Source organism: Candidatus Curtissbacteria bacterium (assembly GCA_024654445.1).
GTDB lineage: Bacteria > Patescibacteriota > Microgenomatia > Curtissbacterales > GWA2-41-24 > JANLHP01.
In genome coordinates, this window is record JANLHP010000023.1 from 1 (window position 1) to 42201 (window position 42201).

Genomic DNA, 42201 nt, shown 5'->3' on the forward strand with positions numbered 1-42201 from the left:
TTGAAAAGAGTTTCTGCCATCTTTGCCACATTTCTCGCGATCTTCTTATTCGTCGTTCTCCCAGCAAACGCTCAAACTCCACGAACACAAACAATCTGGACACAATCCGGTGAAGGAGTAAACGTAATTCCATATGTCGAGGGTGGGCGCAGGTGGGCATTTGTAGACTTCGAAAGTAAAGCTTTCAGCAATATTCAATACGTCTACTTCAACTTTACATATGACCACTCGGGTCCAGGCAAAAAAGGTGGAGTAGAGGGAAGCTTTATTCCTGGCAACGAAACCGTCAAACACTACAACGGCGTACCATACATCAGAAGAGCTTTGATATTCGGAGCGTGTTCCAGAAATGTCTGTACTTACGAACCCAATCCAAAAAACGTAAAGCTGACGGTTAACACGAAGATGAAATCAGGCCCAGTCGATCAGTACACAAGAATTCTAAACGTCCCTAACTAAAAGTCTTTCTCTCTCACTCTTATTGTTCGAGCATAGCGAGAACTTACCTTAAAGACTATATAATTTTGGCGGTAACTTCTCACTAAAGTTCGAAGAAGAAAAAATTAGCTCAATACTTTTGTAAATCTTCGTTCCCTTGGGAAAATCTTTGTGGAAGGCCGGAAGTATTTGCGGGTCCGACTGCCTGATACGTGCTTTTAACAAAATCGCTAGCAACACCTAAAACTCCTGCTTCTTTTGTGCTCAGGCCGCTCGTATTGACGTCATAACTGGCTTGTCCGCCGGAAACAGTCAGGATTATGTGTCCTTTTCCCGAAGAAGGAACCAGTTTAACTCCTGATCCAGTTGTTGTGGCTACGAATCCAACCGGATAAGCAATCTTAAACCCCAAAGTGTCGTCCTGAAATACTGAATACCTTGGCACAACGTTCTTCATAGAAATTCCCTTTTCGGCCTCGTATACCTCCTTCAACTTCTCAATCTCGGCAGAAGGAGAACTTTTACTTACTTGCTCATTTCCACTATCTTTTGTCCCCAAATTCTTTTGAGCAAAAGCAAGCGCGGCAACGACAATCAGGAAAACTAGTATTACGGAACCAATACTTTTTCTGTTCCTAGGAACAGAATGAATTACTTGAGATTCTCGTTTTTTAGCCGTACGACGTCGAGGCTTTACTTTTGCGGCCATACTAAAAATATAACACTAATTTTAAGCCGTTGATATACCCACCTCTCCTTCTCATTTTATTCTCCCCCGTCATCCTCGCGAAAGCGAGGATCTAGATTCTCGATCTAGTCGAGAATGACAAAGCCTACTTGTGTCATTCTGAGCCTCTCGGCTGTCACTCTGAGCGCAGCGAAGAGTCTCGAGATAAACTCCGCGAAGGGTCTAGATATAATAAGGAAGGCTGTGGAGCGATCTAAGCTTGCCAAATCCAAAAAACAAAAAGCCCTCGAAAGACTAAATTTCTAACCCTTTTTTCATAAATGGTCATAGATAGTTAGAGATGTTCAGACATAGTCACAGATAGTATAATATGGTTATGCTGAAACGTTCCGAACAAGTTTCTGAATACGAGCTACCCGTTAAAATCAACGCGCAAAAAGACGGCGGGTATGTTGTTACATGCCCAAAGTGGGCTGACTGCTTTGCTCAAGGGGACACCATTGAAGAAGCCATTTTAGAAATTACGGCTGTTGCTCAATCCCTTATCGAACTTTATAAAGAAGAAGAGCTTTCAATCCCTCTAAAACCTCAGAAAAATAAAAGAGTCAGCAACTCCTTAATTCTGCCTGTTATAGTGGCAGCATGAAGCACTATCATATTGAGAAGTAATCAAAAAAGCTCGCAAAGCTGGCTTCGTTTTTCGTCGAAATACGGGCGGAACGCATGAAATTTGGTGGAACGAGACCAAGCGTAAAACTTGCGTTATTCCTCATCACCATGAAATCAAACAGGGAACCCTTAAAAGCATTATTAATCAAATGGGATTATCTGAAGAAGAATTTAAAGATCTTTAAGCAAAATTAACCCTCCCGAAAAACAAAAAGCCCTCGAAAAATTATAGATCCTCGTCTTCAAAAACATCACACTTTATGACATATCACAACATGTGATGTTTTCGTGGCTAAAAAAGTCTATATAACATCACAAATTACGGCATATGCGCAATTTGTGATGAATTCTGAAATCCAGCCTAAAGTTCAATATCAGCCTTCGTCTTCGACGAACCTGATATATCAGAGGGGCGAAGCGATCTGATGATATAGTTTGAACTAATGAACCAAGGACACAGAGGTTTTTAACAAACTACTTGATTCCTTAGCTCACTTTATAGAATAATAAATGTCCATGTTAACTGACGACGATGAAAAGAAAATTAGAAGCATCGTAAACGAGGTAGTAGAGACTTCTACCGAGTCAATGAGAGCGTCTCTGGTGAATATAGAACAAGACCGTAAAATCCTCAAAGACATTTGGGAGTTCGTAAAAGCTCATTCAGTCCAGCTAAAAGACCACGAGGAAAGAATCTCCAGCCTCGAATCTTCCTCTAAAGTATCCTGATATAATTCCCCCATCCGAATTGCGTTGGTCCACGACGTCATTCATCAATTACAAAACTGCTCTTCGTGTATAGGTTAATGATCAAACGTACTTTTCATTAACCTTCGTATTCTTTTATTTGCTTTTCTTCTCAACCAAGGACTCACGTGCTTGTTCCAACCTCCACCGCCTGCTCTTTGCGCCCATTTCAAATATTTAATGGATAAGCTATGCATAGGTTACATTTTAACATCTAAAAAGTAGTATAATTCACCTGATGAAAAATCAAAAAGTCAAAAAAGTATTGAAATATACTGTTGTTTTTGAACCGGCAGAAGAAGGTGGTTATGTAGCGTCCGTGCCTGCTTTGCCTGGTTGTTTAAGTCAAGGCGAATCTTTTGAGGAAACAACAAAGATGATCAAGGACGCAATTTCCGGATACCTAACTGTTCTTAAAGAAAAGGGACAAGAAATTCCCAAAGAATCTGAAGAGGTAATCATCTCCAAAGTCGAAGTCTTTCAACCCAGTGTTTAAATGCCTAAACTCCCAATTGTTATGCCTAACAAAGTTGTTAAGGCACTCAAAAGAGGTGGTTTTGTAGAAGCGAGACAAACAGGTAGCCATCTTATTTTGTGGCACCCCGATACCAAAAGAATAGTTTCTATTCCAATTCATAGCAAAACCCTTAAAAAGGGTCTACTTTCAGGGATCATTAAAGAGGCGAATTTAACCCTGGAAGATTTTCTCAAACTTCTCAAGTAATGTCTTCTTCTCAACCCAGAATAGCTTTAATACATGATGACTTCAATATAGAAGTATTTTTATTTAGGCTGTGAGGATAGGACAATCACATACTAGCAGATGCACGTTTTTTGTCAATAGGTAAGCGCTATTTAATCCAAAAATTCAATAAAATTCAGTCCGAATAAGGTTAAACTAAAATCTTTTCCTGAACCTCCGCCTATTGTTGCAGTGTTCACCTTAATGTTCAGGATACCTAACGAAGTCAATTCGGCAAGTCTTTCAGTTACTTTCGCTCTCTCGTGGATCTCCCGTGTTTGCGCCCGTTTAAGAGGCTCTGAAGGCCAACCCTCTTGGTTAGGAATACCGTACTCCTCTTTCACTTTGGGCGTGTCTGGCTTGTAATTATCATAGAGCCACTTTTCCAAAGGACTCCAAAAGGACTCCTGCAATAGAAGGTGTTCGTGCCACCAGTCTTTACTCCTATCAGGGTGAACTTGTGTATTTTCCGTAACCCTTTCAGTAATTTCACCCTCAATCTTAGGAAGCATCTCCTTTTTCCAAAAAACCAAAAACTCCAAAGAATCCAGGCTTATTCTCGAGAAACAATCTTGCAATCTTTCCAGTTCATATTTATCTTTCTCTTCACTTTGAGTATAGCCAAGTATTACTTTTTGCAGAAATTCCTTCTTTGTTTTTAGTCGCTCTTTCAGATAACCATCAAGAAAAACCAAAAAGGCTTTCTTGAAGCCATCCGTTTTTACAATTTCTTCAGAAAACTCGTCCGGATGTTCATTTATGAACTTGGTTATATCGTTGAGTTCATCCTGATTTGCCGCTAAATAAACACCGTACAAGCCTACGGCACTCAATAAAATTGATTCCCAATTAGGATTACCGGCCAGGAAAGAAAGCAAAGGGGGAACTATATTTGGAAAAGCAGAAAAAGACAAAGCATTTCCCACCCTCTCAACCAACGCTTTTTTAGTAGTAGAAGCCATCAAGAGAGAATTATCAAGAAAAACAGCAAGATTTTCAATTCACCTGTTTTTCTTTCGGATTGAGAAAGTAGGGTATGCCTAAAGGTTCGTCTGTTATTTCATCTGCATCCGGGAAAATTTTATTGATCGGGTTTTCATCAAAAACGTCTTTTAAGTCTTCCCCGACCAAGTGTGTATATCTGTTATGGGTTTTAAAACTTGTATGACCCACAGCCTTCATTATTTTCATAGTATCTATATTTGCTTTGTGGCTTTCTGTAATGAAACTATGCCTAAACGTGTGTAAGTGGATACTTTTGTCATATCCCAAAAGAGCCAATCTTTTTTTAAGTTCATCTCTATATTTTTGAGGGGAAGCCATAGCGCCTTCCTTCGTAGCAAAAACAAAGTCATAAGGCTTAGCGTTTCGTTCATCAAGCCAACTTCTTAGCCTTCCTCTCATTATTTTTGGAATCCACAGTGTTCTGATTTTTCTCCCTTTACCCAAGACCCTAAAAGTATTATTCTCAAAATTCACATCCTGAACCCTCAATCGCAACGCTTCTATGCGCCTAAGTCCGCATCTACCAAGGAACTCGAAGAAAAAATCATACTCCCTTCTATCGATATAACTGTGATACTTGCTCCAAACTCTTGGGCAGTCCACGATTGCATTTATCTGACTGACAGAGAGAAGAATAGGCGAGAAAGGTTCATCCTTCATTGATTTCAAGTACAAGAACAACTCTTCTTTAATAAGTCCTTCGTCAAAAAGGTATCTAAAAAAACACTTTAATGTGGCAATCGCGGAGTTTACTGTGGCAGGCATACGGCCTTTTTGATAATAATCGATAAACCTATCGTTATTTTTTCTCGTTATTCTTTTCCGTCTCAACCAACTGCGGTAGTATCGTAGATTATCAGCGTGCCTGCTAATAGTGAGAGGGGACAACCTAATACGTCTTTTGGCATTTAAAAATCTTTGTATTATTTCTGTTTTTAACTTCATAATAAAAACCCTCGCCTCGGGGACAGCCAAAACGAGAGTTTTTATTTGTCCCCGATTTTTGCCTTTAAAAAAAGGACGGTAATTTGTCTAGGCCAGAACAAAAAGTTCTGATTGTCTAGGCAAGTTACCGTCCTATTGAAAGGGTTTGGAGTTGCTAGGTTATCTAATTATTATGTTAAGGGCTGAAATTGTCTCAAGTCAAATTTTTGTAAATCTTCCTAAATAAAAATAGTTTTTGCTATTGGCGAGATGAGTTGAACTTAGAAATTTTTTCCTCTATTCCATCAATCCTCTTGGTAACATCGGAGGCGTCATAAGCATCTAGCCAACACCTGCTTAAAAATCCCATCGAACTACCAACTTGAACGGGTACGCCTCCTGCCCATACACCGTTTATCACCTTTCCTAAAAAGACTTTTACATCCTCCGGTGATTCTATTTTTACATTCTTGCCGTATATACCTCTAAGACTCCTGTTCTCCCCACCCTTTTGAGAAGCAAATAGGGCATTGTCGGCTTGATCTGGATCGTGACGGAAGCAATAATCCTTGCCTTTTTGCGCAAAGGCTCTGCATTTTCGGTTATCACCGAGTAACTTTTGACATTTCATTATTCAGTTTCAATTTTAGGTTCCGGTACGCAAAATATTATTGCTGAAAAGCCTGGCTGGTCAATGCCTTTTGGCTCTGCCACTTCAATTCTGTTACCGTCTTCTTCTAAATAGAACTTGCCACTTTCTTTGACATAAAAAGGTACTGGCTTAAAAGGTGTTTGATTAGTGCCCACCAACTTATCAACTTTATTATTAAGTTGTTTAATCTGTGTGGATCTCATACTACTTAGTTGTTGTGGGGGTACTGTTTATTTTTTCGCTCACCTAATTATCAGAGGCAGTTCTGTCTTAAGTCAACTTATTAAGGCTATTTAAAGAGATCTTTTAGAGGGACTTTAAGCACTTTAGAAATTTTTTCCAAAGTATCCGTTGATGGGTTTCGTTCCCCTCGCTCTATGTACCCTACGTAAGCCCTATTGAGGCCGGCCTCTCCGGCAAGATCTTCTTGCGTGACACTTTTATCCTCCCGGATCTGCCTGATTCTTTTACCTATTTTTTTAGAAACTGCCGATACTTGCACTATGCTTACAGTTTCTTAAAATCTTTACTGCCAGTCGACTTACTGGTAGTATAGATTTTGAAATGTTAAGTGAGAAGTTACAACCACATTTTGATAAAAAAACACACATCTATTTTGAGTTTTTGAAAGGTGTACTTGTTGGAGGACTCCTGGTATCCGCAATTTTTCTACTTCAGGACTTTACTTGCCTTACAACTGGCTCTTGTGTTGAAGAAGCGAGTATAGGTGAAGACCCACAATGTGAAACTGATAACTTTGGTCGCTTTGGAGAAAAAATTAGGAACTGTAATACCGGCTATGACACCCGGATAATTTCACGAGGAGAATACATCGCAAATAACATCAAGTTTGGTTTCGTAGTTGGCTCTCTAGGGCTTGGAATAATTCTTGGAGGAATTTTAGCGGAAAGAAAAAGAAGAAAAATGTTTTATGAGTAGTCAAACAAATTTTGAGCAATTTGTTAAAGAACTGTCAGATTTTAGGCAAATATCTGAAACAAAAATTTTACATATGGTCGTGCAAGTCGTTGTCAAAATGTATCGTTTTTTAACAAAAGATTTGGATGCGGTCGACGTTGTTATTTTAAACAGAGGGAAGACCCAAATCTATAAAGGCAATAATGAAGTATCAGTCTCAAACAAACACAAAAACCTTATTGTTTGGGCTACCTTTAGATTTTTAGAAAGTAAGGTTTTAGCCAATTTAAAAATAAACTGATAAAAGATGGACAACACTTGGCTTACGGAAGACCTTAAACAAGACGTTCGCAAACATTTTGAACCTAGGTACAAAAGAAAACTACCGGATTCGGAAGTTGAAGAAATTGCAAAAAACTTAACTGAATTTATAGAGCATTACCTGAAATTCAAGTGGAGACAACTAAATACTAAGACAAAATAATATGGTTTCCCGAAAACTGATAGAAGAACTGCAAAATATAATGAAAGAGGAGTATGGTGCTGATATGACTTATGCGGATGCGGACAGTTTTGGCAATAAACTGGTAAGTTATTTTGGTTTGCTTGCTAAGATAGATTACGAAAGCAAAAAGAAAGCAAAGGAGTTAAGCAAGAAATGACAATATCCGTTCCGGAAGCCAGAAAAATGATGGGAAAAGAAGCAAGTAAATACTCCGACGAGCAGGTGGTGGAAATGGTAGGCACTTTAACTGTTCTAGCCGATTTAGCAATTGATAGTTGGCTTGCTAAAACCCCAAATGAAAGAAAAGATTGGATCAAGAAACACGATAATAAGCCTGTTTAAAATGAAAAAACTCTATTTAGACATTGATGGAGTAATTCTTAACAAAGACTTATCACCGGCAAACCATTTAAAAGAGTTCCTCGAGAGAGTGCTTCCCAAGTATGATGTATATTTTCTTACCACCCACTGCAAAGGTGATGCAGAATATACCTTAAACTACCTCTCAAGGTTACTAGACCAGGAGATAATTGAACTACTCAAAACTGTGAAGCCAACAACCTTCGACAGGTTAAAAACGGAAGGGATAGATTTTAATTCGGAGTTCATATGGCTGGACGACTACTTATTCGATTCCGAAATTGCAGAGTTAGAAAAGCACGGGGCTAAGGATTCGTGGATCAAAGCCGATCTGAAAAATGATCCGGATTTTCTGAAACATTTCATTCAGGGTAGTGTTTCACAAGCCACGCCGTCGTGATCTTGGTCTAACTTGTGAGGATCGCTTGAAGGGCCACCTTGCGCGACAAAGAAAGACTGCGCTTCCGCGTGTGTTGAAAAATCCCCGCAGTCTTTATCGCCACCTGTATAAGTTGATGTTCCAGTAGTTGGTTGCTTTTGAGTTGCCGTTGGCTTGGGACTAGGTGAAACTTTTGAAGTGCCGGTGGCGGGTGATGGGCTTGCAGTTGAACATTTTCCCCATAAGCCCGATTTATTGCTTTTAGCGTCCTCTTGAGCCTTTGAAAATACGTCCTGCTTTTTAGTGTCAGGAGGATATGCAGTTGCCTTGGCAAAGCCATCTTTAACTAGAACTTCGTTTACAAAAACATCCCCAACAAATACGTAACGCAAAAGCCTTTGATACTGGTCAGTTTCTGAAACATCCTTTTCTACCCTTATTTCCTTACCTTCTACTAATTCTCTATTCTTTTGGGTCGCTTCCTTCGAGTAGCACTCGACAGGCTTGCTTGGATCAGAGGTCTCCGGCGTATCTATGCCTATGTATCTGATCGTTTTACCACCCTCAACTTGAATTGTGTCTCCGTCAACTACTTTTGTAACTTTATACTTTTCTTCAACCAGTTCGTTTTGGGCGGGGGAAGCAACTGGCGATTCTTCATTTTGGGTTTCTGCATCAGACGCAACCTTGTTAGGCGATTCACCGGTTAAACCTATCAATACGAAAAGAATAATCGCTAAAACACCAAAGAATATAGAGAGTCTTTTTCTAGGGCTATTGCTTCCGGCGGTAAGTCTTAAAAATAAATGCGGCTTTATTAAGCCCACTACTAGAGCAATAGGCGTAAGCATTAGGAGTATCACAAAAAACACGGCCATATTGCTGGTAATTATAGACTCAACACAAATTATAGTAAAATAAAGTCGATGCCCACGATTTGTGGGTTTTTTGTTTTTGCACATTAAAAACTGGCCGGGATAAAACGCCCCTCCCAAATTTTTGGGCTAACTTAGCCTAGATCCTCCTCCCGATTTTTTTCTTGAAGAATCGGGCGGGGAGATCTAGGCGGTTTCCCACTATAAAAATGAAGGGAGGTGTTGATGATGGTAAGATTTGAAGTCTTCCGAGATAGGGCAGGATATTATCGTTGGCGGCTTGTTGCTGCGAACGGTGAGATTGTCGCTACTGGCGAGGGTTACGACTCTAAGCAGGGTGCGGCGAGATCCGCCTATCGTATCAAGGAACTTGCTCCAATCGCTTCTGTTATTGAGGTGTAAGGGATGAGACTCCTTCCCGGTCAGTTTTTTTACAATATGAAATTCGCAGATACATTATTACTAACGGGTGCCGGTTATTCTGCAAACTTCGGCGGATTCTTAGGTAGAGAGATGTGGTCTTGGATTTTTAACAATTCCAAATTAAATAATGCCGGCAGTCTAAAGAGAAGTCTCCGCAACAAATTTGACTTTGAGGCTATTTATTCAGAAGTTTTTGACGAAAGAAGTAACCTACCTTCTCACGAGACGGAAATTTTTAAGGAAGTGGTAAATGAGGCTTATCTCGCTATGGACGCTGTAATTCAAACAGGATGGGACAACCTTCCCATACATCACGCAGATGCAACTAAGTTTTTAGGTCAATTTATAGAATCGGACGGAGGTACTTGTTTCACCCTAAATCAAGACCTTGCGATGGAGAAAAGATTTGGATGGAATACTTTTGGGCCGCTAAGCATAAGATATAAGGGCAATTGGGGCAGTTTAGATCTTAATGACCTAGATTCAACAGACAAGGTTTTACCTACGGCTGACGAAATTGATAAATACAAAACAGAAGCAGAAAACTCTAGTCGTCGGTACATTAAATTACACGGCTCTCTCAATTGGATAAGTCAGGATGGGAGTGATAGCAAGGTTATTGGAATCAATAAAATGACCACCATAACCAAAATCCCTCTTCTGAAGTGGTATTTCGACCTGTTTAAGGAAGCAATTTCTACCGGTGATAAAAGGTTGGTAATAATTGGATACGGCTTTCGAGACGACCACATAAATTCGCTCCTAGCAGAAGCCTGCGAGAAAAATAACCTCAAGTTGTATATCATTTCTCCAACCGACCCGGTTTCCTTTCAGGAAGATTTACTTTATAGAGGGCAGGGGGCTCTTAGGAGTGAAGACCCGCTTCGTTCTAAAATTTGGAACGGTGTTTATGGCTACTTTCCGTATAAATTCAGCGAATTATTTCCTAGCCCACAAATAACTTCGAATCCGAAACTAGCAGAAATTCACCAAGCGTTATTCTCATCCTTTGCGTTAAATTGATGACAAAATTCAAAAAGTATTCAGAGCAACAATTTGCGACTTATCTCGACAATTTGGGTTTATATTGGGAATACGAACGTGATTGGGAGGGCAAAAACCCGGACTTCACAATTTATTCGGACATTTCAAAAAAGAGAATTGTTGCCATCGCCGAGATAAAGGAAATTGATCATACAAAGGGTGAAAAGGAAATCTTAAAGAAAACGAATTTCTTGTCCCGAAGCGGCCATCCCAACACTAGTGAAAGAAAGAAAATACACGAAGTAAGGGAGCAGTTCAAGGTTGTTAGAAATTATCCCTGTCTTTTAATAATTAAAGACCTTACAGCCCCTCCTAAGCCTCCAATTTTGACCCTTGCTTCGATGCTTGGAGACCTATCTATCTCTTTTCCAGTCCGCGTTCCTGGTAAGAAGCCTGTGGGCAAAACATTTAATTTTTTCGGTAAGCAAGGAAAAATGATTGACCAAAAAGGGAATCGTAAGCAAAACACTACTATTACTGCAATAGGCTATATAGAAACTATTAAACCAGATGTAATTCGGAGTGGATTTGACAAAATGATGCCCAAAATTATTAAAGAGATCGGTGGCGTGTCTGATGAAGCACACACAAATCTTTATTTAGAAAAAGCGCAGAAATTGGAGAATAGACTAACCAAAAAAGGATTTGATCTCGACAAGACCGCTATTGGTGTAAGTTTTACATTAAATCCTTTTCGGAAAAAAAGGTTTCCGAGATCTTTTTTTGCTAATAAATATTCGCGTATATTTAGATATTCTCCATCTAAAAGCAGAATATTATTAGATTATGATTGGAGCAAAGTATAGATTAGGCGAAGTTGCCTGGTTTAGTAGTCATAATGTCTAAAAAACAAAAACTAGCAGAGGAGGAAATTAAAAACTTCACCGAATTTATCGACCTTTTACAGGAAGAGACGGAAAGGCAAAAGCATATGTCCGAAAAGGAAAAAAAGGACAATGCAGTTAAGATGGGGGATATTTATTATTAAGACTCTCGAAGATGAAGGGTCTTTTGTGCTGGCTCTTTGTCTATTTGCACAGGTTTTAAGTTTAACGGGTGGGATTCAATAACATTTTTTAAATCATCAACAACAAGGTGCGTATATTTAAGAGTTGTATTCAGGCTTGCGTGGCCTACTATTCTAGCAACTTTTAGTGCCGGGGCTTCAGCCTTTATCAACTCTGTAATGAAACAATGGCGAAGCAAGTGCAAGTGGACTCGCTTTTTAATGCCAAGAATCTTTGCTCTAGTCTTCATCTCATTGATAAAAGTGTGAGCCTCGATCCTTCTACCGTCTTTATGAAAGGACTTAAAAAGAGGCTCTTCCGGTTTTGCATTGCGGTTTTCTAGCCACTCTTGCAATCTAATTCCTAGTTCAACTGGCATTGGGATGATTCTCGGCTTATTAAATTTTGCCTCTCTAATTCTTATTACCATTTCTTCAAAATCTAGGTCTCCGGCGTTTAAATAAACGGTTTCTGACCGTCTCATACCCGTGCAGGCGACAAGTTCAAAGAAAAAGTCGTAATAACGCCTGTCTAGGTAATTGTGCCATCTGTCATACTCTCTTGGGCAGTCGATAATTGTTCTGATTTCCGCAATTGTTAGCAAATCAGGGAAAAAAGCCGGTAATCTCATAGACTTTATGCAGTGCGAAATGTCGTCGTCTAAAAACCCTTCCTCAAGCCATAGCCACTTCAAAAACTGCTTCATTGAAGAGATTATGGAGTTCACAGAAGCCGTAGCAAGCCCTTTAGGTTCCCCAAGTCCGTTTGTAGACTTCGAGTCAATGTTTTTGCAATGGAGGATATAGTCGCGAACAGTGTCTTTGTTTATATGCTTGCAGTCTATAAAATCCGGGAAATGCCGCAAATTGTACCAATTTCGCTGGATTGTCTTCTCACTCATACCACGATAGCGGTAAAAATCGAAGAATCTGACCAAAAATCTATCGATTTGTGATTTTTTCGCTATTCTGCCCCTTTTTCTGCCCGATAACATATAATAAATTGACTAGAATGGTCACTTTTGCAACCATATTTAACTAAATTATGCTATCCAAACAACCCAAAGTAGCGTTAGTACACGATGACTTCATCCAAAAAGGTGGGGCGGAAAGCCTTTTCGCGACAATCGCCATAATCTGGCCGGAAGCGCCTATCTACACATCTCTGGTTAACTGGAAAAAAATCCCCAAATCAATAGAAAAAAAACGCGTTAAAACGTCTTTCTTGCAAAAAATCCCCTTCGCGATCAAACTTTACAAAGGTTTTTTGCCACTTTTCCCGTTTGCCTTCGAAAGCTTCAACTTTTCAAAATACGACATTGTAATCTCTTCAACTACGCGTTTCGCCAAAGGAATCGTAACTGGACCCAACACAGTCCACGTTTGTTACATAAACAGTACTCCAAGGTTTCTCTGGGATAAAAAAGCCACGAATCAATATTTGCCCGAATGGTTAATGTTTCTTGCGACACCAGTTACAAACCAACTCAAAAAATGGGACAAAGCAGCAAGCAGTAGAGTGGACTTTTACATTGCAAATTCCCATAACGTGCAACACAATATTAAAAGAATATACGGGCACGAATCAGAAGTCATTTACCCTTTTGCCGACCTAGATTATTTCAAATTGCCAAAAGTGCACAACTGGGAGCTCAAAAGCAAAGATTATTACTTAATAGTCGCAAGGCTTGTTAAGTGGAAAAGGGTCGACATTGCGATAAAAGCAGCCCTTACGCTGAATGCGAATTTAATAATAGTAGGCACGGGTCCAGACGAAAAGAGGCTAAAAAAACTAGCCGGAGGCAACCCAAAAATCGAATTTATCGGCAGAGTTAACAGGAAAAGGTTAAGAGAGCTTTACCAGAATGCGCAAGCTCTCATTATGACCCAAAAAGAAGATTTTGGAATCTCGGCGGTCGAAGCCCAAGCCTGCGGCACGCCAGTAATTGCCTACAAACACGGAGGTCAAGCCGAAATCATAATAGATAAGGAAAGCGGCGTATTTTTCGAAAAACAGACCAGAGACTCACTCCAAGATGCAATTCTTGCTCATTCTAAGGTAAAATGGACAAGACCTAAGATTCGCAAAAACTCCCTTCGCTTTTCAAGAGAAGTTTTTGTTTCTAAAATCAAAAAACAGGTAGAATCAGTTTATGCCTCAACAAGACAGTAACGAGCTTAAAATAGTCCTTTTTTGCGGCGGTTCGGGAACCAGAATGTGGCCAGCTAGCCGCAAGGAAAAACCAAAGCAATTCCAACCACTTGTAGGAGAAACATCGATGTTTCAGCAAGCGATGACCAGGATCAAAAAAGGCTTCCCCATAAAAGACGTCTTTGTTATAACAGGCAGGCAGTATGTCGGCCTCGTAATGCAGCAAGAACCCGATCTTCCCCTCGAAAACGTAATTATTGAACCCGAAATGCGAGACACTCTCGCTGCCGTTGGTTACGCGGCCGCGGTTCTCGACAAAAAGTTCGACAACCCGATCGTAGCTTCTCTTTGGGCAGCCGACCATCTTGTTAAAAACGGCGACGAATTCATAAAAGCTCTAAAAGTCGCCCACGACTACGCTAAAGAAACAGGCAAAATCGTCTCTGTTGACGTAAAGCCCACTTATCCCAACACCCATGTCGGCTACATTCAAGTTGGCAAGATGCTCAAAAAAATTAATGGCATTGCGATATTCGAATACGTTAAGCAAATCGAAAAGCCCGACCTTAAAACAGCTAAAAAATACGCAAGCTCTTGGGAATTTCTTTGGCACGCCGGCTACAAAGTTTGGCATTCGCAGCAAATGCTCGCCCTCTACAAGACTCATACACCAAAGGTCTACGCTGGCTTAAAAGAGATCCAAGAAGCTTGGGGAACAGATAAACAAGAAGAAGTTATCAGAAAAGTTTACCCCGATCTCGAAAAAGATTCCGTAGATTATGCGATCCTCGAAAAGCTCGACCCTAAAGAAATCGTTGTGCTTTCAGCCGACATTGGCTGGTCGGATATCGGTGCCTGGAATATTCTAAAAGATGAACTTTCTGATCTTCCTCAGGATAACGTTATTAAAGGTGAAGTAATAGACGTTGATAGCCATGATTCTCTAATTTATTCGACAGCTCCAGACAAGATAGTTGCAACAATTGGCTTAAACGAAGTTATTGTAGTCGACACCCAAGATGCTCTTTTAGTTTGCGCAAAGGACAGAATCTCGGACATCAAAAAAGTAGTAGAAAAATTGAAAGAAGCGAAAAAAGACAAGTATCTCTAAAATTAACCTGATTTCTAATTGACCTAATTTCTAACTAATGACCCAATTCAAAAATTAAAAAATTGGCATTTGATTAAAAATTAAAAATTAAAAATTTTCCAATATGCTATACAATACACTCAAACGTGCCCTTGATATTTTTGGCAGTTCAGTCGCGCTGATCATTTTTTCTCCCATAATTATTCTTGTTGTGATACTAATTAAGCTCAATTCTAAAGGCCCTATATTCTACACACCGACAAGAGTCGGACGAGATGGCAAACCCTTCGGCATGTTGAAATTCAGAAGCATGAAAATGTACGAGATTGACGGCAAATTAGTTCATGCTGAAAAGTACTTAAGATCTAACCCCAAACTTATGAAAGAGTATCAAAGAAACAGCTACAAACTCAAAAACGACCCAAGGATTACACCTATCGGTAAATTTTTAAGAAGATTTTCCTTTGATGAGCTCCCGCAACTTATAAACGTTTTAAAGGGCGATATGTCGCTCGTTGGACCAAGAGCTTATCAAGAGGACGAGCTTGAACACCAACAAAGGGTATACCCCGAAACCGTCAAATACGTTAAAATAATCCTAGAGAGAAGGCCCGGCGCCTCTGGTCCTTGGCAGGTCGAGGGACGTTCTTTTATTAACTTTGACAAACGGGTAAAAATGGACGCCGAATATATTAAAAGAAAGTCCATAGCGTACGATATTTGGATCATTATAAAAACTCCCATTTCGATGATTACCGGAAAAGGCGCTATATGATAATTTTCAATTTACTTTTGCGAAGCAAAACTTCGCAAGATTAATTCGAAATTTCTAATGAAATCTAAATGTTTTAAAAATTAAATTTGATAAGAAAATATCTAACGATATTTTGAAAGAATTGATTAAAAATTCAAAAGAAGTATGAGAAGAAGACTAACTATAATTATTCTCCTGGTCGTCGTAATACTAGGAATTTTTGCGATTTTGACAGCAATTTCTGCAAGACGTGCCGCGAAAACCGCCAGACAAGCAGTTAGCGCATTGCAGCTTCAGGATCTCGATGCCAGCAAAGCCTATTTAAAAGACGCTAAAAGCCAGTTTCAAACCACACAAAAGTTTTTGATAGTATTTACGCCACTAAGAGTAATTCCGTTAGTCGGATGGTATGTGGCTGACGCTCAAAGAGGCGTAAATGCCGCAGTTCACGGTATGGACGCTGCTATTACTTTGACAGACGCGATCACCCCATACGCCGACGTGTTGGGATTAAAGGGCGAAGGAACCTTCCTTGGGGGAACAGCTCAAGAGAGACTCGCAAGCGCGGTCGAAACACTATCGCTTGTTTCCCCTCAGCTCGACCAAGTAGGTGAAGATTTGCAAAAGGCAAGAAAAGACGTCGACAAAATCGAACCCTGGCGCTATCCAAACTTCCTTCCTGGCAGACCAGGGGAAAAAGTAGCCCTAGCAAGAACTACAGTCGACCAGCTCGAATCACTAATTGTCGACACCAAACCGCTTCTCGAAGTTCTACCCCAGATAATGGGCCAGGACGCGGAAAGAAAGTATCTCGTTCTTTTCCAAAACGACAAGGAGTTGAGGCCTACAGGAGGGTTCATAACAGCATACGCCGTCTTTAGGGTAAACAAAGGCTTAATCGAATCAGAAGCTTCCGACGACATATACAAACTCGACAACACGCTGCTCAAAAGAATACCCGCGCCGGCGCCGATACAGCAATACTTAAACGTCAACACGCTCAATCTTCGTGATTCAAATCTTTCACCAGATTACAAGCTTTCAATGAATGAATTTAAAACGCTCTACGATTCAACTTCGGACCCCAAAGAAATTGACGGCATAATCGCGCTTGATACTCACTTCGTCGTAGAAATGATGAATGTTTTGGGACCAATAGACGCGTACGGCACAACGTTCACGACCGAAATTGACCCCGATTGCCAGTGTGCTCAGATAATTCACGAACTCGAAAAATACGCGGACCAGCCTGTTTCGTACGAACGTGGTTCCAGAAAAGACATTATTGGAGTTTTAATGAAGCAAATGATGGACAAGGCATTTAACGCTCCAAAATCCACATGGCCGAAACTTCTTGAAACAACAGTGGATTCGCTCAGGCAAAAACACCTTTTGTTAGAGTTCGAAACCCCCGAAACTCAGAAGGCAGTAGAAAGAGTTAATTTTGCGGGCAGGCTTCACGAATACGACGGCGATTACTTGCACATTAACGAATCCAATCTTGGCGGAGCAAAATCCAATCTTTATATCGAAGAAAAAGTTAAACAGAAAGTAGAAAAAGGCAAAGATGACAACATCACTAAAAAAGTGACTATCGAGTATAGGTATCCAAGAAGAATGGATAACTGTAATTTGGAGAGAAAAGGCGGGCTTTGTTTGGCGGGTATCTACCGTGATTGGATCAGAATCTATGTGCCAAAAGGATCAACTCTTGTAAGCTCTTCCGGAACAGAGGTTGCGCTGACCGCGTCGGAAGACCTCGGCAAAACAGTGTTTGAGGGCTTCTTTACGCTAAGGCCAGAAGGAACCGCCAAAATCGAACTCGAGTATACAGTTCCTATCAAGCCGGATGGCGATTACAAACTCCTTATCCAAAAGCAGCCCGGTATCGAAGGCCACACCTACGAAGTCGACGCTTTCGGCAAAAAGCAAAAAGCCTTCCCCCTCGACACGGACAAAGAGCTCGTCGTCAAACACTAACAAAGGAATGAATCCAGAACGAGCGTGGCTATTTGATGTTGATGGCGTGATAACCAATCCGGAGCAAAAAATAGTCACCGAACCGCAAATTATTGATGAAATAGCAAAACGACTGCAAGATGGTGAACCTGTCGCTCTTGTTACCGGTCGCTCTTTGGACTTTATGAAAGAAAGAGTGATAACGCCTCTCAGGGGAAAAGTAAACGTAGGGGGCCTGCAAAATTTTCTAGCAGTCGGTGAGAAAGGTGGAGTATGGATAACATACGATGAAAACGGCCAAGAAAATGAAACAGTCGACGTAAGCATTACGGTACCACAAGAACTTCAAGACGATGTTAGAGCTCTAATGGAAAGCGAGTTCTCAGAACTTATGTTTTTCGACAGCACTAAAAGAACCATGATTTCAACCGAAATGAAAGACGGCGTAAGCCTTGAGGATTATCACAAGCAACAGGGAAAGCTAAATGGGAGGTTAGAAGAATTAGTTCAAAAATATGGGCTCTCGGACGACCTTGAAGTCGACACCACAACGATTGCAACCGATATCCAAAACAAACACGTGGGTAAAGATTTTGCCGCAAGACGCGTACTTTCTTGGGTTCAGGAAAGAGGGATTAACCCACAAATGTTTATTACTCTTGGCGACAGTAGAAGCGACATTCCTATGGCCCAAGAAGTTCACAATCAGGGGAAAGCTGTAACACTTGTTTTTGTAGGTAAAGAGGACGACAAAAAACACGTCCGAGACATGAAATTGCCGTTTCGAGTTGTAACCTCTCAAGAAAATTACGAAAAGGGAACCTTAGAGTATCTTTCTTCTCAAGATTAGCTTTACCCAGGTGATAAAATATAAGAAAGCTTGCGGTCCTCGTCACATTCATGTAACTGAACGTGACTGCGGGCCTAAAGAGCGCTTGTTTTTTCGCTAAAGCTCAAATATAGGCATGAAACCAATAGATTTAACTAAAGTTCTAAAAGGACACACAAGCGGCTGGGTTGCACTTTCCCCGGATTACAAAAAAGTAGTCGGCTACGGCAGAACACTTAAATCGGCTTCCCGAAGAGCCGAAGCTGAAGGTTTTAAAAATGCAATCTTCATGCGCGCTTTCAAAAAATACCGCCCTATGGCTGTATGAAGTTCCCTTACTATAAATTAGGTCCCGACTTACTTCCCTGGATAGAGGCAAAAATAAAAAACGAAGACAAAGAAAAAACGTTTATCTTTCTTGTCGATTCTGGCGCCGACTACAGCATCTTCGGTCCAGAAATCGCCGAATTTTTAGAAGTAAACATTAAAAAGGGAAGACGCATTAAAACAGGTGGCTTGGGAGGTTCCGCTAACACGTATTACTTTGAAGACATAGAAATTGACGTAGGCGGAGAAAGCTTCCCAATAATTGCCGGTTTTATTAAGGACAGAGTAATGGATGGTCAAACTGCAGGCATTTTAGGCAGGCAAGGCTTCTTCGATTATTTCAAAGTTTGCATCGACGAAAAAAACGCCGAAATCAATCTCGAACCTCGATAAGTGTCATCCTGGAGGGAGTGAAACGATCGATAAGCAAAGCTTTTCTTCGAATAGGATCTGTTTGAGATTCTATTTCGAGCTTGCGAGAAACAAGCTCCCTTCTTTCTCAAAGAGAAATACGTTCTCGTATCGCTTCGCTCCAGAATGACATGCCTTTAGCAACTTCGACTTCGTTCTGTAACGCGGACATAGTTAATCGGTTTAGGAAGCTAGTTACGTTTTACGTTAAACGTCTCGAGCATCGTTACCGTAAACCTCTTCCGTCTTGATCCTTGATACATGACGCTTGATACTTGATACAATAGTTATATGTACCAGCGCACAGAAGCAATAGTGCTTAGGCGCCGAAATTTCGCAGAAGCAGACAGAATAGTCACCTTTTATACTAGAGATTTTGGCAAAATTACAGCGATTGCAAAAGGCGTCCGCAGACCCAGATCTAGAAAAGCAGGACACTTGGAACTTGGCAATTGGTGCAAAGTATTTGTAGCTCGTGGCAGAAACCTGGATCTTTTAACAGAAGTCGAACTGAAACAATCTTTTGGAATTGCCGACTTTACGGAAGATAAAGCAAACAGAATCTATCACCTCTTGGAAATAGTCGAAAGCCTAACACCAGAAGCACAGAGAAATCAGCGCGTTTATTTCCTCCTGCTGGCCTTTTTAAAAGAAATTCAAGACAAAGAAGATTTTAATTTAATATCAAGCGTTTTCAAGATCAAAATTCTCTCAAGCCTTGGATTCTTCTCTACCAAATCACTCGGCGAATCAAAAACAAAAGACGTTATTGCGATACTCGAAAGCGAGAACCTAAAAACTATAAGAGATCACGTAAATCTTTCCGCAGATTCACATTTGAAACTTATGTCGTTTCTTGATAGCATAATTGAAAACCTCACTCAAACCAAACTTAAAACAGCAAAATATCTATAAGTTGAAAAACGAGACTAAATCATGAATGCATCCAGGCGGACCTACATCATTGCAGGAGTAAGCATATTCTTAATTATGGTCGCGGTTTACTTCTTATTTATTTTCAACAAGGGCGCCAAAAAGCTCAAAGCAGACGACAGTGAAGGTGAAGTGAAGGAAATAACAGAGCTGAAAGCCGACCAAAAGCCCTTCGTTACGCTTACTCCGACTTCAGACGGCGCGGAAATAATAATTTCAATCGAAAATATGTCTTACTTCGACAATATGGAGTACGAGCTAACTTATCTTGCAGATAACCCAACAATTAGGGGCGAAAAATTGACGAGGGGCGCAACCGACGTCAACATCAACACTAAAGACGCAAAATATAAAAAATCTCTTCTGTTGGGGACTGCCTCACGGGGAACAAGAAGTCCAGATACAGGAGTTGCAGACGGAAAGCTCACGCTGCATCTATTCAAAGATGAAACAGAGTATCGCTCGGAAACAACTTGGGATTTATATCAAGTTGGAGCGACAGCAGGAACTACCAAAGACAGGACTGGAAACTTCACTATCGAGATTCCCAAACTAGTTAAAGCGTACTGGCTAATCGTTGCAGACACTGTAGGCGTTCCGCCTAACCCCCAGGGGTTTGAAGCAAGCGATGTGAGAACTCCGGTTTATGGTACATTTTCTGTTGCTCCCGAATTCGCAAAACCTGTAAACGTCACAATTAAGGCAGAGGGTGAGAGTCCAAAGTTGTACATTTACGACCATCAAAACACTACCTGGAGTGACGCAAATAGCGAGTATTCGAGTGGAGCCTTAAGCGCAACTACAGGTAAATTCGCGACTTTCGTCGTTGTCTCTCCAAAATAGTACAATATTCCCATGGCCGAGAAATCTGAATCAAATTTAATGGAAAAAATTGTTTCCCTCGCAAAGCGCCGAGGGTTCGTTTATCCCGGCTCTGAAATTTATGGCGGCCTGGCCGGTACCTGGGATTACGGCCCGCTTGGGGTCGAGCTTAAAAATAATATTAAAAGGAATTTTTGGCAAAGTATGGTTTACGACCGAACGGATGTAGTCGGACTCGACGCTGCGATTCTGATGAATCCAAAAGCCTGGGAAGCATCTGGTCACGTCAAAGCTTTTGCCGATCCGCTTGTTGAATGCAAAGTTTGCCATGAGAGGTTTCGTCAGGACCAGGAAGACGAGATAAAAGCCCACGAAGCAAGCCATAAAGACAAGAAAGTCGAGTGGACGGAGCCAAAGCAATTTAATCTTCTAGTCGAAGCCAAGCTGGGGGTTGTCGAAGGCGAAAAATCAAAAGTTTATCTCCGAGGAGAGATCACACAAGGGGTCCACGTCAACTTTAAGAACGTTCTTGACTCTACCCGTACGCAAATTCCCTTCGGTATCGCCCAAATTGGTAAGGCTTTTAGAAATGAAATCACACCTGGTAATTTCATTTTCCGGTCCCGCGAGTTCGAACAAATGGAGCTTCAATTTTACGTCAAACCCGAAGAATCAGAAAAATGGTATAACTATTGGAAAGAAGAACGAATGAAATGGTATCAAGACCTCGGGATCAGCAAAGAAAAATTGAGATTTCGTCAACACGCAGAAGATGAGCGAGCTCATTACGCGAAAGACGCCTGGGATATTGAATATGATTCCCCTTTTGGTTGGAAGGAGTTCGAAGGTATACACAATAGAGGAGACTGGGATCTTTCTCAGCACCAAAAGCATTCTGGCGTTAGCATGGAATACTTCGACCAGGAGAAAAATGAACGATATTTGCCATGGATTATAGAAACTTCCGGAGGAGTAGACCGCGCGACCCTCTTCCTTCTAATAGATGCATACACCAAAGACGGTGAGCGAGTGTATCTAAAACTAAACCCCAAGCTCGCGCCTTATAAAGCAGCCGTTTTTCCTCTCCTTGCAAACAAGCCCGATCTTGTTAAAAAAGCTAGGGAAATCTACTCAGAACTCAAAACTCACAACTCATTACTCCCTATTGCCTGGGACGATAGGGGAAACATTGGCAAACGCTACTTTTCTCAAGACGAAATCGGCACACCATACGCAATCACCGTAGATTTCCAAACTCTTGAGGATAACATGGTAACCATCAGAGATCGCGATACTGCAAAACAGGAAAGAATAAAAGTAGAAAATCTCAAAGAAGAACTTTTAAGGCGGCTTCAGTAAGACAAAAACCTGACAATTTGCTTGTTGACTTGATCAAACAGTAAAGTCTATGCTGAAGTTAGATGACTTCCGAAGTGGCAACAGAAGTTAGACCTTTAACTTCTAAACGGTTCATCACTGCCTTAGCAAATGGAGAGCAAGAACTCTCAGAAGAAGGTCGGGCATTATTTAGATTTGTTTTAGCTTCATATATAATCGACAGTCATCATGCCAACTCCACTTTTTCAGCCTCTCAAGAGCATCTCGCCCAAATAGAAGAAATCAGGCGTACAACCTGTAATCAACTTGAGCTGCACGATTACCCACACGAAGAAGTAATAACCATTTTCGACGAAGTAAGCCTTAAAACTGGCCGAAATGTCTTAGGACTAAGATCGCCAGCGTTTAATGTTTTCGGACCAGATTCGTTCGAATTAAGCGCTAAATAGAAAAGACACTTGCTGCCCAAGATGCCCAATAATTCGCCGTTTTTTAACCTAATCTTCGTTGTTGTCAGCGTTATTATCTCTGTTATTATTTTCCTCTCCATAATCTTTTTCCAGGTAGCCCCATAATTTCTTTTACTCACATCACCGTGGCTAGTTTGCCTCCATTTTAGGGGGTTGACAGGAAGGCTCAATATGGTGAAAAATGGTTATAGATGGTGATTATTGGTGAATCACCATTTTTAATCTCCTGATAGCAACAGTGCTGCCCGGGAGGACCCTGCAAAAAGTGGGGAAAGGTGTAAGGAAATGTTTCTGGGCAGCTATAGACCTTCATTCAACAATTTAACTCGAAGGATCGCTTTACCGAAAAAAATACGTGACTATCTTGCGACAAGTGAAGTTATTCTATCTTTCGGCTTCGAAAAATGCATTTTCGGCTTCGATATCAAAACTTGGGAAAAAGAGTCTGAAAAAAGGCTTGGAGACCCCATTACAGAACGAAGCGCTCGGGATGTTCGTCGTTTCTTTTTCTCCTCAGCCAAGCATATCAGACTTGACTATCAGGGCCGCCTTGTCATTCCTAGCGATTTACTGGACTATGCAAAGATCCAAAAGCCAGTAATAGTTGGAGCCGGAGATCATTTCGAAATCTGGGAAGAAGAAAGCTGGGGAGGAGAGATAAGGAGGCTCCAAAAGGTAAAGTGATTTTGATTCGTTCGCAGACACGTCGAAAAACGAAAAGGTCTGCTTGCTTATGTAAACTTGAAATGACAAGGCCGAGGCCTTATCAGGCCTCGGAAGTTTATCACAAGCCTGTACTTTTACAAGAAGTAATAGATTTTTTAAACCCAAAAGCTGGTACTAGGTTTATCGACGCGACCTTAGGCGGAGCAGGACACGCACAGGAGTTAACTAAAAGAGGAGCGGAAGTTCTAGGAATAGACCGAGATCCGGATTCACTTGAGTTTGCAAGATCAAAGCAAATACCAGCGTTAACGATTGAAAGAGGCAATTTTGCGGACATTGGCGAAATTGCAAAAAGATCAGGGTTTGACCAAATAGACGGAATACTTTTCGATCTGGGAGTATCCAGCAACCAGCTGGATAACGCACAACGGGGGTTTAGCTTTACAAAAGAAGGCCCCTTAGACATGAGGATGGACCCAAATTTAACTGTTAGAGCATCTGACATTATTAATAATTTTGATGAAAGGAGACTGAGTGAAATCTTTAAGACGTATGGTCAGGAAAAGTTTAGTCGGTCAATTGCTAATGCTATTTGCAGCGCCCGTCAAGTAGGACCAATTGAAACGACGACAGAACTGGCTGAGATTGTAAAAAGAGCGATACCTAGAGGTGTAAGAAGAGAAAAAATTCATAAGGCAACACGAACGTTTCAGGCGTTAAGAATAGTAGTAAATAGCGAACTTTTAAATTTAGAACAAGCTTTACCGCAGACGCCAGATCTAATTAGACCGGGAGGCCGATTGGTAGTTATTAGTTTTCACTCGCTTGAAGATGCAATAGTCAAACGATTCTTCAAGCAAGAAAAACAATTTAAAATCTTGACAAAAAACCCAATCGGCCCCCAAGACGAAGAAATAGAAGAAAATCCGCGCTCAAGAAGCGCCAAACTCCGAGCCGGAGAAAAGATATAAAGAAAATTAAAATTGGTCTAATTATTCTAATTGACCTAATCAATGACCAATTAAAGAATTAGTAATTAAAAAATTATTTTTCGAGCTTGTCGAGAAAAACAAGCTCTGCTTATTCAAAGAAAAGCTCTGCTTATTCAGAAATTAGAAATTTTCAGATTATGCTGCCCGTATCTGATTACAAAATAATAACGCAAGAAAAAAACAACAACTTTAGCCTCATAGGTAGAGTCAAGGTTAAATTAGTTGTCGTTTCCGCCTGTCTATTAGCTGTGCTTGTGTTTGCTCAGCTCATTTTTGCAAACAACTTGGCAACTGACGGCAAAAGACTTTCAGAAGTAAACAGAAAGATATCCGAGCTCGAAGCTCAAAATGTTACATTGAGAGCCGAAATTGCAAAAGAATCTTCGCTCGCCAACCTTTCCAAAAAAGCACAGGCGATGGGCTTCGGTACTCCCTCAAACATAATCGTTCCATAGGCGGTAAAATAGTAACAATGGACAGAATAGGAGTCTTAAAGATCGTCATCTTCTTTGTGGCTGCGGTAATCGTTGCAAGATTTTTCTATTGGCAATTCCTTTCCGACATCGCACAAGCAAACAACATTTCAACTAGCCAAGACGAAATTCCCGCAGAACGAGGACAGATATTCGCAAGCGACAATTTCCCGATAGTCGCCAACCAACAAGCCTTTCTACTTTTTGCGAAGACTCGGGAGATAGAAAATCCGCAAAAAGCAGCCAAAGAACTCGCGCCTTTTTTGATATCTGAAAAATACGCCACAGGTGAAGCGAACTTAAACGATGACGAAAAGAAAGAAAGAGACGCTGAAATTGAAGCAAAAGAAAAAGAAGTAGAAAAGTCCCTTACAAACACAAGCTTGTCATGGGTACAGCTCGGCAGGAAAATCTCTCTTGACATTAAAGGGAAAATTGAAGGCAAGTCTATTAAAGGCCTCGGTTTTGAAAGGGACGAAAAGAGGCTTTATCCGGAAGCTTCGATGGCTGCTCAACTATTAGGCTTTGTGGGTTCTGACAAATTCGGCAACGACACAGGATACTTTGGACTCGAAGGATTTTATGATAGACGTCTTCGGGGCAAGCCCGGAAGGTTAGGGCAGGAGAGTGACCCCATGGGACTGCCGATCCTCGTTGGAAACTATCGCGCCATCAGGCCGGAAAAGGGCTCTTCCCTCTATCTAAGTATAGACAGAACAATTCAGTTTATCGTCGAGCGCAATTTAAGACTCGCAACCGAAAAATATGGCGCCAAAGACGGAACAGTAATAATCGCCGACCCAAAAAGTGGACAAATAATTGCAATGGCAACTTATCCGACCTACGAACCTGCTCTTAGAGCCGAATTTGACGAAAAACTATATAAGAATCCGGCGGTTGCCGATACTTACGAGCCTGGATCTACCTTTAAGTTGATAACGATGGCAGCAGCTATTGATTTATCCCTCGTCGAGCCAAATACAAAATGCGACGTCTGTTCTGGCCCGCGCCAAATTTCAGGTTACGAAATATCTACTTGGAATAAAAAGTACTATCCCAATTCGACAATGACAGAAGTAATTCAACATTCTGACAACGTTGGCATGACATTTGTTGCTGAAAAGTTAGGCGTCGAGAAATTCACAAGCTACATCAAAAGGTTTGGATTTGGAACTCAAACGGGAATAGGCCTACAGGAAGAATCACCAGGAAATATAAGAGGCCAAGACGAGTGGAGGCCCATCGATCTCGCAACGGCTTCTTTTGGACAGGGAATCGCCGTCACGCCCATCCAGATGGTGCAAGCAGTATCTGCAATCGCCAATGGAGGAGAATTAATTGCACCCTCTCTAGTCACTAAGATTAAAGATGGCGACAAAGAAGAAGTGGTGAATCCAAAAGACAAGAAGAAGGTAATTTCTCCCAAGACAGCCGCCCTCATTACCGAAATGATGGTCAACGCCGTTGAAAACGGAGAAACAAAAGCCTTTGTCCCTAAAGGTTATAGAATCGCTGGTAAAACTGGAACCGCGCAAATTCCAGTCTCTGGGCACTACGACCCAAACAAAACAATTGCCAGTTTTATTGGATTTGCTCCCGCGAACGACCCTCGCTTTGTCATGTTGGTCCGTTTTACAGAACCTTCCTCGTCACCATTTGGTTCCGAAACTGCAGCGCCAACATTTTTCAAAATCGCGGGAGAAGTATTTAACTATTTGGGAATTGCATCTTCACAATGATACAATCAAAATCAAATGGATTTAATTTTTAACAGTTACACTCACTTGTCTCCGGCAACCGGTTTACTTTTTCTCCTAATTACACTTTGGTCAATGTTTTGGAAAGGAGTTGCACTTTGGCACGCTGCAAATCTCGGCCAAAAATATTGGTTTATCGCGATGCTGATTTTAAACACTCTCGGAATCTTAGAAATTATTTTCCTTTTCAAATTTGCAAAGAGAAAAATGACAGTAGCGAAACTCCGCAGTGACGTACAAAGCTTCTTCCGAAACTTATCCTCAAAAAGCTAGAGTCATCTTCAAGTAAAAATAATTAACGCTTAATTTTGCTTTAGACCCGCAGTCGAAGACAAGGATCGCAAGTTTTGCTTACTCGTAGAGAAGTTTTGCTTATTGCATTAGAACTATAAGTAGTGCTAAATTTAAATTAAGCCCCGCCCTGCCGCGTAGAGTTTGGTTTTTTAACTCAAAATTAGCATTTCCTATTGATACTTAAGACGAAAAATTGAGTCCATTGACCAGGTACCTTAAGGGTCCTGTTTGGGCTATTCTAGTGGCTATTAGTCTCAGTTTTGAGTCGTTAGCGCTAAAGGAAGACATCTGCCAAAAGGGGATCAGCTGAGGTTGACTTGTCTACTGGTCCGAAGTCTTTGACATTAACCCATAGTTCATGGGATAATGCCTTCTTCGGATCATTCGTAACTTAGCCGCCCGCGCGGCTTTTCTTTTAGAAAAACACTGCCCAGTCAAGTATAATCAAGAATACATGTGGCAAAAAATTAAAAACATTTACCACCTACTTCAAGCATTTACAGCTGCGGTTTTTTTTAGATTCCCTTCCAAAGATTTAGTAATAATTGGTGTAACGGGAACCGACGGAAAAACAACAACCGTCAATATGATTTACCATATCCTCAAAGAAGATGGCAAGAGAGTTTCTATGGTCTCTTCAGTTGGCGCAAAAATCGGAAGTAGTGATACCGACACAGGTTTCCATGTATCAACACCGTCTTCTTGGAATGTTCAAAGGTTAATCAACAACGCCAAGTCCGCCGGCAGTGAATTTTTCGTTATGGAAGCAACGTCTCATGGGCTGGACCAAAACCGGCTTGCCTTTGTTAACTTTACCGTTGCTGTTTTAACAAACATCACAAGCGAACACATGGACTACCACAAGAACTTTCCAAATTACGTGAGCGCAAAGTCGAAACTTTTTAAAAATGTAAAATTTTCCGTCCTCAACGTGGACGATAAATCGTACAATGCCGTCAAAAAAAACGCGGACGGCAAAGTGATTTCCTATTCTCTTAAAAACAAAGGTGACTACAATTTAAAAAACTTACCGCTAAGCCTTACTGTCCCTGGCGACTACAACCTGCACAACGCGCTTGCTGCGTCGTCTGCTTGCATCGCGCTCGGTCTATCAAAGCAGCAGGTTACCAAAAGTCTTAAAACATTCGCTGGCGTGACCGGAAGGATGCAAGAGGTAAAACTTGGACAAGACTTCAAAGTCTTTATCGACTTTGCCCATACGCCGAATTCGCTAGGGAAAGTCTTAACTCACCTTAATTCGACTAAGAGCCAAGGAGAAAAACTCGTCGCTGTTTTTGGCGCGGCAGGTCAAAGAGATAGAACGAAACGAAAGACTATGGGGGAAGTTGCGGACAAGATCGCCGATGTCATAGTTCTGACATCAGAAGATCCAAGAGATGAAGATCCCGAAGAAATTGCCAAAGAGATTGCCGCTGGAATTAAAAATAAAAAAATGGGCAAAGATTTATTTATTGTTAAAGACAGAAAAGAAGCAATCGAGAAAGCCGTTGACCTTGTAAAACCCGGAGACATTATTGGGATATTTGGCAAAGGCCACGAAAAGAGTTTCAGTGTTGGAGGCCACGAACTCCCTTGGGACGACGTTGAAATTGCAAGTGAAATAATAAAAAGGAAAATTAAATGAAAAACTTTGCGGTTATAATTCTGGCAGCAGGTCTTGGCAAAAGGATGAAATCCGAAACACCCAAGGTTTTGCATAAAGTCGGAGAAAAGCCAATCATCATAAGAAGTCTAGAGGTGGTCGAAGCAATAGCTCCAGAGGAAATTATCGTTGTCACTAGCCCCACAAATAACGAACTTATTAAAAGCGAAGTAGGACAGTCTTCTTTACTTGCCGTGCAGCAATCACCAAAAGGTACCGCAGACGCAGCAGCCGCCGGGCTGAAAGAGACGAGAGAGGGTATAGAAAACGTGGTTATCTTGTATGGAGACGACACCGCATTTTACAGACCAGCAACAATTACAGAAGTAATAAAAGATCACGAAGAAAACAAAAATGACATCACATTCGTCACCTTAGACAGCGAAAAGCCGACAGGTCTTGGACGGATTGTCAGAGAAGGCGGCAAGGTGAAAACGATAGTCGAAGAAAAAGACGCGACAGAAGCAGAGAAAAAAATCACCGAAATAAACGACGGCATTTACGTTTTTAACAGAGATTGGATCCAAGAAAACATTGGAAAACTCGAGCCTTCAGGCGCAACAGGCGAACTTTACATTACCGACTTAATAAGTATGGCGCTTTCCCAAAACAAAAAAGTTGACGCTTATAAGCTCGATGATCAGTCGCAGTGGCACGGAATAAATACTCCGGAAGAATTGGAAGCAGCGGCAAATAAAAATCAACTTAAAATCCATATTATGGGAGCAGCGGGAGCCGGTGCCGCGGCAGTCGCCGGTATCGCGGCGGAAAACGGCTTCGATGTTTCTGGTTGCGATTTAAATCCGGATTCTGCATACACTCAAAACCTCAAAGTAAAAATAGAAAAAGGCCACAGCCCGGAGCACCTTAAAGATATCGGGATTCTTATCACTTCCCCGGCGGTGGAAAAATTAGACCCCGACAACGAAGAAATTAAAGCGGCGCGCGAGCAAAATATTCCGGTTATGAGTTGGCAAGAGTTTCAAGGAAAATATTTGCAGAGAGGGAAGTTCGTTATAACTGTCGCTGGCGCCTATGGCAAATCTACAACAACCGCGATGATTGCCAAAATCCTAACAGACGCGGGAGTTGACCCGACCGTCGAAATCGGCGCCAAGGTAATTGAGTGGGGAGCAAACTTCAGAGTGGGTAAGTCCAAGTACTACGTCTGCGAATCCGATGAATATAACAATAACTTCTTACACTACAAACCGGATATCGCCGTCATTTTAAATCTTAACTGGGACCATCCAGATTTCTTCAAATCTAAGGGTGATGTTGTATCTGCTTATCAAAAATTCGTGTCACAAATAAAAATCGGCGGGCGCTTAATTACATCCAACGAAACGTTATTTAAGGATCTTGTTCCCTACACATCTGCACGTACAGAGGAAGTAACAGATTTTGGGGATCTAAACCTTTCTATAATTGGAGATTTTAGAAAGGAGAATGCGAACGCGGCACTTACCGTTGCGGAGATTCTCGGTCTAAACATTACCCAAGCAGTTAAGTCAGTAGAAAGTTTTAAAGGACTTGGAAGAAGACTTGAAGAAAAGGGTAGAGTCGGAAACGCAATTGTTTACGATGATTATGCCGTCCAGCCTTACACAATTAAATCGACCGCCGACGCGCTGGCCGACAAATATCCGGATAAAAAAGTAACTTTGGTCTTGGAACCTCATACCTTTTCGAGAATTAACACTTTCTTTGAGGACTTTGTAAAAAGTTTAAAAGAATCAAAGGTCCACGAAATCCTAATTACCGAAGTTTATGCCGCGAGGGAAAAAGGTGATAAAATAGTTCTTTCAAAGAAGCTCGCAGAGGCTGTCGGCACAAAAGCGAAGTTTACTGGCTCTGTGGAAGAAACTGCCCTATATATAAAGAAGGATATTAATACTTACGACGTCATTCTTTCCATGGGAGCGGGTAACTCGTATATGCTTTACGATTTGCTTAAATCCTAAATGCCAAAAGGACCTATGACAGGGTTGCACCCTTAAAGAACTGTTAGAATAAGCTAAATGGATAACGTCACTAAATTAAAAGAAATTCTTGGGCCGTTAAGGGTTCGCGAAAACGAGCCTCTTTCTCAGCACACATACTTCAAAATCGGGGGGCCCGCAAGGTTATTTTTCGAAGCAACCAACGTCGAAGACTTAAAACTCGCCCTAACTACAGCTTTCGATCTCAAGATCCCATATGTTGTTCTCGGCGGTGGCGCGAATGTTCTCGTTTCCGATAAAGGTTTTGACGGCCTCGTCATCAAGAACAGGGCGCAAGGAGTAAAACTAGTTGATATCAAAGGGACAATAGGCAAAAACGGCACCGGCGTAAAAAGCGCGAACATTTGGGCAATTTCTGGGACTTTGATGAACCAACTTGCCCGCTTTAGCATCGATCAAGGCCTAGAGGGGATTGAGTATTTGCTTTCTGTTCCGGGAACTGTCGGAGGAGGCTTAAAAATTAATGCCCACTACGAAGTTGAAAAGGGAGAATTTGTTGGCGACAAACTAGTTTCAGCGGCAGTCTTCGATCCAAAAACGGGAGAGGTCATAACTCGCGAAAAAGATTATTTTGAATTTTCGTATGATCACTCGAAAATTCAAGAAACGGGAGAAATTGTGCTCGAGGCGATATTCCAGCTCGAAAGGTCACAAGATCCTCAAGGCTTGTGGCAAAGAGCTATGGACAACGTAAAACGCAGAAACGAAGAGCAGCCGGTGGGAATTGCTTGTTCCGGGTGTATTTTTAGAAACATTGCAAACGAAGACGCGATGCGGCTCGCGACGCCAAATTTGACTACATCAACAGGCTATATTATCGACAGCCTTGGCCTCAAAGGAACAAAAGTCGGTGGCGCAGAAGTCTCCCAGCACCACGCCAACTTCATACTAAATACGAACCAAGCAACGGCAGCTGACGTGCTAGAATTAATTAAGCTCATAAAAACAAAAGCCAAAGAAACTTTAGGCCTAGATTTAAAAGAAGAAATATTTTTAATTGGAGATTTGACAAATGAAGTTTGAAATCGAGGGAGGCCATAAGCTTTCCGGAAAAATAAAAATAGCAGGCAACAAAAATTCGGTCTTGCCGATTATGACGGCGTGTCTCATGACCGAAGAAGAATGTGTCCTTGAAAACGTTCCAGAAATTTCCGATGTTAATGTTATGGCTCAACTTATGGAATTGGCTGGCGCCAAAATAGAAGGCGTCGGGACCTCAAGGCTCACAATTAGCTGCAAGAACATTAAACCAACAAGTTTTCCGATGGAACTCACAGAAAAACTCAGAGCAGCGGCACTACTTCTTGGGCCAATGCTTGCAAGGGTCGGCGAGGTTACCCTGGGTTACCCTGGTGGTGACATCATAGGGAGGCGTTCCCTGGACACCCATATACAAGCGCTCGAAGAAATGGGCGCTCGAATTGAAAAGAAAGATGACTCTTACGTCGCAAGCTCCAAAGAACTCAAAGGCCGAGAGATCTTCTTAAGCGAAGCGTCTGTAACCGCGACAGAAAACGCGATTATGGCAGCGGTTACAGCAAGCGGCGAAACCAAAATTAAAAGGGCAGCATCTGAACCCCACGTTGTTGACCTTTGCGAGTTCTTAATAAAAATGGGCGCGGAAATCACAGGAGTTGGTTCAAACGTTCTAATAATACGGGGAACAAAAAACCTCAGCGGTGCTACTCACAGCATTCGACCGGATCATATCGAAGTAGGTACTTTTGCGATTCTTGGCGCGGTAACAAAAGGAACCTTAGAAATGTCGCCAATCATAAAAGAAGACATCGACATGATTCTTCTGACACTCGACAGTTTTGGCGTTGATTACAAAATAGAAGAAGACATCATGACCGTCAAAGAATCAAAGCTTGTTGCTCCGCAAAAAGTAGTAACCGACGTTTGGCCAGGCTTCCCGACAGACCTCATGGCCCCGACCATCGTGCTCGCGACACAATCCGAAGGTGTAACGCTTCTTCACGATTGGATGTACGAATCGCGTATGTTTTTTGTAGACAAACTTCTTTCGATGGGAGCAAAAGTAGAAATTGCGGATCCTCACAGGGTCCTTGTTTATGGGCCGACAAAACTCAGCGCTCAACGCCTCGACACTCCAGATATTCGAGCAGGCGTCGCTTTAGTAATTGCAGCCCTCGCGGCGGATGGTAAAAGCGAGATTTACAGAGCGGAACTAATAGAGCGAGGTTACGAAAATATTACAGAGCGGCTTTCCGCGATTGGCGCCAAAATAAAACGCTCCACCGAGTAACATAATGGCAAAAAAGATTAAAGTCGCTGTTCTGATGGGCGGCAAATCTCCCGAACACGAAATCTCTTTGATGTCGGGTCGGGAAGTTGTAAGCCATCTTGATCCCAAAAAATACGAAATTCTCCCAGTAATTATTTCCAAAGATGGATCTTCATGGCAACTCACGTCTCCCGCAAAGCTCCTTAACTCAAAACGAGACTCTGTCATTCTGAGGCGAAAGCCGAAGAATCTAGAGACTCTTCGCTACGCTCAGAGTGACAATCGAGAGGTTCAGGATGACAATTCTTACCACGTCTTGAAAGATAACGGAATAGACATTATATTCATCGCGATGCATGGTCCGTATGGCGAAAACGGAACTATCCAAGGGTTTCTCGAGCTTTTGGGAATTCCCTACACTGGCTCTGGAGTACTAGCTTCAGCCCTGGCCATGAACAAGCTCAAGTCACGAAAAATATTTGAGGCCGAAGGACTAAACGTCCCCAAAACAGTCGTTCTCAAAAAAGGAGACGGCCTAGACGCTGTTTGGGAAAAGCTAAAGCCACCGGTTTTCGTCAAACCCAATAGCCAAGGTTCCTCCGTCGGTACATTTCGTGTAAACAACAAAAAAGATCTCGAAAAATCCGTCCGCTTAGCTCTCAAACTGGATACAGTTTGCCTTGTCGAAGAATACCTACCTGGCATCGAAATTACATGCACCGTTCTTGGCAACGATAAACCAAAAGCTCTTCCGCTCGTCGAAATCGTTACCAAAAGAGATTTTTTTGATTACAAAGCAAAGTACACGGAAAACCTTACAGACGAAATCGTCCCCGCCCGAATCTCAAAAATCCTTTCGGAAAAAGCAACCGAAGCCGCTATAAAATCATATCTCGCTCTTGGCTGCCGCGATTTTGCCAGAGTCGACATCATAATAAAAGAAAACAAAGTTTACATTCTCGAACTCAATACAATTCCTGGCCTAACCCCCGTTTCCCTCTTTCCCAAGGCAGCAAAAGCTGCGGGCATTACTTACGGACGACTTATTGATAAAATAATAGAGTTAGCCCTAAAAAGATATGATTCTCAAAAACTTTAAACGCGTTTTCGGCAAAAACTATTATCCCCTCAACAAAATCACTGTTTCAAAAACAGCCCTAGTTAATAACTACAAAGTTCTCCAATCATTCGCGCCCGAAATTCAATTAGCGCCGGTTCTTAAAAGTAATGCTTACGGTCACGGTCTTGTCTTAACCGCCAAAATCGCCGACCAATTAGGTGCTCCGATGCTTTGCGTCGACAGCATCTACGAGGCGTATGAGCTTTTAAAAGCAAAAATTAAGACGCCAATTCTAATCATGGGCTACATCAACCCCCAAAACCTCAAAGTCAAAAAACTCCCATTTTCTTACGCGGTTTTCGATATTTCCCAGCTTGAAGTGATCAACAAACACCAAAAAGGCGCGGAAGTTCACTTAAAAGTCGACACTGGCATGCACAGGCTTGGCATCCCAATGGACGAACTCTATCAGTTTGTAGAGAAAGCAAAAGAATTAAAAAATGTAAATATCACTGGTCTTATGTCTCACATCGCGACCCCGGAAGAACCAAAGGGTGTACAAACCAAAGGCCAAATAGCTAACTTTAGAAAGGCAATTCAAGTTGTAGAATCAGCCGGTATTAATCTAAAGTGGAAACACCTCGCGGCGTCTGAAGGTGTTGTCAGACTCGGGAGTGGAATTTCCAAAATCACAAATATGGCTAGGGTTGGCAATTCTTTTTACGGCATGGATCTGACAGGTTATGTTCCAGATTTAAAGCCAGCTCTTAGGCTTACTTCGCAAATTGTCCAACTTAAACCTCTTGTAAAGGGCGACAAGGTAGGCTATTCGGGGACATTCACAGCACAAAAAGACGTTAAACTCGCGCTACTTCCCATTGGGTATTTCGACGGCATTGACCGTAGGCTGTCAAACAAGGGAATAGTAACCGTAAGAGGCCACGCGTGCCCAATTGTGGGTATCGTTAGCATGAATATAACGACAATTGACGTGACTGGTGTTAAAAACGTCAGAGTGGGGGACGAAGTAGTAATCTACTCAGACGACCGGAACGGCCCAAATTCAGCTCAAAGCGCAGCAGAAATTTGCAAAACTCGCGCCTCCGAACTCCTCGTCCACTTATCTCCGATTTCAATAAGAAGGGAAGTAGTATAAACCCATAATAGTTTGCTTTATGCCCAGGACAAGAATATAATTCAAAACTTAATGTTAAAAGCAAACGTTTACGGTGAAATTAAAAATTGGAAAAAGCCTCTACACAAAATCAGGGCTAATTCCGCCAAGGCATACCTAAACCTACTTCCGAACATACAGATAATCGGAATCACGGGCAGCGTGGGTAAAACGCTCACCCAAAACGCCATAGACGCAGTCCTTTCCCAAAAATTTAAAACCCGAAAAGGCAACGACAACCTAGACCCTACATTTAGAATTCCCAAGACTCTCTTAGAGGCCAAGCCTTGGGATCAAAAGTTAATTCTTGAATATGGAGTCGAGCATCCACTCGACATGGACTATTACCTAAAAATAGTAAAACCCGATATTGCAGTTGTTCTTTCTGTTTCTCCAACTCACACTAAATACTTTGGTGGACAAGAAGGAGTCTATAACGAGAAAGTTAAACTCGTTAAAGCCTTAAGCAAAAGTGACGTCGCAATTCTTAACGCAGACGACCCAAACGTTGCCAGGATGGCAAACGAAACAAACGCGAAAGTTAAGTGGTTTGGTGAAAACGCAAAAGATTCCGTTAAAATCTCCCATTACACTCAAAGCCTACAAGGCGCGAAATTCAGGCTTCATTTTCAAGGACAAAAAGCAACAGTGTCTTGGAAGATTCTGGGTAAACACCAACTTACATCAGCCTACGCCGCAGCCGCGGTCGGAATCCAAACTGGTGTAACCTTAAAACAAATCGCAAAAGGACTTTCGCAAGCAAAACCCCCGGAACATCGTCTCAATTCAGTTTTTACTAAAGGGGTAAAAATAATAGACGACACGTATAACTCCTCGCCTCTTGCTGCTGGCAAGTCCATCGAAACATTAGTCGAGGTCGCAAAGGGTAAACCCAAAATTGCCGTCCTCGGAGAAATGAAAGATCTTGGCACAATTAGTAAAAGCGCGCACGAAGAGTTAGGCAGACAAATTGCAAAAACGACGATTAACTATTTATTTACAATCGGCAAAGTCGCGGACGAAATTGGGGTAGCAGCAAAAGCAGCCGGATTTGGCGGTAAGATCATTAGCGTCCAAACCACCAAAGAAGCGATCGAAAAAATCAAGGAAGTTACAACTCCAAGAACCGTGATCCTCGTCAAGGGTTCCCGCCACGCCCATTTAGAACGAATCGTAAAAGGCCTATTGCGTCAGTCCACAAAAATTAACTGTTACCACTGCGGAACTCTAAGCTAGTTCCTGTGGTATCCTAAAACAAAGATGGCGCAAATACTTGCTTTAATTCTAATTTCCTTTTTCGCAATCAGCATTCTTCTTGTTCCGTTCATCAACCTTCTTTACAGAATTAAATTTCAGCGTCAAGACCAAAAGACGAGAGACATGTTTGAAGCACGAACTCCAATTTTCGACAAACTCCACAGGCACAAAGCTGGTACCCCAATGGGGGGTGGTGCCCTCATCATTCTGGTCGTCACTGCCCTCTATTTATTAGTCGTCTCGTCTATCGAGTTTTTTGGCATAGAGCGCACCTCTCTTTATCCTTACGAAAAAGAAGTAACAGTTCTGCTTTTTACTTTTATTTCTTTCGGCCTCATTGGTCTTTACGACGATATAAGAAAAACGTTCGGTTTTGAAAGGTCCAAGTTTTGGGGCTTGAGATTTCGCCACAAGATTCTACTTCAAGGAATTTTGGCGCTTGCTGTTTCTATCCTGCTTTACGGCTATCTAGGTATTGATATTTTAAACGTCACCTTTTTTGGCATCTTAGATCTTGGTGTTTTGTATGTGCCTTTTGCCGCTTTCACAATAGTCGCCTTTACAAACGCCGTTAATATTTCAGACGGCTTAGATGGTCTTGCCTCGGGATTGCTTCTAATTAGCTTAATCGCTTTTTTGATCATGTCCGCATCCATTGTCGACACGACACTTTCCACTTTTTTGGGTCTTTGGATTGGCGCATTGATCGCGTTTTTGTACTTCAATGTTTGGCCCGCCAGAATCTGGCTCGGCGATGTTGGCGCATCTTCTTTTGGAGCAACGCTTGCCGTTATTGGCCTTTTGATGGGCAAACCCCTCGCTCTTGGTATTATTGGCGGGATATTTGTCGTCGAAGCTACTTCCTCACTCCTGCAACTTCTTTCTAAAAAATATAGAGGCAAGAAACTATTCGACGTTGCCCCCATTCATTTGTGGCTTCAGAATAAAGGGTGGGAAGAACCTAAAATTGTGTTCAGGTTTTGGCTTGCTCAAACGATACTCGCGGTTTTTGGCCTTTGGCTCGCTTTCTTCTAAGCTATGACAACTGGCAAAAAAATATTAATTTTTGGCCTGGGTAAAGAAGGCGCATCGGCCGCAAGGTATCTCCAAAGCAAAAACGAAGTTACAGTCGTTGACCAAAAGCCCAAAGAAGAAATTAACCAAGATTTCTTAGAAGGCATTGACAGCGTCAGCTTCCATACCGAAACAGACCTTCCCGAAAATGAAAATTTCGGCCTAATTGTCAGATCTCCAGGCGTTCGCCCAGACAATAGCACAATCCGGAAACTGACAGCAAACGGAGCACAGCTGACATCCCCGACACAAATATTTTTTGAAGAGTCCCCCGCCAGAATAATTGGCGTCACAGGGACAAAAGGAAAAGGGACAACATCGACATTAATTTACGAGATGTTAAAAACCGAAGGTGAAGACGTCCATCTCGCGGGCAATATCGGAACCCCAATGCTCGACATACTGCAGAATCTTTCCACAAAAAGTGTCGTTGTTCTCGAACTCTCAAGTTTCCAACTCGTGGATCTTACTAAAAGCCCTCACATAGCAGTCGTTTTAATGATCACGTCAGAACACCTCAACTGGCACACGGACGAAGGCGAGTATCAGGAAGCTAAAACATCGATTGTTAAATTTCAGACAGAAGGCGACTTTGCAGTTGTTAACGACGACTTCGAAGCATCAAAATCATTTTCCCAAAAAACCAAAGCAAAAGTTCTTTTCTTCTCGACTAAAAAGTCGACAAACGGAACTTACCTAGAGGGGAACAACTTAGTCTCCGCTTCAAGAGGAAAAATAATAGGCGCGAACGAAGTTCTGCTCCCCGGCCCTCACAATATTCAAAACGCGCTCGCAGCAAGCGCGGCAGCAGAACTAATGGGCATAAGTAGTGAAAATATCGCAAGCGTTCTAAAATCCTTCAAGGGTTTAAAGCACAGACTACAACTGATTAGAGACGTAGATGGAGTTAAATATTACAACGATTCATTTTCGACAACACCCGAAACAACAATTGCTGCAATTGAAGCTTTCGATGAACCTAAAATTCTAATACTTGGAGGTTCATCCAAAAATTCAAACTTCAAAAGCCTTGCCCAAAAAATTCTCTCCACACCTTCAATCAAGGCCTTAATCTTTATAGGCACAGAAGCTGAAACAATCAAAAAAGCGATTTCCCAGGAAGGCACGTTTGGCGGCAAAATCCAAGAAGGCCCAAAAAGCATCGAAGAAATAGTAGAAGCAGCTTATAATCTCGCCGAAAGCGGCGACATAGCTCTACTTTCCCCCGCGTGCGCTTCTTTCGATATGTTTAAAAATTACGAAGACAGGGGCGAGCAGTTCATAAAAGAAGTCGAGAAGTTGTAAACTTAAGTCATGGTAGGCAGCCCTGCGCGTCTTTCTGGAAGAAGACTCCAGATCGACATCCCACTTATTGCGGTCGTTATTTTCTTGCTTTTCTTTGGTTTGGCGATGATCTACGACGCCTCGGTAGTTGCTGCCTACAGAGATTTCAACGACCAGCTGTATTACTTTAAAAATCAGCTCGTTTGGGCCAGCCTGGGCACAATAGCGCTCGCCTTTTTTTCTTTTTTCGACTACCACAAAATTACCAAATACGCCCCTTTTATCTTCGGCCTCGCGCTCGTTGCTCTAATAGTTGTTTTGATCCCGGGCATCGGTTCCAAAGTTTATGGAGCACGCAGGTGGATTACAGTCGCAGGCTTTACCTTTCAGCCTTCTGAATTTGCGAAACTCGCCCTCATTGCCTACCAAGCGTCGATTCTTGCCAAATTCCAGGCGTACAAAATGAGACTGCTGGATGTTGCCTACGTTATGTTCCTGCCAGCGTTTATCATGATCGCGCTCGTGATCTTGGAGCCTGATCTGGGCACCGCACTCATTTTTATTGCCATTTCGACTGCGATGTACTTTATTGCGAATGGCCCGATCTGGCATTTCTTGATGCTGATCCCTCCATTTGCACTAGCTGCAGTCATTGCCGTAATTACCCAGCCGTACAGAATTGAAAGGCTCAAAACTTTTCTCGACCCAACATACGACCCTCAAGGCTCGTCTTATCAAATCAACCAGATATTAATTTCTCTGGCAAATGGCGGTGTATTTGGCGTTGGCATTGGAGGCTCCAGAGGCAAATTCGACTTTATTCCCGAAGTTCACTCTGATGCGATTTTTGCTGTTGTTGCAGAAGAACTCGGGTTCGTTGGCGCAATGGTTATTATAGCCCTCATGCTTTTCTTGATTCTAAGGGGGATTTCCGTTATAAAAGCAGCACGTGACATGGAAGGAAGAATACTCGCTGGCGGAATTTGTTCTCTTCTGGCAGCCCAAACGTTTTTAAATTTGGGTTCAATCGTCGCGCTCGTTCCACTAACCGGAATACCTCTGCCCTTTATTTCCTACGGCGGTTCGTCGCTTTTAATCACAATGATTTCAATTGGCATATTAGTTAATATAAGGAGGCAATCCAGATGAAAAAGATCGCAATAACAGGTGGTCACTTCACCCCCGCGCTCGCCCTCATTGAAACGTTGGGGAAAAACGACGGCGTCCAAATATTATTTTTTGGAAGAAAGCACGCGACAGAAGGGAATAGCACAACGTCCGTCGAATACGACCAAATATCAAAAAGAAATATAAAGTTTATAGAAATTACCACCGGCAGACTGCAGCGAAAATTCACAAGGTACACGATACCCTCACTCTTAAAGATCCCGATAGGCCTTTTGCAAAGCACGTTTTATCTCTTAAAGGAAAGGCCAAATGTCATCGTCTCGTTCGGGGGTTACCTCTCCGTGCCAGTAGTTTTTATAGGGTCGTTAATCGGAATTCCAATAATTTCTCACGAACAAGCATCCATCCCTGGTCTCGCGACTAAAATTAACTCGATCTTCACCCAAAAATTATTTCTCACTTGGCTGCAAACCAAAAAGTTTTTTGAAGAAGATAAAATCGAAGTTATCGGTAATCTAAACCGTAAATTGAAAGGTGATACTTCCGACAAGAATCTGGAAAAATTCTTAAGTCGAGAAGGCAAGCTTATTTTTGTCATGGGCGGTAACCAAGGCTCTCATTTTTTAAACGAAATAATATTCGAACTAGTTGATAAAATGTCCAACATCAACTTCCTTCATCAAGTTGGAACCACAAATTTCGCAGGGGACCTTGACCGAAGCAAAAAAATAAAGAAGGATAATTATTTTGCACTCGATTATCTTGGATCCAGCGATTTCGCGGCGAGCATCAAAAATGCGGATCTTGTGATAAGCCGTTCAGGCGCAAACACCGTTTGGGATCTTGGCTTACTTGGCAAAGTCTCGATTTTAGTTCCACTACCGATTGCAGCTGGCAACGAACAATTCCACAATGCCAAAATCCTAGAAAAAGCGGGCTCCGCAGTTATCCTTTCACAGAAAAGTTTAACTACAGATCAACTGGAAGAAGAAATCAAAAACGTTTTTAAAAACTTTGAAAAATACCAAAAAGAAGCACAGCAGTTTTCAAAAACGCTTCCCCAAGACGCCACAGAAAAATTTGCGTCGTACGTTTTAGAATCAGCAACCTAAATTTTATGATTAAAAAAGCTGCCCTCACCTTAATTTCTATCCTCGTTATTTCTTTTCTTACTTATCAGCTCTTTTTAATTCGAAGTATAGAAGTAAGCTCGAATAACTGTATAAAAGTTGATGACGTCGACCTTAAAGGAAAGTTAGTTTTTACAGTCCAAGAAAAATCTCTCGAAAAAACTCTAGCGGAAAGGTTTACATGCGCGACGGAAGTGAAAGTCGAAAAAAAATATCCCTCAAAAATTAAAATCACAACAACTTCACCCTCCGCAGTCTTAAAAGTCGAAGGAACAAATCTTCAAATCGACGAACTTGGGCTCGTCACAGAAGGCGCAGCAAACAATCTGCCCACGCTCTTTGTCGCCTCAAAAGCGGCGCTCGCGCCAGGTGCAAAAACCCAAGACGAAACGGTTTTAACCGCGGCCGCTCTTGCAAAATTCCTTCAAAAAAGCGACTTTGACATGCAGAATTTAAGAGTCATCGACCAAAATGAAATCGCGGCTTACGACGCAGGTCAAACAATGGTAATTTTCTCCACAAAAAAGCCTGCAGGCGAGCAGGTTGACTCTTTACAGCAAGTCTTGGCTAAGGCTAGAATAAAGGGCGATAAAATTGCTAAAATTGACTTACGCTTCGATAAACCAGTAATAACTTATCGTCAATGAATACATCAACTTTAAGTATCTACCATTTTCCAATTTCCAATTTCCATTTAATTAATAATCAATTTGCAAATTAGAAAATCAATGGCAAATGGAAAATTGAAGCTCATTTATGACTAAAGATAAAGTAGTAGTCGGCATCGACGTCGGCTCTTCAAAAGTAACCACCTTAATCGGCGTCGTGCAGGAAGAGTTGGCGATCAACATCATTGGAGTTGCAACAAGTCCAAGCAAGGGTTTGCGAAAAGGCCAAGTCGTAGACATAGACGAAGCTGTCAGCAGCATCACGCAGTCTCTCGAAGCCGCGGAGAGAATGGCTGGCTATTCGGTCGGTACCGCATTTGTTTCTGTCGATGGGACACACATCGAATCTCAAAATTCCAAAGGAGTTGTTGCTGTTGGTAATCAAAACGGAGAAATAACCCAGGAAGACGTCTTAAGAGTAGTCGAAGCCGCCCGCGCGATCTCGCTTCCTTCGACCAAGGACATTCTCCACGTTATTCCAAGAAACTTCATTGTCGATTCTCAAGCCGGTATCAAAGACCCTGTCGGCATGACCGGAGTAAGATTGGAAGTCGAAACTCACATCGTAACGGGCGCGGCAACCGCACTTCGAAATATCGTCAAATGCATCGGCCAAGTCGGAATAGACGTCGAAGGCCTCGTTTTTTCCGGAATCGCATCTTCTTATTCGGTACTTACCGACACCGAGAAAGAATTAGGAGTCATACTTGTCGACTTTGGCGGTGGAACAACAGACGTGACCGTCTTTACAGACGGCGCGCCAGTTCACAGCAGCGTTTTACCCGTTGGTGCAAGAAACGTTACTAACGATTTGGCGATTGGTCTTCGAATCTCTCTTGAATCCGCGGAAAAAATAAAACTCGCCCTTTC

53 protein-coding genes are annotated in these 42201 nt (G+C 41.9%); 45 read left to right on the plus strand and 8 right to left on the minus strand.

Annotated features, from left to right (window positions below; translation table 11 throughout):
• On the plus strand, window positions 1-459 hold a 459-nt coding region (locus NUV69_04460), incomplete at its 5' end, for a hypothetical protein (GenBank protein ID MCR4324908.1).
• 109 nt (window positions 460-568) lie between these two features.
• Here NUV69_04460 and NUV69_04465 read toward each other — a convergent pair.
• Entirely contained in the window at window positions 569-1147 is a 579-nt protein-coding gene (locus NUV69_04465) for a hypothetical protein (protein ID MCR4324909.1), read from the minus strand.
• A gap of 355 nt (window positions 1148-1502) precedes the next feature.
• On the opposite strand from NUV69_04465, the gene NUV69_04470 reads away from it, so the two are divergent.
• The 5 genes from NUV69_04470 to NUV69_04490 all read left to right on the plus strand — a co-directional run bounded on the left by NUV69_04470 (window position 1503) and on the right by NUV69_04490 (window position 3266).
• Window positions 1503-1772, plus strand: coding sequence for a type II toxin-antitoxin system HicB family antitoxin (locus NUV69_04470; GenBank protein ID MCR4324910.1), 270 nt, complete (start codon window positions 1503-1505; stop codon window positions 1770-1772).
• A 22-nt stretch (window positions 1773-1794) separates the two neighbouring features.
• Window positions 1795-1980 carry a type II toxin-antitoxin system HicA family toxin gene (locus NUV69_04475; GenBank protein ID MCR4324911.1) on the plus strand — a complete coding sequence of 62 codons (186 nt, stop codon included), beginning with the start codon at window positions 1795-1797 and terminating at the stop codon, window positions 1978-1980.
• Window positions 1981-2305: 325 nt separating this feature from the next.
• Window positions 2306-2524 (plus strand): hypothetical protein, encoded by a 219-nt coding sequence (locus tag NUV69_04480; GenBank protein ID MCR4324912.1) that lies wholly within the window; start codon window positions 2306-2308, stop codon window positions 2522-2524.
• A 256-nt stretch (window positions 2525-2780) separates the two neighbouring features.
• The gene (locus NUV69_04485) at window positions 2781-3038 is read left to right on the plus strand and encodes a type II toxin-antitoxin system HicB family antitoxin (protein MCR4324913.1); all 258 of its coding nucleotides are present in this window, start codon (window positions 2781-2783) and stop codon (window positions 3036-3038) included.
• A gap of 21 nt (window positions 3039-3059) precedes the next feature.
• The gene (locus tag NUV69_04490; GenBank protein ID MCR4324914.1) at window positions 3060-3266 is read left to right on the plus strand and encodes a type II toxin-antitoxin system HicA family toxin; all 207 of its coding nucleotides are present in this window, start codon (window positions 3060-3062) and stop codon (window positions 3264-3266) included.
• 131 nt (window positions 3267-3397) lie between these two features.
• Here the strand turns inward: NUV69_04490 and NUV69_04495 are convergent, their stop codons facing one another.
• The 5 genes from NUV69_04495 to NUV69_04515 all read right to left on the minus strand — a co-directional run bounded on the left by NUV69_04495 (window position 3398) and on the right by NUV69_04515 (window position 6367).
• Window positions 3398-4246, minus strand: coding sequence for a hypothetical protein (locus tag NUV69_04495; protein ID MCR4324915.1), 849 nt, complete (start codon window positions 4244-4246; stop codon window positions 3398-3400).
• Between the two features lie 34 nt (window positions 4247-4280).
• On the minus strand, window positions 4281-5234 hold the full coding sequence (locus NUV69_04500) for a tyrosine-type recombinase/integrase (GenBank protein ID MCR4324916.1): 954 nt from the start codon (window positions 5232-5234) through the stop codon (window positions 4281-4283).
• Between the two features lie 238 nt (window positions 5235-5472).
• The gene (locus NUV69_04505) at window positions 5473-5844 is read right to left on the minus strand and encodes a hypothetical protein (protein MCR4324917.1); all 372 of its coding nucleotides are present in this window, start codon (window positions 5842-5844) and stop codon (window positions 5473-5475) included.
• On the minus strand, window positions 5844-6068 hold the full coding sequence (locus NUV69_04510) for a hypothetical protein (GenBank protein MCR4324918.1): 225 nt from the start codon (window positions 6066-6068) through the stop codon (window positions 5844-5846). The genes NUV69_04505 and NUV69_04510 overlap by 1 nt, the downstream gene beginning before the upstream one ends.
• Window positions 6069-6154: 86 nt before the next feature.
• Window positions 6155-6367: a helix-turn-helix domain-containing protein gene (locus NUV69_04515; GenBank protein ID MCR4324919.1), complete on the minus strand. Its 213-nt coding sequence runs from the start codon at window positions 6365-6367 to the stop codon at window positions 6155-6157.
• Between the two features lie 62 nt (window positions 6368-6429).
• Here NUV69_04515 and NUV69_04520 point away from each other — a divergent pair, with 62 nt between their 5' ends.
• Genes NUV69_04520 through NUV69_04545 form a run of 6 tightly spaced genes read left to right on the plus strand, consistent with a single transcriptional unit; the run spans window position 6430 to window position 8048 of the window.
• Window positions 6430-6804, plus strand: a complete 375-nt coding sequence (locus tag NUV69_04520; protein ID MCR4324920.1) for a hypothetical protein — start codon at window positions 6430-6432, stop codon at window positions 6802-6804.
• Window positions 6797-7084 carry a hypothetical protein gene (locus NUV69_04525; protein MCR4324921.1) on the plus strand — a complete coding sequence of 96 codons (288 nt, stop codon included), beginning with the start codon at window positions 6797-6799 and terminating at the stop codon, window positions 7082-7084. Before NUV69_04520 ends, NUV69_04525 begins: the two co-directional genes overlap by 8 nt.
• Before the next feature lie 6 nt (window positions 7085-7090).
• The gene (locus tag NUV69_04530) at window positions 7091-7267 is read left to right on the plus strand and encodes a hypothetical protein (GenBank protein ID MCR4324922.1); all 177 of its coding nucleotides are present in this window, start codon (window positions 7091-7093) and stop codon (window positions 7265-7267) included.
• A 1-nt stretch (window position 7268) separates the two neighbouring features.
• On the plus strand, window positions 7269-7445 hold the full coding sequence (locus tag NUV69_04535; protein ID MCR4324923.1) for a hypothetical protein: 177 nt from the start codon (window positions 7269-7271) through the stop codon (window positions 7443-7445).
• Entirely contained in the window at window positions 7442-7630 is a 189-nt protein-coding gene (locus NUV69_04540; GenBank protein ID MCR4324924.1) for a hypothetical protein, read from the plus strand. Before NUV69_04535 ends, NUV69_04540 begins: the two co-directional genes overlap by 4 nt.
• A complete protein-coding gene (locus NUV69_04545) occupies window positions 7584-8048 on the plus strand; it encodes a hypothetical protein (GenBank protein MCR4324925.1) in 465 nt (154 codons plus the stop codon). Before NUV69_04540 ends, NUV69_04545 begins: the two co-directional genes overlap by 47 nt.
• Here the strand turns inward: NUV69_04545 and NUV69_04550 are convergent.
• Window positions 8015-8905: a thermonuclease family protein gene (locus NUV69_04550; GenBank protein MCR4324926.1), complete on the minus strand. Its 891-nt coding sequence runs from the start codon at window positions 8903-8905 to the stop codon at window positions 8015-8017. The genes NUV69_04545 and NUV69_04550 overlap by 34 nt on opposite strands.
• A 222-nt stretch (window positions 8906-9127) precedes the next feature.
• Here NUV69_04550 and NUV69_04555 point away from each other — a divergent pair, with 222 nt between their 5' ends.
• Genes NUV69_04555 through NUV69_04570 form a run of 4 tightly spaced genes read left to right on the plus strand, consistent with a single transcriptional unit; the run spans window position 9128 to window position 11357 of the window.
• Entirely contained in the window at window positions 9128-9304 is a 177-nt protein-coding gene (locus NUV69_04555) for a DUF1508 domain-containing protein (protein ID MCR4324927.1), read from the plus strand.
• 36 nt (window positions 9305-9340) lie between these two features.
• Window positions 9341-10348: an SIR2 family protein gene (locus NUV69_04560; protein MCR4324928.1), complete on the plus strand. Its 1008-nt coding sequence runs from the start codon at window positions 9341-9343 to the stop codon at window positions 10346-10348.
• Window positions 10348-11175 carry a hypothetical protein gene (locus tag NUV69_04565; GenBank protein ID MCR4324929.1) on the plus strand — a complete coding sequence of 276 codons (828 nt, stop codon included), beginning with the start codon at window positions 10348-10350 and terminating at the stop codon, window positions 11173-11175. Before NUV69_04560 ends, NUV69_04565 begins: the two co-directional genes overlap by 1 nt.
• Window positions 11176-11207: 32 nt before the next feature.
• Window positions 11208-11357: a hypothetical protein gene (locus NUV69_04570; GenBank protein ID MCR4324930.1), complete on the plus strand. Its 150-nt coding sequence runs from the start codon at window positions 11208-11210 to the stop codon at window positions 11355-11357.
• Here NUV69_04570 and NUV69_04575 read toward each other — a convergent pair.
• On the minus strand, window positions 11354-12370 hold the full coding sequence (locus tag NUV69_04575) for a tyrosine-type recombinase/integrase (protein ID MCR4324931.1): 1017 nt from the start codon (window positions 12368-12370) through the stop codon (window positions 11354-11356). The two genes, NUV69_04570 and NUV69_04575, sit on opposite strands and share 4 nt — an antisense overlap.
• Window positions 12371-12420: 50 nt before the next feature.
• Between NUV69_04575 and NUV69_04580 the strand changes: the two genes are divergently transcribed.
• From NUV69_04580 to ftsA, 29 genes are all read left to right on the plus strand, one after another.
• Entirely contained in the window at window positions 12421-13548 is a 1128-nt protein-coding gene (locus tag NUV69_04580; GenBank protein ID MCR4324932.1) for a glycosyltransferase, read from the plus strand.
• Entirely contained in the window at window positions 13529-14638 is a 1110-nt protein-coding gene (locus NUV69_04585) for a sugar phosphate nucleotidyltransferase (protein MCR4324933.1), read from the plus strand. The genes NUV69_04580 and NUV69_04585 overlap by 20 nt, the downstream gene beginning before the upstream one ends.
• Before the next feature lie 103 nt (window positions 14639-14741).
• Complete coding sequence (locus NUV69_04590; protein MCR4324934.1) at window positions 14742-15392, plus strand: sugar transferase; 651 nt, start codon at window positions 14742-14744, stop codon at window positions 15390-15392.
• 144 nt (window positions 15393-15536) lie between these two features.
• The gene (locus NUV69_04595) at window positions 15537-17351 is read left to right on the plus strand and encodes a DUF4012 domain-containing protein (GenBank protein MCR4324935.1); all 1815 of its coding nucleotides are present in this window, start codon (window positions 15537-15539) and stop codon (window positions 17349-17351) included.
• 7 nt (window positions 17352-17358) lie between these two features.
• Entirely contained in the window at window positions 17359-18180 is an 822-nt protein-coding gene (locus NUV69_04600; protein MCR4324936.1) for an HAD-IIB family hydrolase, read from the plus strand.
• A gap of 115 nt (window positions 18181-18295) precedes the next feature.
• The gene (locus NUV69_04605) at window positions 18296-18487 is read left to right on the plus strand and encodes a hypothetical protein (GenBank protein MCR4324937.1); all 192 of its coding nucleotides are present in this window, start codon (window positions 18296-18298) and stop codon (window positions 18485-18487) included.
• A complete protein-coding gene (locus tag NUV69_04610) occupies window positions 18484-18879 on the plus strand; it encodes an aspartyl protease family protein (GenBank protein ID MCR4324938.1) in 396 nt (131 codons plus the stop codon). The genes NUV69_04605 and NUV69_04610 overlap by 4 nt, the downstream gene beginning before the upstream one ends.
• 309 nt (window positions 18880-19188) lie before the next feature.
• Window positions 19189-19812, plus strand: coding sequence for a DNA repair protein RecO (gene recO / locus NUV69_04615; protein ID MCR4324939.1), 624 nt, complete (start codon window positions 19189-19191; stop codon window positions 19810-19812).
• 21 nt (window positions 19813-19833) lie between these two features.
• Window positions 19834-20673 carry a hypothetical protein gene (locus NUV69_04620; GenBank protein ID MCR4324940.1) on the plus strand — a complete coding sequence of 280 codons (840 nt, stop codon included), beginning with the start codon at window positions 19834-19836 and terminating at the stop codon, window positions 20671-20673.
• 12 nt (window positions 20674-20685) lie between these two features.
• A complete protein-coding gene (locus NUV69_04625; GenBank protein ID MCR4324941.1) occupies window positions 20686-22011 on the plus strand; it encodes a glycine--tRNA ligase in 1326 nt (441 codons plus the stop codon).
• Between the two features lie 62 nt (window positions 22012-22073).
• The gene (locus tag NUV69_04630) at window positions 22074-22439 is read left to right on the plus strand and encodes a hypothetical protein (protein MCR4324942.1); all 366 of its coding nucleotides are present in this window, start codon (window positions 22074-22076) and stop codon (window positions 22437-22439) included.
• Window positions 22440-22745: 306 nt separating this feature from the next.
• Complete coding sequence (locus NUV69_04635) at window positions 22746-23144, plus strand: cell division/cell wall cluster transcriptional repressor MraZ (protein MCR4324943.1); 399 nt, start codon at window positions 22746-22748, stop codon at window positions 23142-23144.
• 62 nt (window positions 23145-23206) lie between these two features.
• Window positions 23207-24097: a 16S rRNA (cytosine(1402)-N(4))-methyltransferase RsmH gene (gene rsmH, locus NUV69_04640; GenBank protein MCR4324944.1), complete on the plus strand. Its 891-nt coding sequence runs from the start codon at window positions 23207-23209 to the stop codon at window positions 24095-24097.
• Window positions 24098-24255: 158 nt separating this feature from the next.
• Window positions 24256-24573 (plus strand): hypothetical protein, encoded by a 318-nt coding sequence (locus NUV69_04645; GenBank protein MCR4324945.1) that lies wholly within the window; start codon window positions 24256-24258, stop codon window positions 24571-24573.
• Window positions 24574-24590: 17 nt separating this feature from the next.
• Window positions 24591-26330: a penicillin-binding protein 2 gene (locus NUV69_04650; GenBank protein ID MCR4324946.1), complete on the plus strand. Its 1740-nt coding sequence runs from the start codon at window positions 24591-24593 to the stop codon at window positions 26328-26330.
• 15 nt (window positions 26331-26345) lie between these two features.
• Entirely contained in the window at window positions 26346-26621 is a 276-nt protein-coding gene (locus NUV69_04655; GenBank protein MCR4324947.1) for a DUF5652 family protein, read from the plus strand.
• Between the two features lie 403 nt (window positions 26622-27024).
• On the plus strand, window positions 27025-28287 hold the full coding sequence (locus tag NUV69_04660) for a UDP-N-acetylmuramoyl-L-alanyl-D-glutamate--2,6-diaminopimelate ligase (GenBank protein ID MCR4324948.1): 1263 nt from the start codon (window positions 27025-27027) through the stop codon (window positions 28285-28287).
• The gene (locus tag NUV69_04665; GenBank protein MCR4324949.1) at window positions 28284-30269 is read left to right on the plus strand and encodes a sugar phosphate nucleotidyltransferase; all 1986 of its coding nucleotides are present in this window, start codon (window positions 28284-28286) and stop codon (window positions 30267-30269) included. The genes NUV69_04660 and NUV69_04665 overlap by 4 nt, the downstream gene beginning before the upstream one ends.
• 57 nt (window positions 30270-30326) lie before the next feature.
• Window positions 30327-31331 carry a UDP-N-acetylmuramate dehydrogenase gene (murB, locus tag NUV69_04670; GenBank protein ID MCR4324950.1) on the plus strand — a complete coding sequence of 335 codons (1005 nt, stop codon included), beginning with the start codon at window positions 30327-30329 and terminating at the stop codon, window positions 31329-31331.
• A complete protein-coding gene (murA, locus tag NUV69_04675) occupies window positions 31321-32577 on the plus strand; it encodes a UDP-N-acetylglucosamine 1-carboxyvinyltransferase (GenBank protein ID MCR4324951.1) in 1257 nt (418 codons plus the stop codon). The genes murB and murA overlap by 11 nt, the downstream gene beginning before the upstream one ends.
• Window positions 32578-32581: 4 nt before the next feature.
• The gene (locus NUV69_04680; GenBank protein MCR4324952.1) at window positions 32582-33655 is read left to right on the plus strand and encodes a D-alanine--D-alanine ligase; all 1074 of its coding nucleotides are present in this window, start codon (window positions 32582-32584) and stop codon (window positions 33653-33655) included.
• On the plus strand, window positions 33636-34772 hold the full coding sequence (gene alr, locus NUV69_04685; protein MCR4324953.1) for an alanine racemase: 1137 nt from the start codon (window positions 33636-33638) through the stop codon (window positions 34770-34772). Before NUV69_04680 ends, alr begins: the two co-directional genes overlap by 20 nt.
• Before the next feature lie 51 nt (window positions 34773-34823).
• Window positions 34824-36026 carry a Mur ligase family protein gene (locus NUV69_04690; protein MCR4324954.1) on the plus strand — a complete coding sequence of 401 codons (1203 nt, stop codon included), beginning with the start codon at window positions 34824-34826 and terminating at the stop codon, window positions 36024-36026.
• 24 nt (window positions 36027-36050) lie between these two features.
• The gene (locus NUV69_04695; protein ID MCR4324955.1) at window positions 36051-37082 is read left to right on the plus strand and encodes a phospho-N-acetylmuramoyl-pentapeptide-transferase; all 1032 of its coding nucleotides are present in this window, start codon (window positions 36051-36053) and stop codon (window positions 37080-37082) included.
• A 3-nt stretch (window positions 37083-37085) separates the two neighbouring features.
• The gene (gene murD / locus NUV69_04700; protein MCR4324956.1) at window positions 37086-38426 is read left to right on the plus strand and encodes a UDP-N-acetylmuramoyl-L-alanine--D-glutamate ligase; all 1341 of its coding nucleotides are present in this window, start codon (window positions 37086-37088) and stop codon (window positions 38424-38426) included.
• 9 nt (window positions 38427-38435) lie between these two features.
• Window positions 38436-39554 (plus strand): putative lipid II flippase FtsW, encoded by a 1119-nt coding sequence (ftsW, locus tag NUV69_04705; GenBank protein MCR4324957.1) that lies wholly within the window; start codon window positions 38436-38438, stop codon window positions 39552-39554.
• A complete protein-coding gene (locus NUV69_04710) occupies window positions 39551-40645 on the plus strand; it encodes a UDP-N-acetylglucosamine--N-acetylmuramyl-(pentapeptide) pyrophosphoryl-undecaprenol N-acetylglucosamine transferase (protein MCR4324958.1) in 1095 nt (364 codons plus the stop codon). Before ftsW ends, NUV69_04710 begins: the two co-directional genes overlap by 4 nt.
• A gap of 5 nt (window positions 40646-40650) precedes the next feature.
• Entirely contained in the window at window positions 40651-41310 is a 660-nt protein-coding gene (locus NUV69_04715) for a hypothetical protein (protein ID MCR4324959.1), read from the plus strand.
• A 109-nt stretch (window positions 41311-41419) separates the two neighbouring features.
• On the plus strand, window positions 41420-42201 hold a 782-nt coding region (gene ftsA, locus NUV69_04720), incomplete at its 3' end, for a cell division protein FtsA (GenBank protein MCR4324960.1).

Coding starts and splice junctions, on each gene's coding strand:
- NUV69_04465 (MCR4324909.1), bottom strand. CDS start 1,147: ATGGCCGCAAAAGTAAAGCCTCGACGTCGTACGGCTAAAAAACGAGAA.
- NUV69_04470 (MCR4324910.1), top strand. CDS start 1,503: ATGCTGAAACGTTCCGAACAAGTTTCTGAATACGAGCTACCCGTTAAA.
- NUV69_04480 (MCR4324912.1), top strand. CDS start 2,306: ATGTCCATGTTAACTGACGACGATGAAAAGAAAATTAGAAGCATCGTA.
- NUV69_04485 (MCR4324913.1), top strand. CDS start 2,781: ATGAAAAATCAAAAAGTCAAAAAAGTATTGAAATATACTGTTGTTTTT.
- NUV69_04490 (MCR4324914.1), top strand. CDS start 3,060: ATGCCTAACAAAGTTGTTAAGGCACTCAAAAGAGGTGGTTTTGTAGAA.
- NUV69_04495 (MCR4324915.1), bottom strand. CDS start 4,246: ATGGCTTCTACTACTAAAAAAGCGTTGGTTGAGAGGGTGGGAAATGCT.
- NUV69_04500 (MCR4324916.1), bottom strand. CDS start 5,234: ATGAAGTTAAAAACAGAAATAATACAAAGATTTTTAAATGCCAAAAGA.
- NUV69_04505 (MCR4324917.1), bottom strand. CDS start 5,844: ATGAAATGTCAAAAGTTACTCGGTGATAACCGAAAATGCAGAGCCTTT.
- NUV69_04510 (MCR4324918.1), bottom strand. CDS start 6,068: ATGAGATCCACACAGATTAAACAACTTAATAATAAAGTTGATAAGTTG.
- NUV69_04520 (MCR4324920.1), top strand. CDS start 6,430: ATGTTAAGTGAGAAGTTACAACCACATTTTGATAAAAAAACACACATC.
- NUV69_04525 (MCR4324921.1), top strand. CDS start 6,797: ATGAGTAGTCAAACAAATTTTGAGCAATTTGTTAAAGAACTGTCAGAT.
- NUV69_04530 (MCR4324922.1), top strand. CDS start 7,091: ATGGACAACACTTGGCTTACGGAAGACCTTAAACAAGACGTTCGCAAA.
- NUV69_04535 (MCR4324923.1), top strand. CDS start 7,269: ATGGTTTCCCGAAAACTGATAGAAGAACTGCAAAATATAATGAAAGAG.
- NUV69_04540 (MCR4324924.1), top strand. CDS start 7,442: ATGACAATATCCGTTCCGGAAGCCAGAAAAATGATGGGAAAAGAAGCA.
- NUV69_04545 (MCR4324925.1), top strand. CDS start 7,584: ATGAAAGAAAAGATTGGATCAAGAAACACGATAATAAGCCTGTTTAAA.
- NUV69_04550 (MCR4324926.1), bottom strand. CDS start 8,905: ATGGCCGTGTTTTTTGTGATACTCCTAATGCTTACGCCTATTGCTCTA.
- NUV69_04555 (MCR4324927.1), top strand. CDS start 9,128: ATGATGGTAAGATTTGAAGTCTTCCGAGATAGGGCAGGATATTATCGT.
- NUV69_04560 (MCR4324928.1), top strand. CDS start 9,341: ATGAAATTCGCAGATACATTATTACTAACGGGTGCCGGTTATTCTGCA.
- NUV69_04565 (MCR4324929.1), top strand. CDS start 10,348: ATGACAAAATTCAAAAAGTATTCAGAGCAACAATTTGCGACTTATCTC.
- NUV69_04570 (MCR4324930.1), top strand. CDS start 11,208: ATGTCTAAAAAACAAAAACTAGCAGAGGAGGAAATTAAAAACTTCACC.
- NUV69_04575 (MCR4324931.1), bottom strand. CDS start 12,370: ATGTTATCGGGCAGAAAAAGGGGCAGAATAGCGAAAAAATCACAAATC.
- NUV69_04580 (MCR4324932.1), top strand. CDS start 12,421: ATGCTATCCAAACAACCCAAAGTAGCGTTAGTACACGATGACTTCATC.
- NUV69_04585 (MCR4324933.1), top strand. CDS start 13,529: ATGCCTCAACAAGACAGTAACGAGCTTAAAATAGTCCTTTTTTGCGGC.
- NUV69_04590 (MCR4324934.1), top strand. CDS start 14,742: ATGCTATACAATACACTCAAACGTGCCCTTGATATTTTTGGCAGTTCA.
- NUV69_04595 (MCR4324935.1), top strand. CDS start 15,537: ATGAGAAGAAGACTAACTATAATTATTCTCCTGGTCGTCGTAATACTA.
- NUV69_04600 (MCR4324936.1), top strand. CDS start 17,359: ATGAATCCAGAACGAGCGTGGCTATTTGATGTTGATGGCGTGATAACC.
- NUV69_04605 (MCR4324937.1), top strand. CDS start 18,296: ATGAAACCAATAGATTTAACTAAAGTTCTAAAAGGACACACAAGCGGC.
- NUV69_04610 (MCR4324938.1), top strand. CDS start 18,484: ATGAAGTTCCCTTACTATAAATTAGGTCCCGACTTACTTCCCTGGATA.
- recO (MCR4324939.1), top strand. CDS start 19,189: ATGTACCAGCGCACAGAAGCAATAGTGCTTAGGCGCCGAAATTTCGCA.
- NUV69_04620 (MCR4324940.1), top strand. CDS start 19,834: ATGAATGCATCCAGGCGGACCTACATCATTGCAGGAGTAAGCATATTC.
- NUV69_04625 (MCR4324941.1), top strand. CDS start 20,686: ATGGCCGAGAAATCTGAATCAAATTTAATGGAAAAAATTGTTTCCCTC.
- NUV69_04630 (MCR4324942.1), top strand. CDS start 22,074: ATGACTTCCGAAGTGGCAACAGAAGTTAGACCTTTAACTTCTAAACGG.
- NUV69_04635 (MCR4324943.1), top strand. CDS start 22,746: ATGTTTCTGGGCAGCTATAGACCTTCATTCAACAATTTAACTCGAAGG.
- rsmH (MCR4324944.1), top strand. CDS start 23,207: ATGACAAGGCCGAGGCCTTATCAGGCCTCGGAAGTTTATCACAAGCCT.
- NUV69_04645 (MCR4324945.1), top strand. CDS start 24,256: ATGCTGCCCGTATCTGATTACAAAATAATAACGCAAGAAAAAAACAAC.
- NUV69_04650 (MCR4324946.1), top strand. CDS start 24,591: ATGGACAGAATAGGAGTCTTAAAGATCGTCATCTTCTTTGTGGCTGCG.
- NUV69_04655 (MCR4324947.1), top strand. CDS start 26,346: ATGGATTTAATTTTTAACAGTTACACTCACTTGTCTCCGGCAACCGGT.
- NUV69_04665 (MCR4324949.1), top strand. CDS start 28,284: ATGAAAAACTTTGCGGTTATAATTCTGGCAGCAGGTCTTGGCAAAAGG.
- murB (MCR4324950.1), top strand. CDS start 30,327: ATGGATAACGTCACTAAATTAAAAGAAATTCTTGGGCCGTTAAGGGTT.
- murA (MCR4324951.1), top strand. CDS start 31,321: ATGAAGTTTGAAATCGAGGGAGGCCATAAGCTTTCCGGAAAAATAAAA.
- NUV69_04680 (MCR4324952.1), top strand. CDS start 32,582: ATGGCAAAAAAGATTAAAGTCGCTGTTCTGATGGGCGGCAAATCTCCC.
- alr (MCR4324953.1), top strand. CDS start 33,636: ATGATTCTCAAAAACTTTAAACGCGTTTTCGGCAAAAACTATTATCCC.
- NUV69_04690 (MCR4324954.1), top strand. CDS start 34,824: ATGTTAAAAGCAAACGTTTACGGTGAAATTAAAAATTGGAAAAAGCCT.
- NUV69_04695 (MCR4324955.1), top strand. CDS start 36,051: ATGGCGCAAATACTTGCTTTAATTCTAATTTCCTTTTTCGCAATCAGC.
- murD (MCR4324956.1), top strand. CDS start 37,086: ATGACAACTGGCAAAAAAATATTAATTTTTGGCCTGGGTAAAGAAGGC.
- ftsW (MCR4324957.1), top strand. CDS start 38,436: ATGGTAGGCAGCCCTGCGCGTCTTTCTGGAAGAAGACTCCAGATCGAC.
- NUV69_04710 (MCR4324958.1), top strand. CDS start 39,551: ATGAAAAAGATCGCAATAACAGGTGGTCACTTCACCCCCGCGCTCGCC.
- NUV69_04715 (MCR4324959.1), top strand. CDS start 40,651: ATGATTAAAAAAGCTGCCCTCACCTTAATTTCTATCCTCGTTATTTCT.